Origin of the sequence: Acidovorax sp. Leaf78, from assembly GCF_001422735.1 — a bacterium.
GTDB lineage: Bacteria > Pseudomonadota > Gammaproteobacteria > Burkholderiales > Burkholderiaceae_C > Acidovorax.
On record NZ_LMLZ01000001.1, the window covers coordinates 282,063 to 338,801 of the forward strand.

Below are 56,739 nucleotides of genomic sequence, written 5' to 3' on the forward strand. Positions count from 1 at the left end.
AGCTTGATATCCACACCCGGGCCGGCCACGCTGATCCAGCGGTTTTCGTAGGTGAGCAGGGGCAGCGGCTGCACCTTGTCGTCGAAGTCGCGGTAGGGCTTGCGGTCAGCGCTCACAGCCAGGCCCACGCCCCAGGCAGAGGCCGGTGCGTCTTGCGCCCAGGCTGCCTCGGGGGCCAGCACCGCCAAGGTGGCCGCGATGAGGGCGGCGCGCGAAGGCAGGGTTGCCTTGCGGCGGGGGGTAAAGGGCATGCGAAGGCAGGGCGTCATGGGTTCAGTTTCCAGGCAGAAAAAAACGGGGGAGGGGCGGCAGAGCTGCCCGCGGGTCGCACGCCGCAGATGGCGGGCCGATGCACTGTAGAAAAGCTTTCTTATCGCCGGGTTAGCCCTGCGTTGCCCGGGGACGCCCCGTGCTCATGGCCCGCTAAGAATTCCGCGCTACGCTGTGCACCGCCCTGAAGGCCTCAAGGAGAACCTGTTGCGTGCACTGCTGGTAGAAGACGACGACATGATCGGGCGCAGCCTGTCGCATGCGCTCAAGGGCGCAGGCTGGTCCGTGGACTGGGTGCGCAACGGCGAGCTGGCCCACAGCGCGTTGGCCGACGGCGACTACAGCTGCGTGCTGCTCGACCTGGGCCTGCCCGGCATCGATGGCATCGAGGTACTGCGCCGCGCTCGCGCCCGCGGCGACCTCACGCCGGTGGTGGTGCTCACCGCGCGCGACGGGGTCGAAGACCGCGTGCATGGCCTGGACATCGGGGCCGACGATTACCTGCTCAAGCCCTTCGAGGTGGCCGAGCTCCTGGCCCGCATGCGCGCCGTGGTGCGCCGCCGCAGTGGTGTGGCGCAATCGCTGGTGGGCAATGGCTCCCTGCAGCTGGACCTGGCCACGCGCGAGGTGCTGCTGGGCGGCGCACGCGAGGCCCTCACCGCGCGCGAATTCGCACTGCTGCACGCGCTGCTGGAGCGCCCCGGCGCCATCCTGTCGCGCGAGCAATTGGAAAACCGCATCTACGGCTGGGGCGAGGAAGTCAGCAGCAATGCGGTGGACGTGCTCATCCACGGCATGCGCCGCAAACTGGGGCCCGACGCCATCCGCAACGTGCGCGGCCTGGGCTGGCGGGTGGCGGCGCCATGACGGGCTCGGTGCGCGACCACAAGCCCCGCTGGTACCGCCCCCGGTCGCTGCGCGGGCAAATCCTGTTGTGGCTGGCGCCCTGGATTCTGGTCGGCGCCGTGGTGGCGGGGGGCGCCTTCTGGGTGAGCTACAGCGCACTCATCCATACCTTCATGGAGTACCAGATGGAGGTGCTGGCGCGCTCCCATGCGACCGGCGGGCCGGTGGCGGCGAGCCATTCGGGCAGTGATTCCAACACCAACGCTACGGACCGCACCATGGACACGGGCCTGGGGCTCGAGCCCCTGCCGCTGCTCAGCGACGTCAACATCCTCGACTGGGGCGCATTCGCCGTGCAGATCTGGTCGGCCGACGGCCGCTTGCTGGCTGCGTCCAGGCCCGACACTGCGGTGCCCCTGCAGGCAGCGCCCGGTCACCATCGGTTGCGCGCCGATGGTGCGTGGGCGCCGGGGTGGCGTGTCTATTCCGCAGCAGCGGCGGGGCCGTACCAGCGCCGGGTGCAGGTGTTGCAAAGCGAGAAATTCCTGCAGGAAGAAGTGGCGGTGCGCACCCTGTACGTCATCGTGCCCATGGCGCTGCTGGTGCCCGCATTGCTGTTCACCCTGTGGGTGGTGGTGGGGCGCGCGTCGCAGTCATTGCGCTCGGTGGCCGACGAGGTGGCCCAGCGCGACGACCGCAGCCTGGGCGCCATCCGCATGGACCGGGTGCCCGAAGAGATCGTGCCGCTGGTGGGCTCCTTCAACGCATTGCTGGCGCGTCTGGGCGAGGCCTTTGCTGCGCAGCGCCGCTTTGTGCAGGACGCCGCCCACGAGTTGCGCACGCCCATGGCCGCCATGGCGCTGCAGATGGAGAACCTGCGCCCCTTCGTCCCCATGGGCGATGCGCAGCAGCAGTTCGCGCAGCTGGACGCGGGCATGCGCCGCGCGCGGCACCTGGTCGGCCAGTTGCTGCGCCTGTCGCGCCAGGAGGCGCCGGTGGCTGCGCAGGCATCCACCGCGCCCGTGGACATCACTGCCTTGCTGCGCGACAGCGTGGGCCAGCTGATGCCGCTGGCGGACCAGCGGCGCATCGACGTGGGTTTTGCCGGAGACAGGCAGGTGGCCGTCCACGCAGCCGCCAGCGAGCTGCGCAGCGTCTTCGACAACCTGCTGGACAACGCCCTGCGCTACACCCCTGAGGGCGGTGCGGTGGAGGTGCGCTTGCACCGGCTGGACAGCGGCGCCGTGGTGGACATCATGGACACCGGCCCGGGCATTCCGCCAGACCTGCTGGAGCGGGTCTTCGACCGCTTCTTTCGCGTGCCCGGCAATGATGCCGACGGCAGCGGGCTGGGCTTGGCCATCACCCGGGCTGCGGCGCTGCGCCATGGCCTGCGGGTGGAACTGCGCGCACGGGACGACGGCGCCAACGGCCTGGTGGCGCGGGTGCACCTGCCCGCACCCCAGGACCCATCCCACGGCCCACAGCCCCTGCTAACGCCCGGCTAAGCCGCTGCTAATGCGGGGCTCAGACGCGCTTTCTACAGTCGGTGAATCCCATCCACTGTAGAAAGCTTTCGATGACTGTTCGCACTTTGGCCCCCGCCCTGGCCTGGGGTTTGCTCACGTTGCTCGCCCTGGCCGTGGGCATCGTGTCCCTGCGCTATGCGCTGCCCGGCATGCCCTTTCCGATGGACCTGCCCAGCCTGCAGTCCGCACCCCGGGCCTTTGTCGTGCACGCTGTCAGCGCATCACTGGCGCTGATGCTGGGCCCGGTGCAGCTGGTGGCCGCATGGCGCACCCGGTTTCCTGCCCTGCACCGCTGGGTAGGGCGTGCCTATGTGGTGGCGATAGCCGTGGGCTGGCTCTCGTCGTTGCCGCTGGCACTCCATGCCATGACCGGCCCCGTGGCCGTCGCTGGTTTTTTGGCGCTGGGCGTGGCCTGGGTCGTGGCAACGGGCATGGGCCTGATGCGCGCGCTGCAGCGCCGTTTTGCCGACCACCGGCGCTGGATGGTGCGCAGCTATGCGCTCACTGCGGCAGCCATCACGCTGCGCATTTACCTCGGCGGCAGCATGGCCCTGGGGATCGACGAGCAGGTGTCCTACCCCTTCATCGCCTGGCTGTGCTGGGTGCCCAACCTGCTGGGCGCCGAGTGGTACCTGCGGCGCCAGGGCGTGACCCAGAGCCGGCGGCAGCGCCGGTCGCCACTGGCATCGCTGTGAGCGAACAGCTGCCAGGGCCTGCAACGCAAGGGCCGGGCGGCCGTTGCGGTGGTCTTCAACGCACCCGCATGCCCGGCAGAGCACCCGGCCACGGGTTCAGCACGTAGATACCCGGATTCGCCTTCTCATCCCCATGGCTGGCAGCCAGCACCATGCCTTCGGAGATGCCGAACTTCATCTTGCGCGGTGCCAGGTTGGCCACCATCACGGTGTGCTTGCCCACCAGGTCTTCTGGCTTGTAGGCGCTGGCGATGCCGCTGAAGACATTGCGCGTGCGCCCTTCGCCCACGTCCAGCGTCAGGCGCAGCAGCTTGGTGGAGCCCTCCACTGGCTCGCAGTTCACGATCAGCGCGATGCGCAGGTCGATCTTGGTGAAGTCGTCGATGCCGATGGTGGGGGCCAGTTCTTCGCCGCCGGGGGCTGCTACGGTTTCAGTAGCGGCTGGCGCTGGTGTGGCGGGCGCTGGGGGCTCGAACAATGCTTCCAGCTGGTCAGCCGTAACTCGTTTCATCAGATGCCCATAAGCGGCAATTTGGTGACCGGCTGGCAGCTCGGTGGAAGCATCTTTCCACTCAAGCTCAGGGATGTTCAAAAAGGTTTCAACCGCCTTCGAGGTGGCAGGCAATACCGGCTTGAGGCACAGGGTCGCGATTCTGAAAACGTTGAGTGCAACGGTGCAAACGCCCAGCAAGCGCTCTTCTGCACCCTCCTGCTTCGCTAAAACCCAAGGGGCATGAATGTCGATGTATTCATTGCAGGTATCGAGCAACTCGGAGACGCTACGAATCGCTTTGCCGTACTCACGCGCTTCGTACAGGGCTTGTATTTCATTGGCAACCAGAGCGGCCTTCAACAGTGGATTGATCGGACCTCTGTTTCCAACTTCTTCAGTAGCTTTTGGAGCAGGGAATGCCGCGCGAATGTTGTCCGGCAATTCTGATGCCAAGGTACCGGACAGCTTTCCGCCAAATTTCTCGTTGATAAATTTGGCGCATCGGCTGGCGATGTTCACGTACTTGCCGATCAGATCGCTGTTCACCCGCAGCATGAAGTCTTCGGCGTTGAAGTCGATGTCTTCGTTGCGCGCGCTCAACTTGGCCGCCAGGTAGTAGCGCAGCCATTCGGCGTTCATGCCCAGGCTCAGGTACTTGAGTGGGTCGAGGCCGGTGCCGCGGCTCTTGCTCATCTTCTCGCCGTTGTTCACGGTCAGAAAGCCGTGCACGAACACGTTGTCGGGCGTCTTGCGGCCGGAAAAGTGCAGCATGGCGGGCCAGAACAGCGTGTGGAAGGTGACGATGTCCTTGCCGATGAAGTGGTACTGCTCGGTGTCGGCAGCGGCCATGTAGTCGTCAAAGCTGCGCGTGTCGCCGTGTCGGGCCTTGGGGCCGCCCTTGTCGAACCAGTTCTTGAGCGAGGCCAGGTAGCCCACGGGCGCGTCGAGCCACACGTAGAAATATTTGCCCGGCGCGTCCGGGATCTCGATGCCGAAGTAGGGCGCGTCGCGGCTGATGTCCCAGTCGCCCAGGCCTTCGCTGGTGGTGCCGTCCGGGTTGGTGCGCACGGTGAACCATTCCTTGATCTTGTTGGCCACCTCGGGCTGCAGCTTGCCGTCCTGTGTCCACTTCTCCAGAAACTCGACGCAGCGCGGGTCGGACAGCTTGAAGAAGAAGTGCTCCGAATTCTTCAGCTCGGGCTTGGCGCCCGACAGGGCCGAGAACGGGTTGATCAGGTCGGTGGGCGCATACACCGTGCCGCACACCTCGCAGTTGTCGCCGTACTGGTCCTTGGCGTGGCACTTGGGGCATTCGCCCTTGATGTAGCGGTCGGGCAGGAACATGTTCTTCTCGGGGTCGAAGAACTGCTCGATGGTGCGCACCTCGATCAGGCTGCCGTCGGCGCGGTCGCGCAGGTCGCGGTAGATCTGGCGGGCCAGTTCGTGGTTTTCTGGCGCATCGGTGCTGTGCCAGTTGTCGAAGCTGATGTGAAAACCATCCAGGTACTGCTTGCGGCCCGCGGCGATGTTGGCCACGAATTCCTGGGGCGTGACGCCGGCCTTCTCGGCAGCGATCATGATCGGCGCGCCGTGCGTGTCGTCCGCACCCACGAAGTTGACGGCGTGGCCCTGCATCCTTTGGTACCGCACCCAGATGTCGGCCTGGATGTATTCCATGATGTGGCCGATGTGGAAGTTGCCGTTGGCGTACGGCAGGGCGGTGGTGACGAAGAGTTTGCGTGCGGATGACGTCATGAAAAGCGGCTTTCTCAGGCGGAACCGCCGATTTTAGGCGCTGGCCGCCCGGTTTCGCCGTTGCAGGCCGCCCGGGCCGGTGGATCACAATGCGCCGCTATCGACAACCACAGGAAGAACCGATGGCAAAGAGGACGTTGGCGAGGACATTGGGATGGGGTGTGGGCGGCGCCGTGCTGGCAGCCGCCGCCTACCTGGCCTGGTGGCCCGTGCCCATCCGGCCGGTGGCGTGGACGGCCCCGGCCGCGCCGGGCTACCAGGGCGTGCACGCGCCCAACCAGCGCCTGGCGGGGCTGCGGATGATCGACCTGAAAGGCGAAGTCGGCCCCGAGCACATCGCGCTGGGCAAGGACGGCAAGCTCTACACCACGGTATTGAGCGGCAACATCCTGCGCATGAACCCCGACGGATCGGGCCAGGAGGTGTTTGCCAACACCGGCGGGCGGGTGCTAGGTTTTGACTTCGACGCAGCGGGAAACCTGATTGCGGCCGACGCGGTCAAGGGGCTGTTGTCGATCGCGCCCGACGGCAAGGTCACCGTGCTGGCCGACAAGGTCGGCAACGACCCCATCCGCTACGCCGACGGCGTGGTGGTGGCGAAAAGCGGCAAGATGTACCTGAGCGACGCCTCCACCCGCTTTGCGCCCAAGGACTGGGGCGGCACCTTCGAGGCCAGCGTGCTCGACATCCTGGAGCAGGCCAGCACCGGCCGCGTGCTCGAATACGACCCCGCCACCCGCGCCACGCGCGTGGTGGCGCGCGGCATCAGCTTTGCCAACGGCGTGGCGCTCAGCCAGGACGGGCAAAGCCTGTTCGTCAACGAGACCGGCAAGTACCGGGTGTGGAAGATCGCGGTGGACGCGAACGACCTGGACATCAGCGAGGCCGATGCCAAGGTCAAGGCCCCCGCCGGCAGCCAGCCGGCGCCCCAGGCCCGCGTGCTGCTGGACAACCTGCCCGGCTACCCCGACAACCTCATGCGCGGCATGGACGGCCGCATCTGGCTGGGCTTTGCCAAGCCGCGCGGCGCCGCCATCGACAACATGGCCGGCAAGCCCTGGCTGCGCAGCCTGACGCTGCGACTGCCGCGCGCGCTGTGGCCCATCCCCAAGCCCTACGGCCATGTGATCGCGTTCACCGACGACGGCAAGGTGGTGGCCGACCTGCAGGACCCGACGGGCGCCTACCCCGAGACCACGGCCATCACCGAGACGGCCGACCGGCTGTATGTGCAAAGCCTGCATGCACACCGGCTGGGCTGGCTGCCCAAGGACGTGCTGCAGCCGAAGTAGCGTGCGGCCGCGCCTCGTGCGGACTCTCGCTCGATCATTCAACACCCCCAACCGTTCGTGCTGAGCCAGTCGAAGCCTTGCGCAGCGCTTCGACAAGCCCGGAGTGAACGGTGGGATATGGACTGGAGGCTGCGGGGAACCCAAGCACTACCCCCAACCGTTCGGGCTGAGCCAGTCGAAGCCTTACGCAGCACTTCGACAAGCCCGGCGTGAACGGTGTTGCTTTTCTTGAGGGCAGTGGGGTGTCAGGCGTGGTGCTTGGTCTGCACTTCGGCGCCGGTGTCCGTCCAGCCGAAGAACCGGCACACCTCGGCGCGCATGGCCAGCGTGTCGGCGCGGCCCAGGGCCATCAGCTCCTGCGTGTAGCCGGACTCGAACAGCAGGTAGCTGGCCAGCGCCGCGCCGCGCACATCCGCCATGTTGGACGTGACACCCAGCGCCGCCAGCATGGTGCGCACCGGGCCGGGCAGCTCGCCCACATGGCGCGCCGCCACGGCGTCCAGCCGCTGCGACGGCGCGATGACCAAGAGCTCGATGGGGCGCAGCGCGCTTTTGTTGCGCACGTCTTCGGGGATGAGCGACAGCGTCTGGTTCACGCGCTGCACGCGCTCTACGTCCACCGCCAGGGCATCGAGAAAGATGTTGGACAGCGCATGCCCCGCGATCTGCGCAAGCGAGGGGTAATTGGCGGTGGGGTTGGCGGCGGTGTCGCCCTTGGGCTCGTGCATGCGGCCCGCGCCGATCACGAGGATGCGCTCGGCCCCCAGGTGGATGGCCGGTGCGATGGGGGCCGACTGCCGCATGGAGCCGTCGCCGAAGAACTCGGTGTGGTCGCCGATGGTGATGCCCTTGGCCGGAAAGATGAACGGGATGGCCGAGGACGCGAGCAGGTGCTCGTGCGTGATGCGGTCGCGCGCCGCCTTGCGCTGCGAGCGCACCCAGGGCTGCACCGGCGCGTTGGATTCGAAGAAGGTCACGTGCTCGCCCGAGCTGTAGCTCGATGCCGTCACCGCCAGCGCCGTGAGGTGGCCCTTGCGGATGAGCCGGGGCAGGCGCACCAGCGGCACCATCTTGACCAGCAGTTTTTCCAGCGGCGAGTTGTCGAGCAGCGACCGGGGCCGCATGCGCCGCCAGCGCGCCAGGGCCCAGCCCATGGACAGCAGCGTGAGCCAGCGCGCCCCGCTGCGCATCACCGACAGCGAATCGGCCCCATACACCTGGCTGGCGTGGAACTGCCTCCACACCCGCGCAATGCGGCGCACCGCTCGGTCGAAGTGGTCCGCGCCGCAGGCCAGCGCGGCGGCATTGATGGCGCCGGCCGAGGTGCCGGTGATGATCGGAAACGGGTTGGGCTCCTCGCCTGCGCCGCAGGCGTTGCGGATGTCGGCAATGGCTTCGAGCACGCCCACCTGGTAGGCCGCGCGGGCGCCGCCGCCGGTCAGCAGCAGGCCCGTGGGGCGGGTGGGGGGCGTGGACGCGGTGGAGGCGGTGGCGGCGGGCGCAGTGTGGGGGCGGGTCGATGGCATCGGCTGTAGGGCGGGGTGTGCCCCGAGTGTGGGGTGCGCCACGGCCGGCCTCATCTGGGAAAACCCGCATGGCGGGCGGCGGGCGGCGGGCGGCGGGCGGCGGGCGGCGTGCCTGGCGGTGGCTGCATCACCGAGATGCCGCAGGCCGGGCCGCAGCGGCAGGCCGGGTCAGCGCTGGCTCAGCAGCAGCACCGCCACGGCATCGCCCTGCAGCACGGCAATGCCGTGGTCGCGCGCAAACAGGCGTGCGTTGTCGCTCAGTTGCCCGTGCGTGGCCACGTAGATGCCGCCCGACGAGCCCCGGGCCTGAATCGCGGCGTGCAGCTCGCGCAGCGGCTCCACGCCGTGGGTGGCGGCCTTCCAGCGGCGGGCGCTGACCAGCGTCGTGCGCCCGTCCTGGGTCAGGCACAGGTCGGCCGCGCCGTTGGCGGGCAGGCGCTCGACCGCGTAGCCCGCGCGCGTCCAGGCGGCGGCCAGCGTGTCGGCAAAACTGCGCCAGGGCATGCTGGCCACCGCGTCCAGCATCTCGGCCACCCGGGCGGGGTTGGGGGCGCGCAACTGCTTCCAGGCCGCGATGCAGCCCACCACCAGGATGGGGAAGCCGGCCAGCGCACCGACCACGAAGTATTCCTTGGGCAGCAGCGCGCCCGCCGCCATCACGATGAGGCCGACCACCAGGAAGCTGACCCACCAGGGTGAGCGCAGCAGCATGGCAAACAGGGACTTTTCGGCCATCTTGAATTTCACGGGGAAACCTTCTCTTCTTCTCGGTGGGTTCGGATGCGCCAGGGACGCGACAGGCGCGCATTGTCCTTCAGCCGAAGGGGCACCGTCCTTCGGAATAGACTAGCGGACCCACAGGAGTTAATTGAATGGCAGTCACCGAACAGGGCCTCTTGGCCGCTCTTTCCAGCGTTCTGGACCCCCACACGGGCAAGGATTTCGTCAGCTCCCGCGCCGTGCGCAACGTGCAGATCACCGGTGGCGACATCGCGTTCGATGTGGAACTGGGCTACCCCGCCAAGAGCCTGGTGCCCGAGCTGCGCCGCAGCCTGGTGGCCGCCGCCAAGGGCGTGGCGGGCGTCGAGACCGTCTCGGTCAACATCACCACCAAGGTCATCGCCCATGCGGTGCAGCGCGGCGTGCAACTGCTGCCCCAGGTCAAGAACATCATCGCCGTGGCGTCGGGCAAGGGCGGCGTGGGCAAGAGCACCACGGCCGCCAACCTGGCCCTGGCCCTGGCCGCCGAGGGCGCCAGCGTGGGCGTGCTGGACGCCGACATCTACGGCCCCAGCCAGCCCATGATGCTGGGCATCAACCGCCGCCCCGAAAGCGACGACGGCAAGACCATGGAGCCGCTGGAGAACTACGGCGTGCAGGTCATGTCCATCGGCTTCCTGGTGGACCAGGACGAAGCCATGATCTGGCGCGGCCCCATGGCCACCCAGGCGCTGGAGCAGCTATTGCGCCAGACCAACTGGAAGGACCTCGATTACCTCATCATCGACATGCCGCCCGGCACCGGCGACATCCAGCTCACGCTGTCCCAGCGCGTGCCCATGACCGGCGCGGTGATCGTCACCACCCCGCAGGACATCGCCCTGCTGGACGCCAAGAAGGGCATCAAGATGTTCGAGAAGGTGGGCGTGCCCATCCTGGGCATCGTCGAGAACATGGCCGCCCACGTCTGCAGCAACTGCGGCCATGTGGAGCACATCTTCGGAGCCGACGGCGGCAAGAAGATGGCGGCCGACTACCACATGGACTACCTGGGTGCGCTGCCCCTGGACATGAGCATCCGCCTGCAGGCCGACAGCGGCAAGCCCACGGTGGTGGCCGACCCCGATGGCGAGATCGCCCAGATCTACAAGAAGGTGGCGCGCGACGTGGCGGTGAAGATCGCGCAGCAGGCCAAGGACTTCTCGAACAAGTTTCCGACGATTTCGATCAGCAAGAACACCTGAGGTCGGGTTTGCTATTGAATGGATGGCTGTTGGCGCTTGATGGACAAGCGGTAGCGCACCAAAAGGCTGCGCAGAGGACTAACCCCATGAGCGAAAAGCCCGTCGGCCTGATCGACCCGCCCGCAGGCTACGCCGATTGGCTGGCCGAGTTGAAGGGGCGCATCCACGGCTCCCAGCAGCGCGCCACGCTCGCTGTGAACCGTGAGTTGGTCCTGCTGTACTGGCAGATCGGCCGGGACATCCTGCAGCGCCAGGCGGCGCAGGGTTGGGGCTCGAAGGTGATCGATCGGCTGGCACAGGACTTGCGCGCAGCCTTTCCTGAGATGAAGGGCTTTTCTCGGGCTAACCTCATGTACATGCGCGCGTTTGCGCAGGCGTGGCCTGATGCGGCAATTGTCCAACAGGCTGTTGGACAATTGCCTTGGGGCCACAACCTGGTGCTTCTGTCGCAGTTGAAAGATCCCGCGCAACGGCTGGCCTATGCACAAAGTGCCATTGCGCATGGATGGTCGCGCAATATGCTGAACATCCATATCGAAACCCGTCGCCTGGAACGCAGCGGCCAGGCGGTGACGAATTTCGAGGGCTGCTTGCCCAAGCCGCAGTCGGACTTGGCCCGAGAATCTCTGAAAGACCCCTACCGTTTTGACTTCCTGGGCTTGTCCGACGAGGCTCAAGAGCGCGAAATCGAAGGTGCCCTGGTCAAGCATGTGACTGAATTCCTGCTGGAACTCGGCGCAGGGTTTGCCTTCGTGGGCAGGCAGGTGCTGCTGGATGTGGGTGGCGACGAGTTTTTCATCGACCTGTTGTTCTATCACCTCAAGCTGCGCTGCTATGTGGTGATCGAATTGAAGGCGGGCAAATTCAAACCCGAGCATCTCGGCCAATTGGGCTTCTACCTCACGGCAGTGGACCGCCAGGTCAAGGGCGAGTACGACAACCCCACGATTGGACTGCTGCTGTGCAAAACCAAGAACAAGGTGGTGGCTGAGTACGCTCTCGGAGACAAGTCGCAACCGATGGGCAGTGCCGAGTACAAGTTGCTGGAGTCCCTGCCCGCAGAATTGCAGACCAGCCTTCCCAGCATCGAGCAGATCGAGCGTGAACTGGCGGACAGCCCGATGCCCGATGCCGGAGATACTTGATTGCTCCTGAAATGTGAGCTTCTAGCGCTTTCTACATAAGCGCTACAGCCAAAAAAATGCCTGCAAACCTCCGCCCATGAACCTGCTCGCCTCCCTGCGCTACCTGGTTGCCCTGCACGAGCACCGGCACTTCGGCCGGGCGGCGCAGGCCTGCCACATCACGCAACCGGCGCTGTCGAACGCGCTGCGCTCGCTGGAGGAGGAGTTCGGGGTCGTCATCGTGCAGCGCGCGCGCACCTATGTGGGCCTGACCCACGAGGGCGAGGCCGTGCTGGCCACGGCGCAGCGCATGCTGCGCGACAACGAGGTGCTGCGCCAGGAACTGAGCAGCACGGAGGCCGAGCCGCAGGGCCGCCTGCGCATGGCGTCCACGCCCACGGCGGTGCCCATCCTCTCGCGCTTTGCGGCCATGCTGCAGGCGCGGCACCCGGGCATACTGCCCGTGGTGCTGTCGATGAGTTCGCAGGAGCTCGAACAGCGGCTCGAAGACCTGTCGCTGGACCTGGCCGTGGGCTACAGTGAGCGCATGCAGGCCAAGCGCGTGAACCTGCGCTCGTGGCCGCAGTGCAACGAACACTACTACCTGCTGCGCCGTGCCCTCACGCCCGGCCCGGACCGCCTGTGCATCGGCGCGCCCATGCGCTGGAAGGACGCGGCGCGGCTGCCGCTGTGCCTGCTCACCCCCGACATGCACAACCGCTTCATCATCGACGAGGCGTTCCGCGAGGCGGGCGAACCCGTGCCGCCCGCCATCGAGACCAACTCGGTGCTGACCCTGGTGCTGTCCGTGCTGTCGGGCGAGGTCTGCAGCGTGCTGCCGGGCGCCATGGTGGCCGCCGCGCGCAGCGAACGCGGCCTGGAGGCCCTGCCCCTGGTCGCGCCCGATGTGCGCACGCCCATCGGCTTCATGACCCAGCGCGGGCCCCGCGTTTCCCGGGCCCTCGAAGCCGCGCTCGAGCTGCTGGACCAGCCTGCCTGGCGGGACCATGTGGCGCTGCACTGCGGAGAGCTGAGGGACTCCCCCTGAGTCGCCTTCGGCGCCTTCCCCCAAGGGGGGACGCACCCCGTGGCCTGGCCAAGCCAGTTCCACGGGTGCACTGGCTTGGCACCGCGCCAGTTTCGTCGGCTTTAGCGTGACTGACTTTGGCTGATTGCAAGCCATCTGCAATCAATTTCCATTCGCGTCATTCAATTGTTGAATCGCAGCATGTGCCGATTCAATTTGACGCTAGGGCGCTCCTGTCCGGACACTCCGCCCCGCGCAATTGACTTGCGTCAAGAAAAACTGGTGCACACGCTGCAGCGCCTGCACGACATCACAGGAGAGAGAACCTATGAACGCATCCACAGCGGGCTCGGCCGCCTTGCCCGGGGCCCACGCGTCTCACGGCTTCCTGGACAAGGAGCGCATCATCGCCGCGCCCGGCTTCAACCGGTGGCTGGTGCCGCCGGCAGCGCTTGCGATCCACCTGTGCATCGGCATGGCCTATGGCTTCTCGGTGTTCTGGCTGCCGCTGTCCAAGGCTCTCTCCACGGCCGGCACGGGCTCGGCCTGCGCCAAGGACATGAGCTTCTTCGCCGAGCTGTTCGCATCGGGCTGCGACTGGCGCGTGGCCACGCTGGGGTGGATGTACACCCTGTTCTTCGTCTTCCTGGGCTGCTCTGCCGCCATCTGGGGCGGATGGCTGGAACGTGCCGGCCCGCGCAAGGCCGGCGTGGTCTCGGCCGTGTGCTGGTGCGGCGGCATGCTGCTGTCGGCGCTGGGCATTCACCTGCACCAGTTCTGGCTCATGATCCTGGGCTCGGGCGTGATCGGGGGTATCGGGCTGGGGCTTGGCTACATCTCCCCCGTGTCCACCCTGATCAAGTGGTTCCCTGACCGGCGCGGCATGGCCACCGGCATGGCCATCATGGGCTTTGGCGGCGGCGCGATGATCGGCTCGCCCCTGGCCGTGGACCTGATGAAGCACTTCTCGAGCCCCACCGACGTGGGCGTGATGCAGACCTTTGTGGTCATGGCGCTGGTGTACTTCGTGTTCATGATGGCCGGTGCCCTGGGCTACCGCGTGCCGCCCACGGGCTGGAAGCCCGCCGGCTGGACCCCGCCACCCCCCTCGGCCAACGCCATGATCACCCAGCGCCACGTGCACGTGAAGCGCGTCTGGGGCATCCCGCAGTTCTGGCTCATCTGGGTCGTGCTGTGCATGAACGTGAGCGCCGGCATCGGCGTGATCGGCATGGCCTCGCCCATGCTGCAGGAAGTCTTCGGCGGCGGCCTGATCGGTGTGCAGCAGAAGTTCGGCGAACTCGACAAGGCCCAGCTGGCCGCCATTGCGGCGGTGGCGGGCGGCTTCACGGCGCTGCTGTCGCTGTTCAACATCGGCGGCCGCTTCTTCTGGGCCAGCCTGTCCGACAAGTTCGGCCGCAAGATGACCTACGTGATCTTCTTCGTGCTCGGCGGCCTGATGTACGCGAGCATCCCCAGCTCTGCAGGCGCGGGCAGCAAGCTCCTGTTCGTGGGCGCCTTCTGCGTGATCCTGTCGATGTACGGCGGCGGCTTCGCCACGGTGCCGGCCTACCTGGCCGACCTGTTCGGCACGCAGTTCGTGGGCGCCATCCACGGCCGCCTGCTCACGGCCTGGGCCACGGCCGGCATTCTCGGCCCCGTGGTGGTCAACTACATGCGCGAATACCAACTGGGCCTGGGCCTGCCGCGCGAACAGGTGTACAACCAGACCATGTACATCCTGGTGGGCATGCTGGTGATCGGCCTCATCGCCAACCTGATGGTGCGTCCGCTGGCCGACAAGTGGTTCATGAGCGACGAGGAACTGGCGCACGAGAAGAAGCTGGCCCACGAAAAGAGCGTGGCGGCCGAAGTGGGCGGCGGCCCCGGCAGCGGCGGCACGACCAGCCCTGCGCTGGTGGCCTTCGCGTGGCTGGCAGTGGGTGTGCCGCTCGTCTGGGGCATCTACAAGACGCTGGTGAGCGCCGCCAAGTTCTTCCAGTGACGAAGGCGCAGGCCGCCGCCATGGCGCCTTCGCTGATGCACGGGGCCGCAGCCGCCCTGTGCGCGCCCCTTGCGGGGCAGGGGCCGGGAACGCCGCGGGCGTGGCACAGTCCAAGCCGTGGCGCACCGTCCAGGAGACCATGATGAAGCAAGAAAAAATCGAGTTCTACAAAGGCCCCGCCGGCGGATGGGGCGCGCTCAACAGCGTCAAGAACGCGCTGCTGCGCCAGGACATTCCGTTGAAGGGCGCCAAGACGCTGCTCTCGGCCAACCAGCCCGACGGCTTCGACTGCCCGGGCTGCGCCTGGCCCGACCGCAACCATGCGTCCACCTTCGAATTCTGCGAGAACGGCGTCAAGGCCGTCGCGGCCGAGGCCACCGCCCGCCGCGCCGGACCCGGCCTGTTCGCCCAGTACACCGTGGCCGAGCTGGCCGAGCAGAGCGATTTCTGGCTCGAAGACCAGGGCCGGCTCACGCAGCCCATGGCCTACCACGCGCCCAGCGACCAGTACCGCCCGATCTCCTGGGACGATGCGTTCACGCTGATCGCGCGCCACCTGAACGCGCTGCCCGACCCCAACCAGGCCATCTTCTATACCTCGGGCCGGGCCAGCAACGAGGCCGCCTTCCTGTACCAGCTGTTCGTGCGCCAGTTCGGCACCAACAACTTTCCCGACTGCTCGAACATGTGCCACGAGCCCAGCGGCAGCGGCATGCGCCCGCAGATCGGCGTGGGCAAGGGCACGGTGACCCTGCACGACTTCGAGTGCGCCGACGCGATCTTCATCTTCGGCCAGAACCCCGGCACCAACCACCCGCGCATGCTCGGCGAGCTGCGCGAGGCGCACAAGCGCGGCGCGCGCATCGTGAGCTTCAACCCCCTGCGCGAGCGCGGGCTGGAGCGCTTTGCCGACCCGCAGGACAAGCTGGAGATGGCCACGATGGGCTCCACGCCCATCAGCACCCACTACTTCCAGCTGCGCGTGGGCGGCGACCTGCCGGCGGTCAAGGGCATGATGAAGCATGTGCTGGAGCAGGAGGACGCACGCGGCGGCGTGCTCGACCACGCCTTCATCGCCGAGCACACCACCGGCTTTGCAGCCATGGCGGACGACCTGCGCACCGAATGCTGGGAACTGCTGGAGCAGGAGTCGGGCCTGACCGAGGCGCAGATGCGCTCCGCGGCCGACATCTACATCGGCGCCAAGAGCGTGATCGCCTGCTGGGGCATGGGCATCACGCAGCACAAGTACGCGGTGGCCACCATCCAGGCCATCGTCAGCCTGCTCATGATGCGCGGCAACATCGGCCGCGAGGGCGCGGGCCCGTGCCCGGTGCGCGGCCACAGCAACGTGCAGGGCGACCGCACCATGGGCATCTGGGAAAAGCCCCCGGCCGCCTTGCTGGACAAGCTGCGCGACGTGTTCGGCTTCGAGCCGCCGCGCGAGAACGGCGTGGACACGGTGGAGGCCATCCGCCAGATGCTGGACGGCAAGGGCAAGGTGTTCTTCGCCCTGGGCGGCAACTTCGCATCCGCCACGCCGGACACCTACGAGACCTGGAAGGCCCTGCAGCGCTGCGACCTCACGGTGCACGTGACCACCAAGCTCAACCGCAGCCACATCGTGCATGGCAAGGAGGCGCTGATCCTGCCATGCCTGGGCCGCACCGAGATCGACATGCAGGCCACCGGCCCGCAGGGCGTGACGGTGGAAGACTCGATGAGCATGGTGCACATCTCGGTGGGCATCAACCCGCCCGCGTCCGAGCACCTGCTGTCAGAGCCCGCCATCGTCGCGCGGCTTGCCGCCGCCACGCTGGGCGCGCGCAGCAACGTGCCCTGGCTGTGGCTGGTGGAAGACTATGCGCGCATCCGAGACCAGATCGAAAAGGTGTTCCCCGACTTCAAGGACTTCAACCAGCGCGTGGCCGTGCCCGGCGGGTTCCGCCTGCGCAACACGGCCAGCGAGCGCGTGTGGGCCACGGCATCGGGCAAGGCCAGCTTCCATGCCCATGCCGTGCCGCGCGATACGCCCACGCACATCGCGCGCGAACGCTACAAGGATGCGGTGGTCTTCACGCTGCTGACCACGCGCTCGCACGACCAGTACAACACCACCATCTACGGCATGGACGACCGCTACCGCGGCGTCTACGGCCAGCGCCGCGTGGTATTCATCAACGACAAGGACATCCGCGCGCTGGGCATGCAGGACGGCGACTGGGTCGACATCCAGACCGTGTGGAGCGACGGCCAGGAGCGCCGGGCCGACCGCTTCAAGCTGGTGGCCTACGACATCCCGCGCGGCAACCTCGCGGCCTACTACCCCGAGACCAACCCCCTGGTGCCGCTGTCCGCAGTGGCGGACGCGGCGGGCACGCCCACCTCCAAGTCCATCCCCGTGCTGCTGGTGCCGCACAAGCCCGCCGGTGGTGCCGTGGCGGTGGACGAGGCCGGTGCGCAGGCCGTTGCCCCATGAGCGCGCCGGCCCTGCCATGACGGCCGCACACGATACCCTGGCAGCCTCCATCCTGCGGGCGCTGGAGGAGGATTCGCACGGCGGTGCCGACGCACCCTCTGGCATGTCGCTGCCCCGCCTGGGCAAGCGCCTGGGCCAGGGCGCGAGCGTACTGCTGCGCGAGCTGAGCCTCATGAGCGATGCGCCCGTGGGCGGGCAGCGCGGCCCCGGGTGGGTGCGTGTGGACCGGGTCGGCGAGCGCTGGGTGGCCTTCCTGACCGACGAGGGCCGGGCCGTGGCCCGTGAGCTGGCGGTGGCCGGAGATGCACCATGAACGGACAGGCGATGCAGGGGCTTGCGGTGCACGGCGACAACAACGAGGAGGACGCCGACGAGGAGGCCCTGGCCCGGGGCCTGCATGCCCTGGCCTCGCGCCCGGTGCGGGTGTATGGCGAGGCGGGTGCGCCCGGCGAAGGCACGCTGCGCCTGGACACGCTGGCCGAGGAGATTCCGGTGGCGCTGGTGTTCAACGGCGTATCGCACGCGGTCATGATGGCCACGCCCGAGCAACTCGACGACTTCGCACTGGGCTTTGCGCTCAGCGAAGGCATCCTCGACCACGCGCACGACGGCCGCAGCACCGCGCTGCGCTTGGCCGACCAGAGCGCCGCGCACCTGCCGGCGGGCGTGCCAGGGGTCGAGGTGCACATGGAGATATCTGCGCGCAGTTTCGAGCGCCTCAAGCAGCGGCGCCGCAGCATGGCAGGGCGCACGGGCTGCGGCGTCTGCGGCGTGGAAAGCTTTGCCGCCCTGGACCTGGAGCCCGCGCGGCTGCCCGCCCGCGACTGGGTGGAGCGCGTGGATCTGCACACGGTGCTCACGGCCTTTGCCGGGTTGAAGGCGCAGCAGCCGCACAACGCGCATTCGGGCTCGCTGCATGCTGCCGGCTGGGCCACGCTGGACGGGCAGCTGGCCCGTGTCTGCGAAGACGTGGGCCGGCACAACGCGCTGGACAAGCTCATCGGCTGGCTGGCGCGCAGCGGGCGGCTTGCGGAGCCGGGCTTCGTGGTGCTCAGCAGCCGGGGCAGCCACGAACTGGTGCGCAAGTGCGCGCGCGTGGGACTGGCGGCGCTGGCCACCATCTCGGCCCCCACCGCGACCGGCGTGCAGGTGGCCGAGCTGGCCGGGCTGCGCCTGTGGGGGCTGTGCCGCGCGCCGCGCGCGGTGCTGTATGCACCGGGAGCGCAGGCCTCGCACGCCTCCCCCGGGGGCTGAAACGCAGGGGCATTGCTCGCCGTGTCTGCGGGCTGGCAGTACAGTCGGGCCATGTCTTTGCGCCCCACCCTCGAAGTCGCCGTCATCATGCGCCGTGAGCGCCTGGACAACCGCTGGCAGCCCTGGCGCTGGACGCTGGACGACGTGGTGCCCGGCGAAGCGGCCTTTGGCGATGTGCCGCGCCTGCTGCGCGAAGATGCGGACGAAACCCGCTGGCTGTTCCCGGGCTTTGCCGTCGAACTTTTCAAGGACGACGGCGAGGGCTACCACCTGAACCTTACCAGCCCGGCACCGTGCTGGTTCGTGCTGTGGCGCATGGACGAAAGCGGCGCCGAGGAAGGCCGGCTGGCACGCCCGGTGGCGGTGAGCCTGAGCTACCACGACGCCGGCCGCTGGCTCGATGCGCAGGAGGCGGTCGAGCAGGTGCCCGCACCGCCCGCCGTGCTGCAGGCGCTGCAGGCCTTCGTGGACGAGCACTACGTGCCCGAGCCCAAGCGCCGACGCAGGCCCGACAGCTTCCAGCCGCTGACCGACCGCTTCGGCAACCCTGCCTCCGTGTCCACCGACAAGCGCCGTGGCGGTGGGGGTCACGGTGGCTGACGGCTTCCTCACGCGTTGGTCGCGCCGCAAGCAGGATGTGGCGGCGGGCAAGCCCGTGGAGGAGCCCGCACCGCAAGCGCCGCCGCCGGCTGCGGCGCAGGCCGAGCCTGGCGCGAAGGCACCGGCTGGCGTACCCCAGGCACCGACCGAACCAGCGACCCCGCAGCAGCCCCCCGCGCCCACGCTGGCCGATGCCCAAGCCCTCACGCCCGAGTCTGACTTCAAGCCCTTCGTGCAGCGCGCGGTCTCGCCCGATGTGCGCAACCTGGCGATGAAGAAGCTGTTTACCGACCCGCACTTCAACGTGATGGACGGCCTGGATATCTATATCGGCGACTACACCCAGCCCGACCCTTTGCCCGAGGGCATGCTGCGGCAGATGGCCAGCGCCCATGCCATGGGCTTCTTCGACCATGAAAAGCCCTTGCCGGATGCGGAGGGCGATGCGGAAAAGCCCCCGGGTCCCGCTCAGCATCGGGATGATGCGGAGGCGCAAGAGGCCGCGGGCGTGGCACAGTCGGGGGTATGCACCGCTGTTCCTAGCGAGTCCTCCAGCGAGCCCGGCGCGCCCGTGCTGTCCCCCACCGGGGCAGCCGACGCACCAGCCAGCCAACCCGACCATGACCACGACGCTCATCTGCGACTGCAACCAGACGATGCCACTCGACGCGAAAGCGTTGGGCGCGGCACTGCATGACGACCAGGGCCTGACCCTTCACTCCACGCTGTGCCGGCGCGAAGCCGGCGCTTTCCAGCAGGCCATCAAGACCGGCCAGGACGTGGTGGTGGCCTGCACGCAAGAGCAGCGCCTGTTCGCCGAGCTGGGCCAGCAGACCGAGGGCGCCATCTCCCCCATCCGCTTCGTCAACATCCGCGAGACCGGCGGCTGGAGCCGCGATGCGGACCGCGCCACCCCCAAGATCGCGGCGCTGCTGGCTGCGGCGCAGTTGCCCGAGCCCGAACCGGTGCCCACGGTCACCTTCAAGAGCACCGGTCGCCTCTTGATCATCGGCGCGCTCGATGTGGCCGAACGCGCTGCGGCCATGGTGTCCGATGTGCTGGAGGTGACGGTGTTCACCCAGGGCCCGGGCGCTGCGGGGGGCGCGCAGGCACGGCGCTTTCCGGTGCTGGGCGGGCGTATCACGGGCCTCACGGGCTGGCTGGGCGCGTTCGATCTGCAATGGTCGGCCGACAACCCCATCGACCTGGACCTGTGCACCCGCTGCAACGCCTGCGTGGCTGCGTGCCCCGAAGATGCCATCGGCCTCGACTACCAAGTCGACCTGACCGCCTGCCAGTCGCACCGCGCGTGCGTGAAGGTCTGCCAGGTGGCGGGCGCCATCGACTTCAGCCGCGAGGCGGCCCCGCACACCGAGCGCTTCGACCTGGTGCTCGACCTGCGCGCCGCTACAGCCACGCCCACCTTTGTGCAGCACGCGTTGCCGCAGGGGTACTTTCGCTGGGATGGCCGCGACATCGCCACGCTGCTGCGCCTGCGCGAGCTGGTGGGCGAGTTTGAAAAGCCCAAGTTCTTTGTCTACAAACAAAAGCTGTGCGCCCACAGCCGCAATGAAACCGTGGGCTGCAACGCCTGCGTGGACATCTGCTCGGCCGAGGCCATTGCGAGTGACAAGAGCCGCCAGCAAATCAAGGTGAACCCGAACCTCTGCGTGGGCTGCGGTGCCTGCACCACGGTGTGCCCCACGGGCGCGTTGACCTATGCCTACCCCAGTGCCACGGACCAGGGCCTGAAGCTCAAGACGCTGCTGTCCACCTATGCCGCAGCCGGTGGCAAAGACGCCGTGGTGCTGCTGCACAGCCAGGAGCGCGGCCAGGCGCTGGTGGAGGAACTGGGCCGCGCGGCGCAGCTCAAGGTGGCGCACGGCGTGCCGGCGCGGGTGATTCCGGTGGCGGTGTGGCACACGGCCAGCCTGGGCGTGGACCTGTGGCTGAGCGCCATCGCCTACGGCGCATCGCAGGTGACGGTGCTGGTGACCGATGAAGAAGCCCCGCAGTACCTCGAAGGCCTGCAGGCGCAGATGGATGTGGCGCAGGCCATCCTGCGCGGGCTGGGCTACACGGGCAGTCACCTGCAACTGGTGCGGGCCACGCATCCCACGGCGCTGGACGCCGCGCTGCAGGCCCTGGGGCAGACCCGCCAGGCCACGCCCGCCGTGCCCGCACGGTTTGCGGTGGCGCAGGAAAAGCGCAGCACGTTGGAGATGGCGCTGGACCATCTCATCGAATACGCGCCAGCCCCGGCCACGGTGCGGCCCGACGCCATTGCGCTGCCGGCCGCGGGCTCGCCGCTGGGCAGCATCAACGTGAACAAAGACCGCTGCACGCTGTGCCTGAGCTGCGTGAGCGCGTGCCCCGCCAGCGCCCTGCAGGACAACCCGCAGATGCCGCAACTGCGCTTCATCGAAAAGAACTGCGTGCAGTGCGGCCTGTGCGCCACCACCTGCCCCGAAGACGCGATCACCCTGCAGCCGCGTCTGCTGCTCACGCCCGAGCGTGCGCAGCTGCGCGTGCTCAACGAAGCCAAGCCCTGGGCCTGCGTGCGCTGCAGCAAACCGTTCGGCACGGTCAAGGCCATCGAGGCCATGCTGGGCAAGCTCTCGGGCCACCCCATGTTCCAGGGCGAGGCGCTGGAGCGCTTGAAGATGTGCAGCGACTGCCGCGTGATCGACCTGTATTCCTCCCAAAGCGAAGCGAAAGTGACGGACCTGTGAGCGCCCAACCTTCAATGACCCCTGCCGGCAGCTCGGCGCTGGACGAGGAAACCGCGCGCGCCGAGCTCTATGGCCTGCTGTCGCAGCTGTACTACGCAGCGCCGGGCCCGGAGCTGCTGTCCGCCCTGCGCGTGGCGGTGACCGAGGCACCGGCCGCTGGCGGCTTTCTACAGGAGCCCTGGCAGCAGCTGGTGGGCGCAGCACGTGCGCTGGACGATGCAGCCATTGCTCTGGAGTTCGACCGCCTGTTCGGCGGCGTGGGCAAGCCCGAGGTCTACCTGTACGCATCGCACTACGTGAGCGGCTTCTTGAACGAAAAGCCCCTGGCCCGCCTGCGCACCGAACTGGCCCGCCTGGGCCTGGCGCGTGACGAGGCGGCGATGCCCGAGACCGAAGACCACATCGCCTACCTGTGCGAGGTCATGCGCTACCTGATTGCCGGCGACGACGTGGCCGTGTGCAACCTGGCGTCGCAGCGCGACTTTTTTGCCACGCACTTGCAGCCGTGGGTCGGGTCACTGTGCGATGCGCTGGCGGCGCATCCGCAAGCACGGTTCTATGCTGCAACAGCACATTTCACGCGCGCCTTCGTCAGTGTGGAGGCGCAGGGCTTCGACATGCTCGATTGAGCCGTCCGGCGCTTACACCATCTGCGCGCAGCGCTATAAAAGATGAGTAAGTTGGTGGGTGGTATTCACCGCGATTGCGGTGTTGCACCTAGTGACATAGACTGTATGAACAGCATTTCATAGCTGCAGCCATTCTGGAGACAAGCATGCAGAACAGCCAAACCCCACCTTCGCGCCGCAGCTTCTTTGCCGGCGCCGCCACCGTCGGCGCCGCAGCGGCTGCCGTGGTGGCCCTTCCGCAGCTGGCGACGTCTCCCGAAGCGGCCGTGTCCGAGCCCCCCCGCGTGGCACCGGAGAAGGGCGGCGGGTACCACCTTTCCGCTCATGTGAAGCAGTACTACAAGACCACCCAACTCTGACCGGGGCGCCCCATGTTGCTCACCAAGAAGTCGCCGCACGCCGCGCCGGGCGCCGCGCCTGCCTCTCCTTTTGTTCACAGCCTGCGCCGCGGTTTGTCGCAGGCCCTGCCCACCATGGACCGGCGCGCGTTCCTGCGGCGCTCCGGCCTGGGCGTCGGCGTCGGCATTGCCGCGTCGCAGCTCACGCTGGTCAAGAAGTCCAACGCCGCCGAAGGCGCCAAGGTGGGCCTGGGCGACAGCAAGATCGAAGTGCGCCGCACCGTGTGCACCCACTGCTCGGTGGGCTGTGCGGTCGATGCCGTGGTCGAGAACGGCGTGTGGGTGCGCCAGGAGCCGGTGTTCGACTCGCCCATCAACCTGGGCGCGCACTGTGCCAAGGGCGCTGCGCTGCGCGAGCACGGCCACGGCGAGTACCGCCTGCGCTACCCCATGAAGCTCGTGAACGGCAAGTACGAGCGCATCAGCTGGGACACCGCGCTCAACGAGATCACCGCCAAGATGCAGGAGCTGCGCAAGGCCAGCGGCCCTGACAGCGTGTACTTCGTCGGCTCGTCCAAGCACAACAACGAGCAGGCTTACTTGCTGCGCAAGTTCGTGAGCTTCTGGGGCACCAACAACTGCGACCACCAGGCGCGCATCTGCCACTCCACCACGGTGGCCGGCGTGGCCAACACCTGGGGTTATGGGGCCATGACCAATTCGTACAACGACATGCAAAACAGCAAGGTCGCGATGTACATCGGCTCCAACGCGGCAGAGGCCCACCCCGTGAGCATGCTGCACATGCTGCACGCCAAGGAAACCGGCTGCAAGATGATCGTGGTGGACCCGCGCTTCACCCGCACGGCGGCCAAGGCCGACGAGTACGTGCGCATCCGCTCTGGCACCGACATTCCCTTCCTCTTCGGCCTGCTGTACCACATCTTCAAGAACGGCTGGGAAGACAAGCAGTACATCAACGACCGCGTCTACGGCATGGACAAGGTGCGCGAGGAGATCCTCGCCAAGTGGACGCCCGACAAGGTGGAAGAGGCCTGCGGCGTGAAGGAGGCGCAGGTCTTCAAGGTGGCGAGCATGCTCAACGCCCACCGCCCCGGCACCGTGGTGTGGTGCATGGGCCAGACGCAGCACACCATCGGCAACGCCATCGTGCGGGCATCGTGCATCCTGCAGCTGGCGCTGGGCAACGTGGGCAAGACGGGCGGCGGCACCAACATCTTCCGCGGCCACGACAACGTGCAAGGCGCCACCGACGTGGGCCCCAACCCCGATTCGCTGCCCGGCTACTACGGCCTGGCCGAAGGCTCCTGGAAGCACTTCGCGGCCGTGTGGGGCGTGGACTACGAGTGGATCAAGGCCAAGTATTCATCGCCCGCGATGATGACCAAGAGTGGTATCACCGTGTCGCGCTGGATCGACGGCGTGCTGGAGAAGAACGAGCTCATCGACCAGGACTCCAACCTGCGCGGCGTGTTCTTCTGGGGCCATGCGCCCAACTCGCAGACGCGCGGTTTGGAAATGAAGCGCGCGATGGACAAGCTGGATTTGCTGGTGGTGGTGGACCCGTACCCCTCGGCCACCGCCGCCATGGCCGCCATGCCCGGCAAGGCCGAAGATTTGAACCCGAACCGCGCGGTGTACCTGCTGCCCGCGGCCACGCAGTTCGAGACCAGCGGCTCGTGCACCGCGTCCAACCGGTCGCTGCAGTGGCGCGAGAAGGTCATCGAGCCGCTGTGGGAGAGCCGCTCGGACCACATGATCATGCACCAGTTCGCCGAGAAGCTGGGCTTTGCCGCCGAGCTGTCCAAGAACTACAAGATGCAGAAGGTCAAGGGCATGGACGAGCCCGTGCCCGAGGACATCCTGCGCGAGATCAACAAGAGCGTGTGGACCATCGGCTACACCGGCCAGAGCCCCGAGCGGCTGAAGGCCCACATGAAGAACATGCACCTGTTCGACGTGAAGACCCTCAAGGCCAAGGGCGGCAAGGACAAGGACACGGGCTACGACTTCACCGGCGACTACTTCGGCCTGCCCTGGCCCTGCTACGGCACGCCCGAGCTCAAGCACCCGGGCTCGTCCAACCTGTACGACACCTCCAAGCATGTGATGGACGGCGGCGGCAACTTCCGCGCCAACTTCGGCGTGGAAAAGGACGGCGTGAACCTGCTGGCCGAGGACGGATCGTTCTCGCTGGGCAGCGAGATCACCACCGGCTACCCCGAGTTCGACCACGTGCTGCTCAAGAAGCTCGGCTGGTGGGACGACCTGTCGGACGCCGAAAAGGCCAAGGCCGAAGGCAAGAACTGGAAGACCGATCCCACCGGCGCGATCATCCGCGTGGCCATGAAGCACGGCTGCCACCCGTTCGGCAACGCCAAGGCGCGTGCCGTGGTGTGGAACTTCCCGGATGCGATACCGCAGCACCGCGAGCCGCTGTACGGCACCAAGCCCGAGCTGATGGCCAAGTACCCCACGCACGACGACAAGAAGGCCTTCTGGCGCATGCCCACGCTGTACAAGAGCGTGCAGGACAAGAACATCGCCGACAAGGTGCACGAGAAGTTCCCGCTCATCCTGAGTTCGGGCCGTCTGGTCGAGTACGAAGGCGGCGGCGAGGAAACCCGCTCCAACCCCTGGCTGGCCGAGCTGCAGCAGGAGTCGTTCGTCGAGATCAACCCGAAGACGGCGGCCGACCGCGGCATCCGCAACGGCGAGCGCGTGTGGCTGAGCTCGCCCACCGGTGCACGCCTGAACGTGCAGGCGCTGGTCACCGAGCGCGTGGCACCCGACACGGTGTGGATGCCGTTCCACTTCTCGGGGCGCTGGCAAGGCGCGGACATGCTGGCGTACTACCCCAAGGGCGCAGCGCCCATCGTGCGCGGCGAAGCGGTGAACACCGCCACCACCTATGGCTACGACAGCGTGACCATGATGCAAGAAACCAAGACCACGATCTGCAACGTGGAACGCGCCTGATCGCGCCGCGCAAGGAGACCTACCCATGGCACGAATGAAATTCATCTGCGACTCAGAGCGCTGCATCGAATGCAACGGCTGCGTCACGGCCTGCAAGAACGAGCACGAGGTGCCGTGGGGCGTGAACCGCCGCCGCGTGGTCACGCTCAATGACGGCGTGCCCGGCGAGAAATCCATCTCGGTGGCCTGCATGCACTGCAGCGATGCGCCCTGCATGGCCGTGTGCCCCGTCAACTGCTTCTACCGCACGGACGAAGGCGTGGTGCTGCATGACAAGGACGTGTGCATCGGCTGCGGCTACTGCAGCTATGCCTGCCCCTTTGGCGCACCGCAGTTCCCGTCCACCGGCACCTTCGGCGTGCGCGGCAAGATGGACAAGTGCACCTTCTGCGCCGGTGGCCCTGAAGAGCATGGCAGCCAGGCCGAGTTCGACAAGTACGGCCGCAACCGCCTGGCTGAGGGCAAGCTGCCCGCCTGCGCCGAAATGTGCTCCACCAAGGCCCTGCTGGCTGGCGATGGCGACGTGGTGGCGGACATCTTCCGCAACCGCGTGGTGCAGCGCGGCAAGGGCGCCGAAGTGTGGGGCTGGGGCACGGCCTACGGCTCGCAGCAGGCCGGCCAGCCTGCAGGGGGCAAGTCATGATCACGATGCAACGCACCTTGCTGGTCGCCTCCGCAGCCCTGGCCCTGGCGGCCCTGAGCGCCTGCGGCGAAAAGCCGCAGACCGGCGCCGGCATCCGCAGCGATGCCACACCCTACGCCGGCACCGGCAGCGCCTTCACGCAGCCGGGCTGGACGGCCGGTGACAAGGCGAGCTGGGAGGCGCAACTGAAGACGCGCCAGCAGTACGGTCAGAACGAGTACACGCGCATCACCGCGAAGTGAGGCCCGCCATGCAACACATCCTGTGGTCATTGGCGTTGGTGGTCGGTGTGGCCTGCGGCCCCGCGCTGGCGCAGGCCCCGGCCGCTGGCGATGCAGCCTCTGCGCCTGCGGCAGCAGTAGCGCCTGCGCCTGCCACCGTGGCCCCGGCCGCGGGCGGCATCCAGAGCCAGAACATCTTCGAGGTCAAGCCGGACGCGAGCGCCGACCCCAAATACCTGGAGCAGACCAACGGCGAACGCGCCAAGGTGCAGCCCGGCAACAACGCGCCCATGTGGCGCCAGGTGGGGCAGGGCGTGACCGGCACCAGCAGCCTGCCCGAGAGCCAGGCGCCCGAGGCCGGCAACCTGATCCAGCCCTTCGTGCAGTACCCCGGCTCGCGCGTGACCAACGCCGGCGAGGCCTGGCGGCAGGTGCGCAACCAGTGGATCATCCCGTACGGCGGCTCGCTGCTGCTCATCGTGGCCGGTGCGATTGCGCTGTTCTACTGGGGCAAGGGCGCGATCAAGGTGCACGGTGCAGAGACCGGCCGCAAGATTGAGCGCTTCACCCCGTTCGAGCGCTCGGCCCACTGGGCCAACGCGATTGCCTTCGTGGCCCTGGCGGTGTCGGGCATCGTGATGGCGTTCGGCAAGTTCTTCCTGCTGCCCATCATGGGGGCCACGCTGTTCGGCTGGCTGGCGTATGCACTCAAGAACATCCACAACTTCGCCGGCCCGCTGTTCGCGGTGTCCCTGGTCATCGTGTTCTTCACGTTCCTCAAGGACAACCTGCCGCGCCGCGAGGACATCACCTGGATCGCCAAGGGCGGCGGCATGCTCTCGGGGCAAGAGGTGCCTTCGCACCGCTTCAACGCGGGCGAGAAGATCGTGTTCTGGGCCGGCGTGCTGGGCCTGGGCGTGATCGTGGTGGCCTCGGGCCTGGTGCTGGACAAGCTGATCCCCGGGCTCATCTACGAGCGCGGCACCATGCAGATCGCGCACATGGTGCATGCCGTGGCCACGGTGGTGATGATGATGATGTTCATGGGCCACATCTACATGGGCACCATCGGCATGCAGGGCGCCTACAAGGCCATGAAGACCGGCTATGTGGACGACACCTGGGCCAGGGAGCATCACGAGCTCTGGTATGACGACATCGAGGCCGGCAAGATTCCCCGCCAGCGCAGCGCCGTGGACGGACCTGTCGAGGCGGCCGCTGCCGCAGGCAAGCCCGTCCAGGCATGACATGTGAGGCACACCCCACCATGAAGACTCCACACCCCCTCCGTACCCTGGCGCTGGCTTTGTGTGCCGCTGGTGCGTGCAGCCTAGCCGTGGCCAAGCTGCCCCCGCCGTCGCCCGAGGCCGCCGCCAAGGCTGCAGAAGCCGCTGCCAAGGCCGCCTGGGCCGGCAAGGTCGACAACTACAAGCTGTGCCTGTCGCAGGACAAGGTGGCGGCCCACTACCGCAAGACCACGCCGGATGCCAAGCCTGCGGTGGCCACCGGCGCCTCGTGCGCTGACCCCGGCCCGTTCGCCTACACGCCGCCAGAGGCCAAGCCCCTGGAGGCCGCAGGTGCGCATTCGCCACCGGGCACGGCCAGCAGCCCGCCCAACACGGCCACGCCCGCCGCCGCGGCATCGGCACCCAAGCCCTGACCGCCACCGGCTGGGTGCGCGGGGTGCGTGCCACTTCTGCGATGGGCCGCACAGAGACCGGCACTCCTCCAAATCTCTCGGCGCACCTCCTTTTCGCCCTTGGCCCCGCCCGGCGCAGGGCCAGGCTGAGCAGACGTCTGCATCCAGCACGCCTGCGTATAGTCCCTCCATGACATCCCGCACCGCAACGGATTCCACCGCCCAGCCCTTGCCGCGCCTGACGCAGGCCACGGCCCCGCTCACCCACAGTGTCGATGTGGTCAACGAACTGGGCGAGCGGGAGCAGGTCTCCATCCCTGCCGAGCGCCCGCTCACCGTGTATGTGGACAAGCGCGAACTGGTCACGCTGATGACCCTGGGCGCGCACCCCGAGCTGCTGGTGCTGGGCTATCTGCGCAACCAGCGCCTGGTCGAATCGGTATTCGACATCGAATCCATCACCGTCGACTGGGACGTGCACGCCGCCGCCGTGCGCACGCGCCACGGCATCGAGCGCATCGAAGAGCGGACGGCCAGCAAGGTGGTGACCACCGGCTGCGGGCAGGGCAGCGTGTTCGGTGGCTTGATGGACGAGGTGGACCGCATCGTGCTGCCCGAGGCGCGCCTCACCCAAGCCCAGCTGTACGGCATCGTCAACGCGATCCGCCTGAAGGAGTCCACGTACAAGTCCGCCGGCTCCGTGCACGGCTGTGCGCTGTTCCAGGGGGAGGAACTGCTCACTTTCGTGGAAGACGTGGGGCGCCACAACGCCATCGACACGATTGCAGGCTGGATGTGGATGAACGCGCAGCCGCCGCGGCCAGCGGATGAAGCCACGGCGCGAGGAGGGGCCATGCCCGAGCCCATGTCGGGCGCCGACAAGGTCTTCTACACCACCGGGCGCCTTACCAGCGAGATGGTCATCAAGTCGGCCCAGATGGGCGTGCCCATCGTGGTGTCGCGCAGCGGCATGACGCAGATGGGCCATGCGGTGGCGCAGCAGCTGGGCCTGTGCGCGATCGGGCGGGCGACCAACCGGCGTTTTGTCTGCTACAGCGGGGCGGACCGGCTGGTGCTGCAGCCGGAGCTGGCGCAGGCGCCCGCGGTGCTGCCTGGGGCAGCGGCTGCGCCGCAGACACGGCGATAGCGGTCGGATGCCGGGCCACCGCGACGGCAACGGCTACGGCTACGGCGGCCACCGGGAGCACTCAGGAGCACGCAGCGGCCACCGTCGAAGGGCCCGTCGCCGTGCAGGCACGTCATGCGCAGATGGCATGATGCGCGCATGAATGACCGTCACATCCATGGCACCTGGGACAACACCCTGCCCAGCCAATGGGGCCCTGTGCCCGGAGAGATCGAAGTCCCGCTGAGCGGCACGCCCACCGCGCCGGGAGCGCTTGTTGGCAACACACATGGCGAGCCTGCGGGCGCTGCCCGACTGTCGCTCTGGGACTGGGTCCGCGAAGGCTTGCGCGCCGGATTTTTCCTGGCGCCCCGTACCGGCGCTGCGGCTCCCACGCCCTGGCAACTGGTGGTGCTGGCGCTGGCCAGTGGCGCGCTGCTGGCGGCCGTCGCGCGCCTGGAGATCGTGGGCCCCGCGCAGTTCAACCTGCGCGGCTGGCTGATTCCGTACTGGACGACGCTGGCGCTGCTGTGGTTTGCCTGGTGGGCCATGGCCCCGGCGCTGCGGGAACAGGCGGCGGCACCAGGGGCCGCCAGCCCCGAACCTTCGGGCGGCCTGGCGGCATGGTTCGCACTCTCCACCTGGGCGCCCATGGTTCCCACACTGCTCACCTACGGGCTGTTGGGCTGGGCGGCACAAAGGCCGCAGACCTGGCAGGGGCAGATCGCCGGATGGGTGATGTGGGCGCTGTACATCCCGCTGTTCGCGTGGCTGTTGGCGGCGGTGGTCGTGGTCAGTGCACGTTTCATCCGCTCGCGCGTGCGCACGGCGGTCTTTGCCGCTGGGTTGGTGGGCCTGGCGGCCCTGGCCACGTGGCAGTTTCCCGACCGGCCCTGGGAGCTGGACGCCGAAGCCGTCGCCGCGGCCCGGGAGCCTGCTCCAGAGCCGGCACGCCTGCACCTGTCGCAGACGGTCTTCGAAGCCCAGCAGGCACTGTGGCCGCAGCAGGTACAAGCGCTGTTGCCCGAGCGCCCCGGCGTGGTGGATGTCTACGGCCTGGTGTTCGCCCCCTATGCCAGCGAAGAAGTCTTCCGCCGCGAGAGCACCATGGTCAGCACGCTGCTGAAGGAGCGCTTCGATGCCGACGGCCGTGTGCTGCATCTGCTCAACCATGCAGAAACCGCAGGCACCCACCTGTGGGCCACGCCGCAGAACCTGCAGCGCGCCATAGAGGCGCTGGCGGACCGCATGGACCGCGACAACGACGTGCTCATGGTCTACATGACATCGCACGGCGCGCGCAACCACGAATTGGCGGCGTCCCACTGGCCGCTGGAGGTGCCGCCCGTCACGCCCGAGATGCTGCGCGCCGCGCTGGACGACGCCGGCATCCGCCACCGCGTGATCGCCGTGTCGGCCTGCTTCTCGGGTGGCTGGATCGACCCGCTCGCCACTGACGGCACGCTCATCATGACGGCGGCCGATGCCACGCACACCTCGTACGGCTGCGGCAGGCTGTCCGAGCTCACGTTCTTCGGCCGGGCGGTGTTCAACGAGCAACTGCGCCAGACCCATTCGTTCACCGACGCCTTCGCCAAGGCCGTGCCGCTGATCCAGCAGCGCGAGGTCGAGGCCGGCAAGGCGGACGGCTTCTCCAACCCGCAGATCCGGGTGGGCGCGCAGATCGAACCTGTGCTCAAGGCGCTGGAGCAGCGGCTGGGCGCAGGAGAAGGCAGCGAGGCAGCCGCCACGGTGCGGCCCTGACCGCAGCGGGCCGGTCCGCTGCCCGCGCAGCGCCCGGCACCGCCCCAAACACCCCACGGGCTGACGGCCCGTTCGCTTTGCGATAAGGTCCGCGCCATGAACCTGTCTTTTCTGCGCCTGGGCTGGCGCACCCTGGCCCGTGACCTGCGTGCGGGCGAGCTGCGCCTGTTGATCGTTGCCGTCACCCTGGCGGTGGCCGCGCTCACCTCGGTGGGCTTCTTTGCCGACCGATTGCAGGGCGGCCTGCAGCGCGATGCCCTGCAACTGCTGGGCGGCGACGCGGTGGTGGCCAGCGACAACCCCACGCCCCAGGCCTTTGTGGACCAGGCCAAGGCGTTGGGCCTCCAATCCGTCACCACGCTCGGCTTTCCCACCATGGGCCGCGCCAGCGACGCCCAGGGAGGCGCCAGCAAGCTCGTGGCCTTGAAGAGCGTGCAGCCGGGCTATCCGCTGCGCGGCAGCCTGCGGGTGTCCGACGCCCCCGGCGCCATCGACCAGCCCACGCGGGACATCCCGGCCAAGGGCGAGGTATGGGTCGATGCTCCTTTGCTCGAATCGCTGAACCTGGCCATGGGCGACTTTCTGCTGCTGGGCGATACGCAACTACGCATCGCCCGCATCATCGTCATCGAGCCCGACCGGGGTGCCGGCTTCATGAGCTTTGCGCCGCGCGTGATGGTCAACGAAGGCGACCTGGCCACCACCGGCCTGGTGCAGCCCGCCAGCCGCCTGACCTACCGCTTTGCCGTCACCGGCCCGGCGCCTGCGATCAAGGCCTTCAACGACTGGTCTGTCGCAGAGCTCAAGAAGCCCGAGGTGCACGGCGTGCGTGTGGAGTCGCTGGAGAGCGGCCGCCCCGAAATGCGCCAGACGCTGGACCGCGCCCAAAAATTCCTGAGCCTCGTGGCCCTGCTGGCCGCGCTGCTGTCGGCCGTGGCCGTGGCCCTGGCGGCCCGCGGCTTTGCCGCGGAGCATCTGGACGCATCGGCCATGCTGCGCGTGCTGGGGCAAAGCCAGCGCACCATTGCGGGCGCCTACACCACCGAGTTCGCGCTGGTGGGCCTGTTCGCCAGCGCCCTGGGCGTGCTGCTGGGTTATGCGGTGCACCACGCCTTCGTGCTGCTGCTGGCGGGGCTGGTGGAATCCGCCTTGCCCGCGCCCAGCCTGTGGCCCGTGGCCTTCGGCCTGGGCATGGGGCTCACGCTGCTGTTCGCGTTCGGCCTGCCGCCGGTGCTGCAGCTGGCCCAGGTGCCACCGCTGCGGGTGATCCGGCGCGACGTGGGCGGGCTCAAGCCGGCATCCATGGCGGTGCTGGGCATCGGCATCGCGGGCTTTGCGGCGCTGCTGCTGACGGTGAGCAGCGACATCAAGCTGGGCCTGATCGCCGTGGGCGGCTTTGCGGGCGCGGTGCTCCTGTTCGCGGGCCTGGCCTGGGTGGCGGTCAAGCTGCTGCGCAGGAGCGTGAACGAGGCCACCGCCCCGCGCTGGCTGGTGCTGGCCACGCGGCAGATATCGGCACGCCCGGCCTACGCCGTGGTGCAGGTCAGCAGCCTGGCCGTGGGCCTGCTGGCCCTGGTGTTGCTGGTGCTGCTGCGCACCGACCTGGTGGACAGCTGGCGCAAGGCCACGCCGCCGGATGCGCCCAACCGCTTCGTGATCAACGTCATGCCCGACCAGGCCGACGCTTTTCAGCAGGCGCTCAAGGACAACAACGTCGCCAAGTACGACTGGTACCCGATGATCCGCGGGCGGCTGGTGGCGGTGAACGGCAAGGCCGTGGGCCCGGCCGACTACACCGACGACCGCGCCAAGCGCCTGGTGGACCGCGAGTTCAACCTCTCCAACGCCACCGAGGCACCGGCCCACAACCAGATCGTGGCCGGCCGGTGGACGGCGGGCGAGGAGGGCGCGATCAGCGTCGAAGAAGGCATTGCCGAGACCCTGGGCCTGAAGATGGGCGACCGCCTGCAGTTCGACATGGGCGGCGTGCTGAACGAAGCCCGCATCACCAGCCTGCGCAAGGTGGACTGGGGCTCGATGCGCGCCAACTTCTTCGTGATGTACCCGGTGGCGAGCGTGAAGGACGTGCCCGTCACGTACCTTGCCGCCTACCGCGCGCCCGAGGTGCAGGGGTTCGACAACGCGCTGGTGCGCCAATTCCCCAACATCACCAACGTGGACATGGCGGCCACCATCACCCAGGTGCAGCGCGTGCTGGACCAGGTGATCCGCGCGGTGGAGTTTTTGTTCGCCTTCACGCTGGCCGCTGGCCTGGTGGTGCTGTTTGCAGCCGTCACCGCCACGCGCGAAGAGCGTGCGCGCGAATACGCCATCATGCGCGCCGTGGGGGCGCGCGCCAGCCTGCTGCGGCAGGTGCAGCGCGCCGAGCTGGTGGGCGTGGGCCTGCTCGCGGGCTTTTTGGCCAGCACCGTGGCCGTGGGCGTGGGCTGGGCGCTGGCGCGCTTCGTGTTCGACTTCGCCTGGACCGCGTCGCCCTGGGTGCCGCTGGCGGGCGCCGTGGCGGGCGCCGTGCTGGCCTTGGCCGCTGGCTGGTGGGGCCTGCGCGAGGTGCTGCTGCGGCCGGTGGTGGACACGCTGCGCCGCGCGGCGGAGTGAGCGGCTGGCGTGTGCCCTCTGTGGGGTACCACCAGTGCTGCATCAGCCGGTTGCTATATATTCGATAGCTGCTGCCGCTTGATGGTCAAGCGGTAGCGCCATTTTTGACATGAATTCAGACGTTTCCAAAGACCCCCACGCAGACACCGAGCCCGGCCAGGAGGCTGCGGCGGCGGCTGTCACACCCTTCGAATGGATCGGCGGCGAAGCGCGCGTGCTGGCACTCACCGAGCGCTTCTACGACCTGATGGACCTGGAGCCCGCGTATGCCGAGTTGCGTGCGGCCCACGGCAGCGAGCTGGTGCAGGCGCGGCAAAAGCTCTTCTGGTTCTTGTGCGGCTGGCTGGGTGGGCCCGACCACTACCAAAGCCGCTTCGGCCACCCGCGTCTGCGCATGCGGCACATGCCGTTTTCCATCGGCATCAAGGAGCGCGACCAGTGGGTGGCGTGCATGGACCAGGCCATGGGCGAGACGGGCGTGCCCGATGCCCTGCGCGGCCGCTTGAAGGAAAGCTTTATGGGCACAGCGGACTGGATGAGGAATAAGGGCACCCCCTGAGCGGCTGGGCCGTTTCCCTCGCAGCCTGTGGATGGGCCGGGTGTGTACCCATAGCGTTGAGTGCTATGTTTTTAATAGCTGCTAGCGCTTTATAGGTAAGCGCTACAGGCTTTTTTAACGCTTAAATCCCTACCCGCTGAAATGTATGGCCCCTTTGGGAAAGGCGCGCTACTAAGATGCGCCCAGCATCCATTCATTCAATTCACAACAAGGAGGGTGGGACATGTCAGCTACTGCTTGGATCGTTCTGGGCCTGGTCGCCGTGCTGGCGGTGTGGGCCGTCACTGTGTACAACCGGCTGGTGCAGCTGCGCAACCGCATCGCCAACGCGTTCGGCCAGATCGACGTGCAGCTCAAGCGCCGCCACGACCTGGTGCCCAACCTGGTCGAAGTCGCCAAGGGCTACCTCAGCCACGAGGCTGCCACGCTCGAAGCCGTCATCCAGGCGCGCGGTCAGGCCCAGGGCGCTGCCGCCGCTGTACGGGCAGAGCCTGGCAGTGCCAACGCCATGGGCGCGCTGGCCGCCGCCGAGGGCGTGCTGGGCAGCAGCCTGGGCCGCCTGATGGTGGTGGCCGAGGCGTATCCCGAACTCAAGGCCGACGCCACCATGCAGTCGTTGTCCGAAGAGCTGACCAGCACCGAAAACCGCCTGGGCTTCGCCCGCCAGGCCTACAACGACCAGGCGCTGGAATTCAACGACGCGGCAGCGCAGTTTCCTGACCTGGTCGTGGCGCGCCTGCTGGGCTTTCCCACCGTGCCCATGCTCGAATCCACGCACAGCGACGAAGAGCGCACCGCGCCGCAGGTGCGGTTCTCGTAAGCCATGTCGATGGGCCTCTGGGCCTCTGGGCCGCTGGCGGCGCTGTTCCCTCCGCGGGACGCACGTGGCGGCACGGCCCGTCCGCATCCACGCATGCGCCGGCAGGGCTGCGGCCAGTTCTGCCCGTAGTGGATATCTCACCAACTGGAGAGGGTGCCATGAAGTTCTGGGACCATCAGGACAGCGCGCGCAGCGAGACGCGGCGCCTGCTGCTGGGCTTTGCACTCGCTGTGGCCGTGCTGGTCGTCGCGGTGCACGCGGCCCTCGCGCTGGCCTGGGTGTTGATGGCCGCGGTGCTGCCGGGGCAGTTGCCGTTTCCGCAGGGCTTTCTGGCGGCGAACGTGGGCGTGTCGCTCCTGCTGGTGCTGGGCGGCTGGTGGGTGGAAACATCGAACCTGCGCGCGGGCGGCGTCAAGCTGGCCCGGCGGGTTGGCGCGCGCGAGCTGCGGCCTTCCCTCTCGCATGCCGAGCAGCGGCTTTCCAACATCGTGGACGAGCTGTGCATCGCGGCCCACATGCCCCGGCCCGAGATCATGGTGATGCCGCGCACCGACGCGATCAATGCCTTTGCCGCCGGCTGGGACCAGAGCGATGCCGTGATCGCCGTGACGCAGGGCGCGCTCGACTACCTGAACCGCGAGGAGATGCAGGGCATGGTCGCCCACGAGCTCTCGCACCTGCACGAAGGCGACACCCGTCTGAAGATGCAGCTGGCGGGCATGGTGTTCGGGCTGGAGCTGGTCTACAACTTCGGCGACACGCTGCGCGAGCGCCGGGGCCTGTCGTGGTGGTTCGGCTCGGCCATCATGCTGGCCGGCCTTGCAGGCTGGTTGACCGGACGCATGCTCAAGGCCGCGGTGTCGCGCCAGCGCGAGTACCTGGCCGACGCCCGCGCCGTGCAATGGACGCGCAGCCGCGACGGCCTGGGCGGTGTGCTGCGCAAGGTCATGGCCCAGCGCCGCGACCTGCCGCGCGGCTATGAAGAGCACAGCCACAAGGGACTGAACCACCCCTCGGTACAGCACATGCTCCTGGTGGACCTGGGCGGCGGTGGCCGCATGGAGCGCTGGCTCGACTCGCACCCCACGCTGCATGAGCGCGTGCAGCGCCTCTATGGCCGCAAAATGCAGCCGATCAAGGTCATGCCGGTGGCCGCAGGGCCGGAGCCAGCCTGGCGCCCCGAGAATGCCGGGCAGCCCGCCGGCGTGACGCTGGCGTCGCTGGTGGACCCGTTCGCGCGGTATCTTTGAACCCCTCCCCCCCTTGTTTCGTCTTCGCCGCCTTCCCGCCCCAGGGGGACGCATCCGGTGGTCTGGCCGAGCCAGTTCCGCGGGTGCACTGGCGTGGGCCGAGCCAATGGCTGCCTGCGCGCTCAATGACGCGCTCAATGGCATAGTGGTGGCCCTCTTCAATGCCGAGATTTCTTATGTCCCGTGATGCGCGTTTTCAGGAACAAGCCCAGGCCCTGGGCTACAGCTTCGATGGCGAGATCAAGATCGGCGGCAACTACGTACCGCTGGTGCGCGACGGGCACCACATCTACCTGAGCGGGCAGATCCCGCGCGTGGGCGACACCGTGGTGGTCACGGGTGCGGCCGGTGCGGCTGCGTCCCTGGCCGATGCACAAAAGGCCGCCAAGGTGTGCGTGATGCGATCGCTGGCTCTGCTGCAGCGTGCACTCGGCTCACTCGATGCAGTGCAGGCCATCCTGCGGATCACCGTGTACGTGCAGTCGGCGCCTACGTTCACGCAGCAAAGCGAGGTGGCCGATGGGGCGTCGGACCTTTTGTTCGCCGTGCTGGGAGACGCGGGCGCCCACACGCGCACGTCGGTGGGCGTGCTGCAGTTGCCCAAGAACGCGACGGTCGAGGTGGATCTGATCGCCACGACCGCAGATCCGCACGCATCCGCCTGAAGGAGAGCTTCCTATGGCAGCGCTGACCCACCCCCGTTTCAACGTCTTCGGCCGCATCGTCGAGGTGCGGCGCGAAGGCGCGTTGTGGCAGGCCTATCGCGTGGGGTCCGATGGCAAGCGGACTCCCTCGGGTTTCGTTATTCCCGACTTTGTGGAAGAGCACGAGCTGGCGCAGTTCCTGGAGGACCTGTTCCACGAAAGCGCTTCGCCGCACAACGGCGACGTGCACCGCATCGCCTGATGAGGAGGCGTGCAGGCGTGGGCTTTTGCACCACGTCACACCGCTGTCAAACCCCGGCCAGACACTCGGACCCTTGTTCCAACAAGGGCCTTGTTCATGTCTGAACGCAATCGCAGCCGACTTCTTTCCCTTTCGTCCTTCCATGGCGGGCGCCGCACCGCCACGCTGAGCGTGCTGGCGCTGGCCGCATCGCTGTCCGCATGTGGCGGTAGTGATGGCGGCAGCGTCAACAACAACGCTGGCGCCACCGCCACGCTGGCCGTGCTGGAGACCACCGACCTGCATTTCAACGTGCGCAGCTACGACTACTTCAAGCTGGCCGAGGACAAGAGCTACGGCTTCGAGCGCACCGCCACGCTGGTGCGTGCGGCGCGCAAGGAGTTTGCCAACACGCTGCTGGTGGACAACGGCGACACCATCCAGGGCACGGCGCTGGCCGACTACGAAGCCACCATCAACCCCATTCCCTGCACGCAGCAGCTGTCCATGTACAAGGCCATGGGCGCGCTGGGCTTTGATGCCGGCACGCTGGGCAACCACGAGTTCAACTACGGCCTGCCGTTCCTGAACCAGGTGCTGGGCGGCGGGCTGGAGGTGGACGGCGTGGACGCCGCCAAGAAGTGCGCGGGTGCGGGCTTTCCGATGGTGCTGGCCAACGTGACCAGCAGCAAGACGAAGAAGCCGCTGGTGCAGCCCTACACCGTGCTCGAACGCACGCTGGTGGCCAAGGGCGCGGACGGCAAGGAGGTGAAGCTGCCCATCAAGGTGGGCGTGATCGGCTTCACCACGCCCGGCATCATGAACTGGGACAAGCGCTACCTCGAAGGCAAGGTCACCACCGAAGGCGCGGTGGAGGCCGCCAACAAGTATGTGCCCGAGCTGCGCGCCAAGGGTGCCGACATCGTGATTGCGCTGCTGCACGGCGGCATGGACAGCGCGGCGTATTCGCCCACCATGGAGAACCCGGGCCTGTACCTCTCCAAGGTGGCCGGCATCGACGCGATGGTGATGGGCCACCAGCACGGCGTGTTCCCCGACACCGCCGCCACCCCCAGCTTCACCATGGCCGGCGTGGACCACAAGGCCGGCACCGTCAACGGCGTGCCCGCCGTGATGGCCAGCTCGTGGGGCAAGGCCCTGGGCGTGGTGCAGCTGGCGCTGCAGTGGGACGGGGCCAAGTGGGTCGTCAACAAGACGGCCAGCAAGTCCGAGTTGCGCAACATCCAGAACAAGAACGCCGCGGGCGCCACAGTGACCGTGGATGCGGACGCCAGCGTGGCCCCGCTCGTCGAGACCCAGCACCAGGCCGCCATCCAGTACGTGAAGACGCCCATCGGCCAGACCGACTTCCGCATGAGCACGCTGTTCGCCGACGTGGGCGACCCCGGCGCGATCCAGATCGTGAACCAGGCGCAGCAGGCCTATGTGGCCGCCTACATCAAGGCCAGCCTGCCGCAGTATGCGCAGCTGCCGGTGCTGTCGGTGAGCGCGCCGTTCAAGAGCGGCTTCCAGGGCGGCGCCGACTACACCGACGTGGCCGTGGGCCCGCTGGCCATCAACAACGCGGCCGACCTGTACCTGTACCCCAACACGGTGTACGCGGTAAAGGTCAACGGCGGGGACATCAAGAACTGGCTGGAGGCCGCTGCCAAGCGCTTCAACCAGATCGACCCTGCCAAGACCGGCGAGCAGCAGCTCATCAGCACCTTCCCGGGCTACAACTTCGACATGTTCACCACGGCCGACGTGCAGTACCAGATCGACGTGACCCAGCCCGTGGGCAGCCGCATCAAGAACCTGACCTACCTGGGCAAGCCCATCGACGTGGCGCAGGAGTTCGTGATCGCCACCAACAACTACCGCGCCACCAGCGGCAAGAGCTTCATCGACAAGCTCGACGGCTCGGGCACCATCTGGGCGTCGCCCGATGCCAACCGGGACGTTGTGATCGACTACATCCGCAAGAACCCGGCGGTGACGCGCAGTGCCAACGGTGCGGCCAAGAGCTGGCGCTTTGCCAAGGCCACCGTGGCGGGGCCGGTGGTGTTCAGCTCGGGCGCCAATGCGCTGGCCGTGGCGCAGGCAGCGGGTTTGACCAACGTGTCGCTGCTGGCGGCGGACGATGGCTCGGGCAAGGGCACGTCGAAGTACGCGGTCGATCTGTCCAAGTAGGCATGTAGGCATGTAGGCATGTAGCACGGGCGAGGGACACGTTCGGCGCGCCTGCCGCACACCGCTACAACACTCGCTTCAACACCTGGCCCGGCTGCGTGGGCATGCCGGGCCAGGTGCTATTTTTTTGTGCGCTGGTTGCCGCACCTGCCCCCTGCGCAGGCACGGGCCGCTCAATCGTCCAGCTGTTCGCGCAGCACGGCCCCGGTCACGGCATCCACCCGCAGCTCCACCGCCAGATTGGCCGTGTTGGTGGCCTCGGCTTCCCAGTAGCCGTCTTCATACTCGACACCGCGCACGCGGGTGTAGCCCGCCTGCTGCAGGGCCGCCACGATCTGGTCGGCGCTGAGCACGGGCTGGCCGTTCACGGTGCCGCCGCTGCGGCCCACCTGGCTCAACACCTCCAGTGTCACGGGGTGCAGCACGAACTCGACCTTCTCGCGGTTGGTCACGGACTGGCGGGCCTTGGCCTGCCAGAAGCCGTCGTCCAGCTCCACGTCGTACACAAAGCTGTAGCCGGCGGCGCGCACCTGCTGCGCCACCCGCTCCACGCTGGGCAGGGCGGTGCCGACATCGCCCTTGCGCACGGCGGTGAAGCTGCCGTTGGCATCGTTGACCAGCACGGTGGCACGCACCCCGTCGTTGGAGACGGCCTCGGCGGTCCAGTAGCCGTATTGCTTTTGCAGGTCGTGCGGCGCCACGTAGTGGTTCTTGGCCATCACGTTGACGGCCTCCTGGGCGCCCATGGCCCAGGCCATGGAGGGCAGGGCGGAGGCCGCGGCGGCGGCTGCGAAGGCCAGGGTCAGAACGGTCTTTTTCATGGTGCTTCCTTTCGGTGTGGCAGTGATTGTGAAGAACTGGGAGGCAGTGTGCGCAACCGTTCCTAAACCCATCGTGAAGCGTCCGTTCATGTTCCGTTTAATACCAACCGCAATAATCGCGCGATGACAGAAATGGCCCCCACGTTCCCCACTCCGTGTGGTCACTGCCCCCCGAGGGGGCCTTCTTCATCTTGGGGCGGCCCGGCGATGAAGAATGGAACACTTCGAACATGGATGCAGGCCGCTGCCTGCGCCGCGGTGGCGCTGGCCTGCGCGCAGGCCCCCGCCGCCGAGCAGGATGTGGCGCGGCGCGGCGTGCAGAGCGGGCAGCTCAAGCCGCTCAACAGCATCATTGCGGACATGAGCCGCCAGTATGGCGGGCGCGTCATCGACGTGGAGACCAAGCACGGCCGCAAGGGCGAGCTGCGCTACGAGATCAAGATCATCGACGCCCGCGGCACCAAGCACGAGGTGCTGGTGGATGCGGCCACTGGCACCGTCGTCGCGCAGGAGAGCGACTGGCCCACGCAGCCTGTGGGCCTCGCGCAAATGGCGCGCTACATCAAGCAGCTGGAGCAGCGCTACGGCTCGCGCGTGGTGAACGCCGAGTTCGAGCGCGACGCGCAGGGCAAGGCGGTGTACGAGGTCAAGCTCTCGGACCGGCCCGCCGGCGAGATGAAGCTGCTGGTGGACGTGAACACGGGCGAGGTGCTGACCCCGCCGCAAACGGCGGGCACGCCCGCGGCGCCCAAGTCCATGGCCGTGATGCTCGAATCCTTGCGGCCGCGCTTTTCGGGCCTGGTGCTGGAGGTGGAGCTGGAGACGGACCACCGCCGCCGCCCCTACTACAGCGTGGAGCTGCAGCAACCCAACGGCTTCAAGCTGGAGCTCGAAGTGGACGCCGTGAGCCTGGAAGTCACGCGGCAGAAGGTGGACGACTGATGCGCATTCTGGTGGTGGAAGACGATGTGGCGCTGGCGCAGCAACTGCGCGTGGCGCTGGAGGCAGCGGGTTTCGCGGTGGATGTGGAGCACGACGGCGAGGCCGCGTCGTTTGCCGGCAGTGCCGAGGCCTACAGCGCCGCCGTGCTGGACCTGGGCCTGCCGCTCAAGGACGGGCTGAGCGTGCTGCGCGACTGGCGCGACGCGGGCCGCAGCTGGCCGGTGCTGGTTCTCACGGCCCGCAACCGCTGGAGCGACAAGGTCGCGGGCTTCAATGCCGGGGCCGATGACTATCTGACCAAGCCCTTCCTGATGGACGAGGTGGTGCTGCGCCTGCGGGCCATGCTGCGCCGCACGGCCGGGTCGGCCGCCGCGGTGCTGACGGCCGGCCCGCTGGAGTACGACGTGGTGCAGGGCCGCTTTTCGCTGCAGGGCCAGAGCCTGCAGCTCACCGCGCAGGAGCACAAGATCCTGGCGTACTTCATGCACCACCCGGGCAAGCTGCTCACGCGCACCGACATCAGCGAGCATGTGTATGCGCGCGACCTCGACCCGGACTCCAACACGCTGGACGTGCTGATCGGCCGCATCCGCCGCAAGTTGAACGGTGCGCCGCAACTGGTGACCGAGCGCGGCCAGGGCTTTCGCCTGGTGGCGTGCGACGTGGCGGGCTGATGCGCATCGAACCCTCCGCGCCATCTTCAAGGACCGCGCAGCCCGCACCGCCTGCGCCGGCCAGGGCCCATGGCGCCGCCGCGTGGGCCCTGGCGCTGGCCCAGTGGCCCATGGCCACGCGCATTGCGCTGCTGGCGCTGGTGCCCATGCTGCTGCTGGTGGGAGCCGGGGGGCTGTGGCTGCGCGTGCAGATGCACCAGAGCCTGCTGGCCAGCTTCGAACAGGTGCTGCGCGACAAGGCGCAGCGCGTGGGCGCACGGCTGCACCTGGGTCCCCAGGGCGGCTTGCGGGAGTCCACCGGCGGCGCCGATGAGTTCAGCGCCATCTACGCCGGCTGGTACTGGCGCGCCCAGGCGGGCAGCGATGTGCTGCGGTCGCGTTCGCTGTGGGACATGGACAGCCTGCCGGCCGAGCCTGCGCCCACCACCGGCTCTGCCACGCTGCACCGGGCCACGGGGCCTTTGCAAGAACCCCTGCTGTCGCTGACCCAGCCGGTCGGCCTGGGCCAGCCCCCGGTGCAGGTCACGCTGACGGTCTACGGCCCGGCCGCGCAGTTGCACAGCAGCATGCGGCAGATCGACCGCACGCTGGTGGTGGCCGGGCTGGTGCTGATGCTGCTCACCGGCGGCTTGGCGTGGCTGCAGGTGCGGGTGGGGCTGGCCCCGCTGCGCCGGCTGGAGGCCATGCTGGCCGCCTTGCGCGCGCCGCAGGGCGCGGGGCCCGATGTGGCGCGGCACCTGGCCGCCCCCACGGGGCGCGACCTGCAGCCCCTGCAAAACGAGCTGGCAGGCCTGCTGGCGCACAACGCGCACGTGGTGGCCCGCGCGCGGGCCCATGCGGTGGACCTGAACCATGCGCTCAAGAAGCCCCTGGCCTTGCTGAGCGCGCAGGCCAGTGCGCAGCCGCAGGTGCCCAGCAGCGAGGTGCGGCATCAGGTCGAGGCCATGGCCCAGCTGGTGGACCGCTACCAGGCCCGCACCCTGAGCGACGCACTGCACGCCCACCCCGGAAGCACCGGCCAGGCCGTGGACGTGCGCGACTGCGTGGCCCAGCTGCTGCGCATGATGGAGCGCCTGCACGCCGCACAGGACTTGGAGTGGGTGCTGGCAGACGCCACGCACGGCCCGCTGCACTGGCGCGGAGAACGCGCCGACCTGGAAGAGGTGCTGGGCAACGTGCTGGACAACGCGGGCAAGTGGGCTGCGTCGCGGGTGCGGCTGACGGTGTCGGTATCGGCATTGATGGCGGCCTCTGCGCCCTTGTCGGCGCAGGGCGGAGCCGCGCAAACCTGCCTGTGCCTGGACATCGAGGACGATGGCCCGGGCATGACACCGGAGCAACTGCAGGCCGCGGGCGAGCGCGGTGTGCGCTTTGACGAGTCCGTGCAGGGCAGCGGGCTCGGCCTGGCGATTGCCAGCCAGATCGTGCAGGCCTATGGCGGTCAGTTGCAACTGCGCAAGAGCGAGGCGCTCAAGGGCCTGGGCGTGCGGCTGGAGATGCAGGGGCTGGTGACTGTGGCGCGCGGCAAGCCGGGATAGGGCGGTGACGGTGCAGCCACACGCCAGTTGCACGGCGCCCGGCGCACCACCCCTTACCGCCTGCGTGAATGTACGGGTTGCAGCAGCACCACCAGCGCGCCTGCGCCCCCGTCGATCGGCCGGGCCTGCACAAAGGCCAGGACCTCGCTTTTTTGCACCAGCCAGCGCTGCACGCGGCTCTTGAGCACCGGGCTCTTGCCCGGCGAGCCCAGGCCCTTGCCGTGCACCACGCGCACGCAGCGCAGGCCCGTCTTGTGGGCGTGGCGGATGAAATCGCCCAGGGCCTCCCGCGCTTCGTCCACGCGCAGGCCGTGCAGGTCCAGCTGGCGCTGAATGCTCCAGTGCCCGGAGCGCAGACGCTGCGTCACTTCCACACCCACGCCGGGGCGCCGAAAGCTCAGCTGGTCGTCGGTGTCGAGCAGGGTGCTCACGTCGAAGTCGTCGCTGATGGATTCGAGTAGTACGCGTTCCTCGTCCAGCCAGTGCTGCACCGGCAGCGGCGGCGGCTGATGGCGGCGCAGGCGCGCCAGGTTGGGGTTGCGCAACGGTGTCACCGCGCCCACGCTGCGGCTGAAGAGGTGGCGCTCGGCCTCCAGCCGCGCAGCCGCCTCGCGCCGGGCTTTGTCTTCGGCTTCAGCGCGTTCCTGCGCCTCGCGCAGGCGGCGGGCCACGCTGGCCAGGTCCTGCAGCTGCGTGATGCGCTCGCTGGCCCTGCGCGGCGCCGGTGGTGCGCGGCGGCGGGGTGCCGCAGGGTGGGGCGATTCGCTGGTGGTGCTGGTGCCGGGTGGTCGCGGCGGCTGCAGCGGGCGCTGGGCTGCCTTGGCTGCGGCCCGTTGGTTGGCCAGGGTGGCACGCCGGGTTGCGCGAGGAAGGGGCGTGGCGGCTGATGAAGGCCCTGCAGTGGGACCGCTGTCGTCCGATGGCTGGGGCGCACCGCCCGCCGCCCGCCCGGCACGCGCCAACGCGGCCTGCAGTGCCGTGAAGGGCACAGCTGCAGGTGCAGGTGGCGGAGCGCCAGCTTTCACAACAGCCCTTTCTCCGCCATCGACAGGGCCTGTCCGGGCGCCACGATGACGTGGTCGAGCACCCGCACATCCACCAGCGCCAGTGTGGTCTTGAGGGTCAGGGTCAGCGCCTCGTCGGCGCGGCTGGGCTGCACGCTGCCGCTGGGGTGGTTGTGGGCCAGCACCACGGCGGCGGCGTGGTGGTGCAGGGCGCGCAGCACCACCTCGCGCGGGTAGACGCTGGCCTGGGTGAGCGTGCCGCGAAACAGCTCTTCCATGGCCACCAGCCGGTTCTGCGCATCGAGGAACAGCACCGCAAACACCTCATGGCCCTTGGCGGCCAGGTGCAGTTGCAGGTACTGCTTGACGGCATCGGGCGAGTCGAAGACCTCGCGCTCGCGCAGTTGCTGGGCCAGGGCCCGGCGGGCGAGCTCCAGCACGGCCACCAGTTCGGCACGCTTGGCGGGGCCCAGGCCCTTGATGCGTTCGAGGTCGGCGGGGCTGGTGTGCAGCAGGCCGGCAATCCCGCCGAAGCCCCCGGCGACATTGCCGGTTTTGGGGTCGATGGAGGGAGGGTCCAGCAGCTCCTGCGCCATCTGCAGCACGCCTTTGCCCACGATGCCGGTACGCAGCAGGATGGCCAGCAGTTCGGCATCGGCCAGTGCCGTCGGGCCACGGGCCAGCAGCTTTTCGCGGGGCTGCGCGTCGGGAGGGAGGTCTTTGAGGGGCATGGCGCAGGGTTTTCGACACCCGTCAGGAATCCACGGGCGTAGGGCTTTGCCCGGTTTTCTACAATACGGGCCAGTTTATCGGGACTTTCATGACCTCTATCGATGCTTCCCTTCCCACCGTGCAGCCCGGCTCCTTCCTCACGCTGCACTACCGCCTGGCCGGCCCGGCGGGGGATGTGATCAACACGTTTGCCGACAAACCCGCCACGCTGTCCCTGGGCGCGGGCGAGTTGTCCCCTGCCATGGAGCAGCGCCTGCTGGGCCTGCCCGAGGGCAGCCGCGCCACGTTCGATCTGCCCGCCGGCGAGGCCTTTGGCGAGCGCAACACCGAGATGCAGCAGTGGGTGGCCAAGAAGCTGCTCAACCAGCTGGGCGACCCCGACGAACGCTACAGCGTGGGCGACGTGGTGCAGTTCCCTACGCCCGACGGGCAAAGCAGCTACGCGGGCGCGGTGCTGCAGGTGCGGGAGGACGGCGCGGTGCTGTTCGACTTCAACCACCCGCTGGCCGGGCAGCCCGTCACGTTCGAAGTGCAAGTGATCGGGATCCTGTGATGTCCGCCCCGCAAGAAATCCTGCTCGCCGAGCCGCGCGGCTTTTGCGCCGGCGTGGACCGCGCCATCGAGATCGTGGAGCGTGCGCTGCAGAAGTTCGGCGCGCCCATCTACGTGCGCCACGAAATCGTGCACAACACGTATGTGGTCAACGACCTCAAGGCCAAGGGCGCGATCTTCATCGAAGAACTGTCCGACGTGCCGCCCGGCTCCACGCTGGTGTTCAGCGCCCACGGCGTGAGCCGTGCGGTGCAGCTCGAAGCCGAGGCGCGTGGCTTTTCCATCTTCGACGCCACCTGCCCGCTGGTGACCAAGGTGCACGTCGAAGTCGCCAAGCTCGCCAAGGAGGGCTACGAGTTCATCATGATCGGCCACAAGGGCCACCCCGAGGTGGAGGGCACCATGGGCCAGCTCGACCACGGCATCCACTTGGTGGAAGACGTGGAGGATGTGGCCCACGTGCAGCCGCTGCAGACGGCCAAGCTCGCGGTGGTGACGCAGACGACCCTGTCGGTGGACGACGCGGCCGAGATCACCGCCGCCGTGCGCGCGCGCTTTCCGCAGGTGCGCGAGCCCAAGCAGCAGGACATCTGCTACGCCACCCAGAACCGGCAGGACGCCGTCAAGATCTTGTCGCCGCAGGTGGACCTGGTCATCGTGGTGGGCAGCCCCACCAGCTCCAACAGCAACCGCCTGCGCGAGCTGGCCGACCGGCTGGGCACGCGCGCCTACATGGTCGACAGCGCCGACGAGCTGCGCACCGAGTGGTTCGAGGGCGTGACGCGCGTCGGGCTGACCGCCGGCGCATCGGCGCCCGAGATTCTGGTGCGCGACGTGATCGACCGCGTCAAGGCGCTGGGCGCGGTGTCGGTGCGCACCATGGATGGCATCGAGGAGACGATCAAGTTCCCATTGCCCAAGGGCCTGCGCATCGATGCAGCCACGGGTCTGGAGATCAGCCAGCGCACGCCGGAGACGGGGCCTGCGGGGCATTGAGTGACCGCTTGCAGTGCCATGTGAACCAAGACGAGGGCCGGGAAGGCCCTTTTCTTTGGGTGCTACTTATTTGATAGCTGCTTGCGCTTATTCAGCAAGCGGTAGAGGCATTTTTAGTCTGAATTCTGGGCTGCTTTGCCTTGGCGGGGGCACGGCAGGCGTGCTTCACCGGCGCAAGGGCAGGATTGTCGCCACGGCAGAGTGCTACAAATTAGATAGCTCCCAGCGCTTTGCCATCAAGCGGTAGCGGCCATTTTTGCTTGATTTTCAGCCTCTTTTAGGCATCACAGCGCCACGGCCGGTCCGCTCCACAGGTCCAGCGGCGGGTCGGCCGCCACCGCGCGCAGGATGTCGGTGCGCGAGATGAAGCCCGACAGCACGCCCGCCTCGTCCGTCACCGGCAGGCCGGGCAGGCCGGTGTCCAGCAGCACGGCCGCCACGCGGCGCAGTTCCGTGTCGGCGGCCACCGTGGGAACCGGGCTGACCATCACGTCCGACACGGGGCGGCGGGCCAGGTCGATGGCCTGCTTCACGGCGCCCGGTTCGGGCAACAGGTCGAGTGGCGCCATGTCGGCGCGCACCAGCAGGCCGATCACGCGGCCCAGCGCATCCACCACCGGGGCCTGGGCCACCTTGTGCTCGGCCAGGGTCTGCCAGGCGTCGTTGACACGCTGGTCAGGCTGCACGCTCAGGGCGCCGGTGGTCATCACGTCGCTCACCTTGCTCAGCGGCTGGCGCGCCTGCTGCGGGCCTTGTTCGGTCTGGGCATAGGCGCTGACCGCATCCTGCAGGCGCAGGTTCTGGGGCGGCGTGGGCGTGGGGTGCAGGGGGGCAGGGGGGACAAAAGGCTCGGTGGGCACGTCCATCTCGCGCGTGCGCAGGGCCTGGGGCCGCTGCACGCGCCGCACTGCCGAGATCTGCGCCAGATTTTCCGGGCCACCCCGGTACATCTGGCCTGACGGGCCGAATACAAAGAACATGCTGCCTCCTGGTGGCACCGCCCGAGACCCAGCAAGGTCCCGGCGACGGTGCTGGCCATGTTATCGGCACTTGCCATGGCCCACCGCAGGGCCGGGGTGTATCGGTGTGTAGCGCCGCGGGCTGTCTGCACGCTGCCGGGGTGCTGCGGAGGGCGCTGTAGAGCCCCTACACTGCCTGCCTTGCCTTTTGTCCCTGGGAGCCCCCGCATGATCGATCGCGCCGCCATTGCCGACGCCCGCCGCCACATCCAAGACCGCCAGCCCGGCTTTCTGCGCACCACGCCGCTGATGCGCGTGCCCGGCCGGTCCCTCGGGGTGGACTGTGCGGAAGTCTGGCTCAAGCTGGAGCACCTGCAGGTGGGCGGCAGCTTCAAGGCGCGCGGCATGCTGTACCGGTTGCTAGCCAACCCGGTGCCCGACAGCGGCGTGATCATCGCGTCCGGCGGCAACGCCGGCATCGCCGTAGCGGCCGCCGCCCAGGCGCTGGGCGTGCGCTGCGAGGTCTTCGTGCCCGAGGTCTCGCCCGAGGCCAAGCGCGCCCGCCTGCGATCGCTGGGGGCCGAGGTGGTCGTCACCGGCGCGGCCTATTCACAGGCCTTCGAGGCCTGTGTGGAGCGCCAGAAGACCACCGGCGCGCTGCAGGCCCACGCCTATGACCAGCCCGAGGTCGTGGCCGGCGCCGGCACCCTGGCCGCAGAGATCGAAGAGCAGGGCGGCCGCCTGCCCGACACCGTGCTGGTCAGCGTGGGCGGCGGCGGCCTCATCGGCGGCGTGGCCGCCTGGGTAGAAAGCCGCGCCCACGTCGTGGCCCTGGAGCCCGAGCGCGCCCCCACGCTGCATGCGGCTCGCGCCGCTGGCGAGCCGGTGGACGTGGACGTCAGCGGTGTGGCCGCGGATTCGCTGGGCGCACGCCGCATCGGCACCATCGGCTGGGCCGTCAGCCAGCGCCATGTGCACGACGCCCTGCTGCTGCCCGACGACGCCATCCGCGCTGCGCAACTGTGGCTGTGGAGGGAATTCAAGCTTGCCGTGGAGCCGGCCGCCGCACTGGGCCTGGCCGCGCTGCAGACCGGCGCGTACAAGCCCCAGCCGCAAGAGACCGTGGCCCTGATTCTTTGCGGCGCCAACTTCGATCCTGTAGGCCTCGGCTAAGTCCGAAAGCAGCGCATGCATCTGGCACTGCCTGCGCGAGCGCACCCGTGGATCTGGCTGTGCCAGGCCACCGGGTGCGTCCCCCTACGGGGGAAGGCGCGAAGCGACTCAGGGGGATTGGATTGCGGGGGGAACTAAAATCCAGTCATGCTAGATATCCTTCTCCTCCGCAAAGACCTCGACACCGCCATCGCGCGGCTGGAAACCCGCAAAAAGCCCCAGGCCTTCCTGGACGTCTCGGCGTTCCAGGCCCTGGAGTCCGAGCGCAAGACGCTGCAGACCCGCACCGAAGAGCTGCAGGCCCAGCGCACCCAGTTGTCCAAGCAGGTCGGCATGCTGATGAGCCGCGGCGACAAGGATGGAGCCGAAGCCATCAAGGCCCAGGTGGCCGCAGGCAAGGTGGAGCTGGAGCAATCCGCCGCCCGCCTGGAACAAGTGCAGGCCGAACTGCTGGCCATGCTGGTCGCGGTGCCCAACCTGCCGCACGAATCCGTGCCCGTGGGCAGCGACGAAGCTGGCAACGTGGAAGTGCGCCGCTGGGGAACGCCCGGCACGTTTGCCTTCGAGGTTAAGGACCATGTGGACGTCGGCACGCCGCTGGGGCTGGACTTCGACATGGGCGTCAAGCTCTCGGGCTCGCGCTTCACCGTGATGAAGGGCACCATCGCCCGCCTGCATCGCGCGCTTGCCCAGTTCATGCTGGACGTGCAGACCCAGGAGCACGGCTACACCGAGTGCTATGTGCCCTACGCCGTGAATGCCGATTCGCTCAAGGGCACGGGCCAGCTGCCCAAGTTCGAAGGCGATTTGTTCGCGGCCAAGAAGGGCGGCCAGGACGGCGAGCCTGTGCCGGACAACGCAGCGCTGTACCTCATCCCCACCAGCGAAGTGCCGCTGACCAACTTTGTGCGCGACGTGGTGGTGGCCGAGTCCGAGCTGCCCATCAAGCTCACGGCCCATACGCCGTGTTTTCGCTCCGAGGCTGGCAGCTATGGCCGCGACACGCGCGGCATGATCCGCCAGCACCAGTTCGACAAGGTCGAGATGGTGCAGATCGCGCACCCCGACAAAAGCTACGAAGCGCTGGAAGACATGACCCGCCATGCCGAGGCCGTGCTGCAAAAGCTGGGCCTGCCGTACCGCGTGATGAGCCTGTGCACCGGCGACATGGGCTTTGGCGCTGCCAAGACCTACGACCTGGAAGTGTGGCTGCCCGCGCAGAACACCTACCGCGAGATCAGCTCGGTGAGCAACTGCGAAGCCTTCCAGGCCCGCCGCCTGCAGGCCCGCTTCAAGAACGCCCAGGGCAAGAACGAACTGGTGCACACCCTCAACGGCTCCGGCCTGGCCGTGGGCCGCACGCTGGTGGCCGTGCTGGAGAACTACCAGAACGCCGACGGCACCGTGACGGTGCCTGAGGTGCTGCGCCCCTACATGGGCGGCGTGGCTGTGCTGTCGCCCGCAGCCTGACAGAGTGCTGGGCGGGCTGCGGGCTTTTGCCTTCGCGGCGGCGCCCCGGTCCCCGCGTCTGCTGGTGGCCGCAGCACAGGGCGCGGCGCCGACGGGCACCTAGGTCAAGCACTGCCTGCGCTGCAACGCTGGCGCAGCAGCGTCAGCAGCCAGCCTTCACCAGTCAGCACGCATCCGTTACTTGGTCACCGCAAAGGTGCCCTTCATCAGCCCGATGTGGCCGGGGAACGAGCAAAAGAAGTTGTAGGCCTCGCCCACCTTGAGCTTGGTGGCGTCAAAGCTGACGGTGTCGCTCTCGCCGCCGCCGATCAGCTTGGTGGCAGCCAGCACGCGGGTGTCACCAGGCTTGAGGTAGTTTTTGTCCGCGCCTGCAGGAATGCCGTCGGTGGCAACGGCCTGCATGTCGGCGGCTTTGGCCAACACCCAGTTGTGCCCCATCGAGGCCTTGGGCAGCTTGCCCGTGTGCACCAGCTTCACGGTGACCTTCTTGCAGCTGGCCGGCACGCTCAGGCTGTCCTTGTTGAACTTCATGGCATCCGTGCTTTCGATCTCGAGATCGCAGGGGCCTGCCATGGCAGAGCCTGCGGCGAACAAAGAGGCGGCAACGACGATGTGGGCGAATCGCATGGTGAAAGTGTCCTTGGAGAGTTTCGAGGAGAGGGTGGCGAGCGAGCCGGAGACCCTTGGCGCCCAGAGGCTGCTGGCTGTACAGGATCGTGCCACCGGGCGCCGGGCGGCCCTATGACCTGCATCAAGATGTGGGTGGATGTACCGCATCGGGATGCGAGGCGTGGCGCCGTGAACGATGCGACCGGTTGGCAGGAACCGTGGCCGCTGGCTGAACCCTTCAAAACTACTGCTATAATCGCAGGCTTCGACACACAGGAGAGGTGGCAGAGTGGTCGAATGTACCTGACTCGAAATCAGGCGTAGTGGCAACACTACCGTGGGTTCGAATCCCACCCTCTCCGCCAAATGAAAGCCTAAGTGATTGATTCACTTAGGCTTTTTTCTTTGCTCGCTGACTTTCGTCAGTGAGTGCCTTCAGGCCAGGCCCAGCGCCAAACGGCCCAGCTCTCTCATCGCCCCACCACGTGAGGCATCCGTCAGGACTCCATGACTTTTTCGACCATCCGTTTCACTTGCTGCGCTGCGGTGATGGCTGTGTGTTGGCTGCCATTCGCTTCGGTGCACGCCCAGGACAAGAACGCCGCGGCCTGTGGTGCCGCCATGCTGGGCGATTTCAAAATCGTGGAAAAGCGCACCGCACGGGGCAGCAGCAAGTCTGATGATGGCGATCGCATCAAGATCTCGCGCGACGGCAAGAGCTATGCCTTCTCATTCGTCGGGCCGGACGGCAAGGCCTTCCCGGATGACACCGGCAAGCCCAACGTGGAGACACTGGCGCCCATCGATCCCGAGGCCCTGTGGAAGATGTTGACGGGCAACGACAAAGAGGCGATTGACGAGGCCAAGAAAAGTGGCTCCGTCGTGTGCGGGTTGAAAGGCAAGGACGGCTACTTCATGCGGATGAGCGACAAGACACAAACCAGTTTCACCGCAACCTTGGGCTCGGGCTTCGGCTCTGTGGTGCTGACGTTGGAGAAAGATCAGTAAGGACAAGGCGCGACCAGGCAGCCCGTGCAGGCCTGGGCATTGACGACGGACGTGTTGGCGTCCAAGGGTGGGTGGACGAAGCGCGTGCCGTGCAACCACCCCCATCGCGATGCCTGGCGCCTGGGCTCTGGGTGCCAAGCCCCAGAGCATTACCAGGGGCTGCACTTGCCAACGGTTGCCCTTTGCGCCGCGTGCTGGTGAATGGGCTGCCCACCGCGGCAGCACAGCGCGGCGTCAACGAAGAGATTTATTTTGCAGAATCGCGCCGCTTGGCGCGGCGGGAAAACATGTTGAGCAATTCGACCAGCGCAGAGAACGCCATGGCCGCGTAGATGTACCCCTTGGGGATCGCTGCGCCGAAGCCCTCTGCAATCAGCGTGGTGCCGATCAGCAGCAGGAAGCCCAATGCAAGCATCACGATGGTGGGGTTTGCCTGGATGAAGTTGGCCAGCGGGGTGGCGGCGAAAAGCATGACACTCACGGTCACCAAGATGGCAATCACCATGATCGGAATGTGCTCGGTCATGCCCACCGCGGTGATGATGCTGTCGATGGAGAAGACCAGGTCGAGCAGCAGAATCTGTCCGATGGCTGCGGTGGTCGTCAGCCCGGCGCCCTGCTGGGGCGTGAAGACATCGGGACCGGGATCAGGATCCACGCTGTGGTGGATTTCTTTGGTGGCCTTCCAGACCAGAAACAGCCCACCGGCAATGAGGATGATGTCGCGCCAGGAGAATCCTTTTCCAAACACGGTGAACACCGTGGCGGTCAACCCGACGATGAAGGCGATGGTGCCCAGCAACGCAAGCCGCATCACCAGCGCTGCCCCGATGCCGATGTTGCGCGCCCGGGCACGGTCTTTCTCCGGCAGCTTGTTGGTAAGGATCGAAATGAAGATCAGGTTGTCAATGCCGAGCACCACCTCCATCGCTATCAGGGTCAGCAACGCGATCCACGCAGCGGGGTCCGACACGAGTGTTTGCAGGTAGTTCATAGGTGGCCAGTGGTGTACAGGGTTGGATAAACCATGAGCGGGGCGGCGAGCGTCCCCGGCATGCATTGAACGGTGCGCATCTTAAGTCGCCATGTACCGCCGCGCTACCGCATCGCCAGGCGCGCTGACACAATGGATGGCGTCCTACGCAGTCAATACCTGGGCCTGCAAACTGTCACTGTGGATGTACTCAACATGGGTTGAAACCCGATCAGCATGCGGCCGACGTTCGTCGTCAACGATGGCCTACGGCGCGCGAGTGCCGCCAAGGCGACATTGCTTTGTCTTTCATTCAAGGAGGCTCCATGAAGACCAACCTTATCGCCGTTGCCATCGCATCTGGGTTTTTTGTTTGCTCGGGCGCACACGCACTGACGAGCGACCAGTACAAAGCAGAAAAGAACAAGATCGAAGCGGACTACAAATCGCAGAAGGTGCAATGCGACACCCTGAAGGCCAACGCCAAGGACGTCTGCGAAGAAGAGGCCGAAGCCAAGGAAAAGATCGCCAAGGCCGAGCTGGAGCACCAGTACAAGCCCAGCCCAGCCCATGCCCGCAAGATCGCAGAGGCCAAGGCCGAAGGCGCGCATGACGTCGCCAAGGAAAAGTGCGACGACCAGACCGGCGACGCCAAGAACGCTTGTGAAAAGCAGGCCAAGGCAGACTACGAGAAGGCCAAGGCCGACATCAAGGCCACCAAGTATTGATGTGGCGAAGGCGGGTGCGCCGGTTGGCTGACGCACCCACACACGGCCTGGATGACGCGGCCTGCGCCGTGTTGTGAACAAACATTGCGCTTTTTAAGGTGCATTGCGCTTCCAAGATCCTGCCGTCTCGCGAAACATGCCGGCTTCGGTCAGCATCCAGTCGGCCACTGCTTTCACGTACGGGCTTGCTCTGCCGCGTTGAGGCCTCATCAAGTGGTACCCTGCAGCCATGGGCACGTAAAACGGCCACGCTTCTACCAACGTACCTTGCATCACGTCGTGTGCGATCAGGGTGTCGTGCCCGATGGCGATGCCTAGGCCTGCCACCGCGGCCGTGAGGGTGGTCTCGGTGCCCTGCAACCGCATGGTTCTGGCTCCGGCAAGGTGGTGGGCGCTGCACGCCGACAGCCACTGCTGCCACTTGCCTCCTCGCAGGGAGTCGTGCAGCCAAGGAAAGCGCTGCAGGTCGCTCAAGGATTGGATGGGCCTCTGCGCCACCAGTTGCGGAGATATGACAGGCACGAGGCTGTCGTGCATCAACAGTTTTGATCCGGGCAGCGACCCATCCCCGTAGTGGATGCCGATGTCGAACCGCTCCTTGCGAAATTCCGTGTCCCAGATGGAGGTGCTCAGCTCGATCTCTGCATCGATGCCGGCCAAGTGCAGGCGGGCCAGCCGGGGGATGAGCCAGCGCGAAGCAAATGAAGGCATCGCCAGAATCTTGACGGTGCGCGAGCGCAGCGCAGACCCGCTGGCAAGCTTCGCGGCGCCGCGCTGCAGTTCTTCCAGCGCGCGGTTCACGGTCTCCAGGTAGATCTCGCCCGCGGGCGTGAGCTCTGTGCGCCGATGCCCCCGCAGGATCAGCGTCTGCCCGGTGCTGCGCTCCAGCGATGCGATGTGGCGGCTGATGGCGGACTGTGAGCACGCCAGGTCATCGGCCGCTGCCGTAAAGCTGCCGCAACGGGCCACGGCCCTAAAGGCCTGCAAGGCTGCAATGGTGATGTCGCTCATGGCTGGGTTGGGCTGGGCTACCGGGGCACGGCAGGCAATCGAAATCGGTGGGCAGCACAGTACCTCAAGCGGAGCCCGGCCGCACGGGCAGACTGCGCGCGCGGTAGCCCGTTGCAGCGTGTACCGCATTGGCCACCGCCGCGATCACCGCGGACGTACCCGGCTCCCCGATGCCTCCCGGCGCCTCGTCGCTCCGCAGCACATACACATCCACCTGTGGTGCCTCGGACAGCCTGAGCACGCGGTAGTCGTGAAAATTGCTCTGCTCCACACGGCCGCCCTGCAGCGTGATCTCGCCCCACAGCGCTGCCGTCACGCCAAACTGGATGCTGCCGTCCACCTGGGCATGGACGGTGTCCGGGTTGACGACCATCCCGCAGTCGACAGCACACACCACGCGGTCTACGCGAATCTCGCCTGCGGCGTCCACGGTGACTTCGGCCACCTGGGCCATGAAGCTGCCAAATGCCGACAGCACTGCAACGCCCCGGCCCCTGCGGGAGCCTTTGGTCTTGGCTGCGGGCAGTGGCGTGTCCCACCCCGACTTCAGCGCCACCAGCTCCAGCACGGCCCGCGTGCGGGAACCTGGGGGCAGCAGTGCCAGGCGGTAGGCCACGGGGTCCTGGCGCGACAGGGTGGCCAGCTCATCCACAAAGCTCTCGATCACGAAGCAGTTGTGCGTGGGGCCCACACCGCGCCACCAGCCCGTGGCCAACCCCGGCATGGGCTCATGGCGCACATAGTCGAGCTGGGCGGCAGGCCATGCGTAGGGCCCGAGACCGGCCTCGACCGCATCGCCATCCAGGCCATTGCGAACAGCGCCCGGAGCGACCCGCGCGAGGATGGACGAGCCCACCACCCGATGGGTGATGGCCGTGGGCCGGCCCTGCGCGTCCAGCGCCGCACTCAACCTGTCGGCGTACATGGGCCGCAGGATGTCGTGCTGGATGTCCTCTTCGCGTGACCAGATGAACTGCACGGGGCCCTGCACCGTGCGCGCGAGCGCCACGGACTGCTCCACATAGTCCGCCTCCAGCCGGCGTCCAAAGCCGCCGCCCAGCAGGTGGTTGTGGATGCGGATCTTGTCAGCCGGCAGCGCCGATGCCTTCACTGCAGCATCGCGCGCGCGGATGGGCGCCTGCGTTCCCACCCATACGTCGCAGCCGTCCGGCTTGAGGTGTACGGTGCAGTTGACGGGCTCCATCGCAGCGTGGGCCAGAAACGGCGAGTGGTAGACCGCCGAATGGCGCGACGCGGCGACTGCCAGAGCGGCTTGTACATCGCCTTTCGACAGCGCCGATGCGGCATCCTGGCGGTCCAGCTGTTGCTCAAGGTCCTGGCGCAGCTGCGCGGTCGATACGCCCGCCCCGGCGCCGTTGTTCCACTCGATCTTCAGCGCCGCGAGCCCTTGCTTGGCCGCCCAGGAGTGGACGGCGATGACGGCCACCGCATTGGAGATTCGTACGACCTGGCGTACACCGGACACCGCCAGGGCAGGGGCTTCGTCCACGCTGGCGAGCGTGCCGCCGAACACCGGGCACGCAGCCACCGCAGCGTAGAGCATGCCGGGCAGGCGCACATCGATGCCGTAGGTGGCCGACCCGTTGACCTTGCCCGCCACATCCAGGCGCGGGATGGGTTTGCCGATCAACCGGAACAAGTGCTGGGGCTTGAGCGCCACCTGCTGCGGCATGGGCAGACGGGCGGCGCTGCGGGTCAGTTGCCCGTAGCGCAGCTGGCGCCCGCTGGGCGGATGGCTGACTCGGCCCTCGCGCGCCTGGCATTCGGCGGCGGGCACGCCCCATTCCTGGGCCGCTGCGCTCACCAGCATGGCCCGCGCGGTGGCGCCGGCCACGCGCATCGGCTCCCACGCGCCCATGATGGAGTTGGACCCGCCGGTGATCTGCCCGCCGCCCGCACGCGGGTTGCCATAGCGGGCTGCGTCCGGCGGGGCATGGGCCAGCGTGACGCGCGAGAGCGGTACTTCCAGCTCCTCGGCGATCAACATCGACAGCGCCGTGTAGATACCCTGGCCCATCTCGACGCGCGCCATCGTCAGCGTCACGCTGTCGTCGGTGCCGATGCGGATGAACGCGTTGGGCTCGAAGGGCGCAGGCGCCTTCATGGCTGCCAGCGCCTCGGAATGCCGATCTGCAGATCGTGCGGGCAGCGCCACGCCCAGGGCCAGCGATCCGCCGGCCATCAGCAGTAAGCGACGGGTCAGCGTGGGGGTTGCCGCGCTTTCTGGCTGCAGCGGCAGTTCGCAGGGACTGGA

Annotated in this window: 51 protein-coding genes and 1 tRNA gene (2 of these 52 running past the window's edge); 40 read left to right on the plus strand and 12 right to left on the minus strand. The window is 67.6% G+C overall.

Features of this window, described 5'->3' with window-relative positions:
- Positions 1 to 269, minus strand: partial view of a MipA/OmpV family protein gene (locus ASF16_RS01280; protein ID WP_056161664.1) — the beginning only. It extends 529 nt beyond the left edge of the window; only the first 269 of its 798 coding nucleotides appear in the window; its start codon is at positions 267 to 269; its stop codon lies off the left edge, out of view.
- Positions 270 to 477: 208 nt separating this feature from the next.
- On the opposite strand from ASF16_RS01280, the gene ASF16_RS01285 reads away from it, so the two are divergent.
- From ASF16_RS01285 to ASF16_RS01295, 3 genes are all read left to right on the plus strand, one after another.
- Positions 478 to 1,137, plus strand: coding sequence for a response regulator (locus ASF16_RS01285; protein ID WP_056162521.1), 660 nt, complete (start codon positions 478 to 480; stop codon positions 1,135 to 1,137).
- The gene (locus tag ASF16_RS01290) at positions 1,134 to 2,624 is read left to right on the plus strand and encodes a HAMP domain-containing sensor histidine kinase (protein WP_056161666.1); all 1,491 of its coding nucleotides are present in this window, start codon (positions 1,134 to 1,136) and stop codon (positions 2,622 to 2,624) included. The genes ASF16_RS01285 and ASF16_RS01290 overlap by 4 nt, the downstream gene beginning before the upstream one ends.
- Before the next feature lie 71 nt (positions 2,625 to 2,695).
- The gene (locus ASF16_RS01295) at positions 2,696 to 3,340 is read left to right on the plus strand and encodes a DUF2306 domain-containing protein (protein ID WP_082516675.1); all 645 of its coding nucleotides are present in this window, start codon (positions 2,696 to 2,698) and stop codon (positions 3,338 to 3,340) included.
- A gap of 55 nt (positions 3,341 to 3,395) precedes the next feature.
- Here ASF16_RS01295 and metG read toward each other — a convergent pair whose 3' ends face one another.
- Positions 3,396 to 5,588, minus strand: coding sequence for a methionine--tRNA ligase (gene metG / locus ASF16_RS01300; RefSeq protein WP_056161670.1), 2,193 nt, complete (start codon positions 5,586 to 5,588; stop codon positions 3,396 to 3,398).
- Positions 5,589 to 5,710: 122 nt separating this feature from the next.
- Between metG and ASF16_RS01305 the strand changes: the two genes are divergently transcribed.
- Positions 5,711 to 6,880: an SMP-30/gluconolactonase/LRE family protein gene (locus ASF16_RS01305; RefSeq protein ID WP_056161672.1), complete on the plus strand. Its 1,170-nt coding sequence runs from the start codon at positions 5,711 to 5,713 to the stop codon at positions 6,878 to 6,880.
- 245 nt (positions 6,881 to 7,125) lie between these two features.
- Here ASF16_RS01305 and ASF16_RS01310 read toward each other — a convergent pair whose 3' ends face one another.
- Positions 7,126 to 8,406, minus strand: a complete 1,281-nt coding sequence (locus ASF16_RS01310; protein WP_056161674.1) for a patatin-like phospholipase family protein — start codon at positions 8,404 to 8,406, stop codon at positions 7,126 to 7,128.
- 168 nt (positions 8,407 to 8,574) lie between these two features.
- Complete coding sequence (locus tag ASF16_RS01315; protein ID WP_056162524.1) at positions 8,575 to 9,141, minus strand: restriction endonuclease; 567 nt, start codon at positions 9,139 to 9,141, stop codon at positions 8,575 to 8,577.
- A 137-nt stretch (positions 9,142 to 9,278) separates the two neighbouring features.
- On the opposite strand from ASF16_RS01315, the gene apbC reads away from it, so the two are divergent.
- From apbC to ASF16_RS01445, 26 genes are all read left to right on the plus strand, one after another.
- Complete coding sequence (gene apbC / locus ASF16_RS01320; protein WP_056161675.1) at positions 9,279 to 10,370, plus strand: iron-sulfur cluster carrier protein ApbC; 1,092 nt, start codon at positions 9,279 to 9,281, stop codon at positions 10,368 to 10,370.
- Between the two features lie 86 nt (positions 10,371 to 10,456).
- The gene (locus tag ASF16_RS01325; RefSeq protein ID WP_056161678.1) at positions 10,457 to 11,515 is read left to right on the plus strand and encodes a YhcG family protein; all 1,059 of its coding nucleotides are present in this window, start codon (positions 10,457 to 10,459) and stop codon (positions 11,513 to 11,515) included.
- Between the two features lie 76 nt (positions 11,516 to 11,591).
- A complete protein-coding gene (locus tag ASF16_RS01330) occupies positions 11,592 to 12,542 on the plus strand; it encodes a LysR family transcriptional regulator (protein ID WP_056161679.1) in 951 nt (316 codons plus the stop codon).
- Between the two features lie 307 nt (positions 12,543 to 12,849).
- On the plus strand, positions 12,850 to 14,526 hold the full coding sequence (locus tag ASF16_RS01335; RefSeq protein WP_056161681.1) for an OFA family MFS transporter: 1,677 nt from the start codon (positions 12,850 to 12,852) through the stop codon (positions 14,524 to 14,526).
- A gap of 142 nt (positions 14,527 to 14,668) precedes the next feature.
- Positions 14,669 to 17,005, plus strand: a complete 2,337-nt coding sequence (locus ASF16_RS01340; RefSeq protein WP_056162527.1) for an FdhF/YdeP family oxidoreductase — start codon at positions 14,669 to 14,671, stop codon at positions 17,003 to 17,005.
- Positions 17,006 to 17,021: 16 nt separating this feature from the next.
- Positions 17,022 to 17,318, plus strand: a complete 297-nt coding sequence (locus tag ASF16_RS01345; RefSeq protein ID WP_056161684.1) for a hypothetical protein — start codon at positions 17,022 to 17,024, stop codon at positions 17,316 to 17,318.
- An 11-nt stretch (positions 17,319 to 17,329) separates the two neighbouring features.
- On the plus strand, positions 17,330 to 18,259 hold the full coding sequence (gene fdhD / locus ASF16_RS01350) for a formate dehydrogenase accessory sulfurtransferase FdhD (RefSeq protein ID WP_056161686.1): 930 nt from the start codon (positions 17,330 to 17,332) through the stop codon (positions 18,257 to 18,259).
- Positions 18,260 to 18,310: 51 nt separating this feature from the next.
- On the plus strand, positions 18,311 to 18,859 hold the full coding sequence (locus ASF16_RS01355; RefSeq protein WP_056161688.1) for a DUF3305 domain-containing protein: 549 nt from the start codon (positions 18,311 to 18,313) through the stop codon (positions 18,857 to 18,859).
- The gene (locus ASF16_RS01360; protein WP_056162531.1) at positions 18,852 to 19,556 is read left to right on the plus strand and encodes a DUF3306 domain-containing protein; all 705 of its coding nucleotides are present in this window, start codon (positions 18,852 to 18,854) and stop codon (positions 19,554 to 19,556) included. The genes ASF16_RS01355 and ASF16_RS01360 overlap by 8 nt, the downstream gene beginning before the upstream one ends.
- Positions 19,516 to 21,591 carry a 4Fe-4S binding protein gene (locus ASF16_RS01365; protein WP_056161689.1) on the plus strand — a complete coding sequence of 692 codons (2,076 nt, stop codon included), beginning with the start codon at positions 19,516 to 19,518 and terminating at the stop codon, positions 21,589 to 21,591. Before ASF16_RS01360 ends, ASF16_RS01365 begins: the two co-directional genes overlap by 41 nt.
- Before the next feature lie 14 nt (positions 21,592 to 21,605).
- Positions 21,606 to 22,220, plus strand: a complete 615-nt coding sequence (locus ASF16_RS01370; protein WP_056161692.1) for a molecular chaperone — start codon at positions 21,606 to 21,608, stop codon at positions 22,218 to 22,220.
- A gap of 146 nt (positions 22,221 to 22,366) precedes the next feature.
- Positions 22,367 to 22,579 carry a hypothetical protein gene (locus tag ASF16_RS01375; RefSeq protein ID WP_056161694.1) on the plus strand — a complete coding sequence of 71 codons (213 nt, stop codon included), beginning with the start codon at positions 22,367 to 22,369 and terminating at the stop codon, positions 22,577 to 22,579.
- A 12-nt stretch (positions 22,580 to 22,591) separates the two neighbouring features.
- On the plus strand, positions 22,592 to 25,558 hold the full coding sequence (locus tag ASF16_RS01380) for a formate dehydrogenase subunit alpha (RefSeq protein WP_056161696.1): 2,967 nt from the start codon (positions 22,592 to 22,594) through the stop codon (positions 25,556 to 25,558).
- 25 nt (positions 25,559 to 25,583) lie between these two features.
- Entirely contained in the window at positions 25,584 to 26,201 is a 618-nt protein-coding gene (gene fdh3B / locus ASF16_RS01385; RefSeq protein ID WP_056161698.1) for a formate dehydrogenase FDH3 subunit beta, read from the plus strand.
- Positions 26,198 to 26,443, plus strand: coding sequence for a hypothetical protein (locus tag ASF16_RS01390; RefSeq protein WP_369817096.1), 246 nt, complete (start codon positions 26,198 to 26,200; stop codon positions 26,441 to 26,443). The genes fdh3B and ASF16_RS01390 overlap by 4 nt, the downstream gene beginning before the upstream one ends.
- A gap of 8 nt (positions 26,444 to 26,451) precedes the next feature.
- Positions 26,452 to 27,669, plus strand: coding sequence for a formate dehydrogenase subunit gamma (locus tag ASF16_RS01395; RefSeq protein ID WP_056161700.1), 1,218 nt, complete (start codon positions 26,452 to 26,454; stop codon positions 27,667 to 27,669).
- Between the two features lie 20 nt (positions 27,670 to 27,689).
- Complete coding sequence (locus tag ASF16_RS01400; protein ID WP_156371833.1) at positions 27,690 to 28,082, plus strand: hypothetical protein; 393 nt, start codon at positions 27,690 to 27,692, stop codon at positions 28,080 to 28,082.
- Positions 28,083 to 28,251: 169 nt separating this feature from the next.
- On the plus strand, positions 28,252 to 29,208 hold the full coding sequence (locus tag ASF16_RS01405) for a formate dehydrogenase accessory sulfurtransferase FdhD (protein WP_056161702.1): 957 nt from the start codon (positions 28,252 to 28,254) through the stop codon (positions 29,206 to 29,208).
- Positions 29,209 to 29,346: 138 nt separating this feature from the next.
- Positions 29,347 to 30,951, plus strand: coding sequence for a C13 family peptidase (locus ASF16_RS01410; protein WP_056161703.1), 1,605 nt, complete (start codon positions 29,347 to 29,349; stop codon positions 30,949 to 30,951).
- Between the two features lie 96 nt (positions 30,952 to 31,047).
- Positions 31,048 to 33,567 (plus strand): ABC transporter permease, encoded by a 2,520-nt coding sequence (locus ASF16_RS01415; protein WP_056161705.1) that lies wholly within the window; start codon positions 31,048 to 31,050, stop codon positions 33,565 to 33,567.
- Positions 33,568 to 33,676: 109 nt separating this feature from the next.
- Positions 33,677 to 34,126 (plus strand): group II truncated hemoglobin, encoded by a 450-nt coding sequence (locus ASF16_RS01420; protein ID WP_235507218.1) that lies wholly within the window; start codon positions 33,677 to 33,679, stop codon positions 34,124 to 34,126.
- Between the two features lie 223 nt (positions 34,127 to 34,349).
- Entirely contained in the window at positions 34,350 to 34,946 is a 597-nt protein-coding gene (locus ASF16_RS01425) for a LemA family protein (RefSeq protein WP_056161707.1), read from the plus strand.
- 158 nt (positions 34,947 to 35,104) lie between these two features.
- Positions 35,105 to 36,196: a M48 family metalloprotease gene (locus tag ASF16_RS01430; protein WP_056161709.1), complete on the plus strand. Its 1,092-nt coding sequence runs from the start codon at positions 35,105 to 35,107 to the stop codon at positions 36,194 to 36,196.
- A gap of 176 nt (positions 36,197 to 36,372) precedes the next feature.
- A complete protein-coding gene (locus ASF16_RS01435) occupies positions 36,373 to 36,861 on the plus strand; it encodes a RidA family protein (RefSeq protein ID WP_056161710.1) in 489 nt (162 codons plus the stop codon).
- A 22-nt stretch (positions 36,862 to 36,883) separates the two neighbouring features.
- Complete coding sequence (locus ASF16_RS01440; RefSeq protein ID WP_056162545.1) at positions 36,884 to 37,102, plus strand: hypothetical protein; 219 nt, start codon at positions 36,884 to 36,886, stop codon at positions 37,100 to 37,102.
- A 96-nt stretch (positions 37,103 to 37,198) separates the two neighbouring features.
- Positions 37,199 to 39,274 (plus strand): bifunctional 2',3'-cyclic-nucleotide 2'-phosphodiesterase/3'-nucleotidase, encoded by a 2,076-nt coding sequence (locus ASF16_RS01445; RefSeq protein ID WP_056162549.1) that lies wholly within the window; start codon positions 37,199 to 37,201, stop codon positions 39,272 to 39,274.
- Between the two features lie 173 nt (positions 39,275 to 39,447).
- Here the strand turns inward: ASF16_RS01445 and ASF16_RS01450 are convergent, their stop codons facing one another.
- Positions 39,448 to 40,095 (minus strand): PepSY domain-containing protein, encoded by a 648-nt coding sequence (locus ASF16_RS01450; RefSeq protein WP_056161712.1) that lies wholly within the window; start codon positions 40,093 to 40,095, stop codon positions 39,448 to 39,450.
- A gap of 207 nt (positions 40,096 to 40,302) precedes the next feature.
- Here ASF16_RS01450 and ASF16_RS01455 point away from each other — a divergent pair, with 207 nt between their 5' ends.
- Genes ASF16_RS01455 through ASF16_RS01465 form a run of 3 tightly spaced genes read left to right on the plus strand, consistent with a single transcriptional unit; the run spans position 40,303 to position 43,249 of the window.
- Positions 40,303 to 41,037: a PepSY domain-containing protein gene (locus tag ASF16_RS01455; protein WP_056161713.1), complete on the plus strand. Its 735-nt coding sequence runs from the start codon at positions 40,303 to 40,305 to the stop codon at positions 41,035 to 41,037.
- Positions 41,037 to 41,711: a response regulator transcription factor gene (locus ASF16_RS01460; protein ID WP_056161715.1), complete on the plus strand. Its 675-nt coding sequence runs from the start codon at positions 41,037 to 41,039 to the stop codon at positions 41,709 to 41,711. Before ASF16_RS01455 ends, ASF16_RS01460 begins: the two co-directional genes overlap by 1 nt.
- Entirely contained in the window at positions 41,711 to 43,249 is a 1,539-nt protein-coding gene (locus ASF16_RS01465) for a sensor histidine kinase (RefSeq protein ID WP_235507219.1), read from the plus strand. The genes ASF16_RS01460 and ASF16_RS01465 overlap by 1 nt, the downstream gene beginning before the upstream one ends.
- 53 nt (positions 43,250 to 43,302) lie before the next feature.
- Here the strand turns inward: ASF16_RS01465 and ASF16_RS01470 are convergent, their stop codons facing one another.
- Together ASF16_RS01470 and radC are read right to left on the minus strand one after the other, a co-directional pair.
- Positions 43,303 to 44,094: a Smr/MutS family protein gene (locus ASF16_RS01470; protein ID WP_082516709.1), complete on the minus strand. Its 792-nt coding sequence runs from the start codon at positions 44,092 to 44,094 to the stop codon at positions 43,303 to 43,305.
- 176 nt (positions 44,095 to 44,270) lie between these two features.
- The gene (gene radC / locus ASF16_RS01475) at positions 44,271 to 44,984 is read right to left on the minus strand and encodes a DNA repair protein RadC (RefSeq protein WP_056161717.1); all 714 of its coding nucleotides are present in this window, start codon (positions 44,982 to 44,984) and stop codon (positions 44,271 to 44,273) included.
- 89 nt (positions 44,985 to 45,073) lie between these two features.
- On the opposite strand from radC, the gene ASF16_RS01480 reads away from it, so the two are divergent.
- Positions 45,074 to 45,538 carry a peptidylprolyl isomerase gene (locus tag ASF16_RS01480; protein ID WP_056161719.1) on the plus strand — a complete coding sequence of 155 codons (465 nt, stop codon included), beginning with the start codon at positions 45,074 to 45,076 and terminating at the stop codon, positions 45,536 to 45,538.
- Positions 45,538 to 46,533, plus strand: coding sequence for a 4-hydroxy-3-methylbut-2-enyl diphosphate reductase (ispH, locus tag ASF16_RS01485; protein ID WP_056161721.1), 996 nt, complete (start codon positions 45,538 to 45,540; stop codon positions 46,531 to 46,533). The genes ASF16_RS01480 and ispH overlap by 1 nt, the downstream gene beginning before the upstream one ends.
- A 284-nt stretch (positions 46,534 to 46,817) precedes the next feature.
- Here ispH and ASF16_RS01490 read toward each other — a convergent pair whose 3' ends face one another.
- On the minus strand, positions 46,818 to 47,513 hold the full coding sequence (locus tag ASF16_RS01490) for an HPP family protein (RefSeq protein WP_056161723.1): 696 nt from the start codon (positions 47,511 to 47,513) through the stop codon (positions 46,818 to 46,820).
- A gap of 207 nt (positions 47,514 to 47,720) precedes the next feature.
- Here ASF16_RS01490 and ASF16_RS01495 point away from each other — a divergent pair, with 207 nt between their 5' ends.
- The gene (locus ASF16_RS01495; protein WP_056161725.1) at positions 47,721 to 48,665 is read left to right on the plus strand and encodes a threonine/serine dehydratase; all 945 of its coding nucleotides are present in this window, start codon (positions 47,721 to 47,723) and stop codon (positions 48,663 to 48,665) included.
- 147 nt (positions 48,666 to 48,812) lie between these two features.
- A complete protein-coding gene (gene serS, locus ASF16_RS01500) occupies positions 48,813 to 50,135 on the plus strand; it encodes a serine--tRNA ligase (protein WP_056161727.1) in 1,323 nt (440 codons plus the stop codon).
- A 177-nt stretch (positions 50,136 to 50,312) separates the two neighbouring features.
- Here serS and azu read toward each other — a convergent pair whose 3' ends face one another.
- Complete coding sequence (azu, locus tag ASF16_RS01505; RefSeq protein ID WP_056161729.1) at positions 50,313 to 50,762, minus strand: azurin; 450 nt, start codon at positions 50,760 to 50,762, stop codon at positions 50,313 to 50,315.
- A gap of 257 nt (positions 50,763 to 51,019) precedes the next feature.
- Here azu and ASF16_RS01510 point away from each other — a divergent pair.
- Both ASF16_RS01510 and ASF16_RS01515 read left to right on the plus strand, forming a co-directional pair.
- Positions 51,020 to 51,109, plus strand: a tRNA-Ser gene (locus tag ASF16_RS01510).
- A 142-nt stretch (positions 51,110 to 51,251) separates the two neighbouring features.
- Entirely contained in the window at positions 51,252 to 51,752 is a 501-nt protein-coding gene (locus ASF16_RS01515) for a hypothetical protein (protein WP_156371835.1), read from the plus strand.
- A gap of 247 nt (positions 51,753 to 51,999) precedes the next feature.
- Here ASF16_RS01515 and ASF16_RS01520 read toward each other — a convergent pair whose 3' ends face one another.
- A complete protein-coding gene (locus tag ASF16_RS01520) occupies positions 52,000 to 52,746 on the minus strand; it encodes a TerC family protein (protein WP_056161732.1) in 747 nt (248 codons plus the stop codon).
- 305 nt (positions 52,747 to 53,051) lie between these two features.
- On the opposite strand from ASF16_RS01520, the gene ASF16_RS01525 reads away from it, so the two are divergent.
- Complete coding sequence (locus ASF16_RS01525) at positions 53,052 to 53,453, plus strand: hypothetical protein (protein ID WP_056161733.1); 402 nt, start codon at positions 53,052 to 53,054, stop codon at positions 53,451 to 53,453.
- Positions 53,454 to 53,546: 93 nt separating this feature from the next.
- Here the strand turns inward: ASF16_RS01525 and ASF16_RS01530 are convergent, their stop codons facing one another.
- Both ASF16_RS01530 and ASF16_RS01535 read right to left on the minus strand, forming a co-directional pair.
- Complete coding sequence (locus tag ASF16_RS01530; RefSeq protein WP_056161735.1) at positions 53,547 to 54,464, minus strand: LysR substrate-binding domain-containing protein; 918 nt, start codon at positions 54,462 to 54,464, stop codon at positions 53,547 to 53,549.
- Between the two features lie 64 nt (positions 54,465 to 54,528).
- On the minus strand, positions 54,529 to 56,739 hold the 3' portion of the coding sequence (locus ASF16_RS01535; RefSeq protein WP_082516678.1) for a molybdopterin cofactor-binding domain-containing protein. 39 nt of this gene lie beyond the right edge of the window; only the last 2,211 of its 2,250 coding nucleotides appear in the window; its start codon lies beyond the right edge, outside the window; it ends in the stop codon at positions 54,529 to 54,531.

Coding starts and splice junctions, on each gene's coding strand:
- ASF16_RS01515 (WP_156371835.1), top strand. CDS start 51,252: ATGACTTTTTCGACCATCCGTTTCACTTGCTGCGCTGCGGTGATGGCT.
- ASF16_RS01400 (WP_156371833.1), top strand. CDS start 27,690: ATGAAGACTCCACACCCCCTCCGTACCCTGGCGCTGGCTTTGTGTGCC.
- ASF16_RS01355 (WP_056161688.1), top strand. CDS start 18,311: ATGTCTTTGCGCCCCACCCTCGAAGTCGCCGTCATCATGCGCCGTGAG.
- ASF16_RS01290 (WP_056161666.1), top strand. CDS start 1,134: ATGACGGGCTCGGTGCGCGACCACAAGCCCCGCTGGTACCGCCCCCGG.
- ASF16_RS01430 (WP_056161709.1), top strand. CDS start 35,105: ATGAAGTTCTGGGACCATCAGGACAGCGCGCGCAGCGAGACGCGGCGC.
- ASF16_RS01330 (WP_056161679.1), top strand. CDS start 11,592: ATGAACCTGCTCGCCTCCCTGCGCTACCTGGTTGCCCTGCACGAGCAC.
- ASF16_RS01315 (WP_056162524.1), bottom strand. CDS start 9,141: ATGGCCGAAAAGTCCCTGTTTGCCATGCTGCTGCGCTCACCCTGGTGG.
- metG (WP_056161670.1), bottom strand. CDS start 5,588: ATGACGTCATCCGCACGCAAACTCTTCGTCACCACCGCCCTGCCGTAC.
- ASF16_RS01525 (WP_056161733.1), top strand. CDS start 53,052: ATGAAGACCAACCTTATCGCCGTTGCCATCGCATCTGGGTTTTTTGTT.
- ASF16_RS01325 (WP_056161678.1), top strand. CDS start 10,457: ATGAGCGAAAAGCCCGTCGGCCTGATCGACCCGCCCGCAGGCTACGCC.
- ASF16_RS01310 (WP_056161674.1), bottom strand. CDS start 8,406: ATGCCATCGACCCGCCCCCACACTGCGCCCGCCGCCACCGCCTCCACC.
- radC (WP_056161717.1), bottom strand. CDS start 44,984: ATGCCCCTCAAAGACCTCCCTCCCGACGCGCAGCCCCGCGAAAAGCTG.
- ASF16_RS01460 (WP_056161715.1), top strand. CDS start 41,037: ATGCGCATTCTGGTGGTGGAAGACGATGTGGCGCTGGCGCAGCAACTG.
- ASF16_RS01520 (WP_056161732.1), bottom strand. CDS start 52,746: ATGAACTACCTGCAAACACTCGTGTCGGACCCCGCTGCGTGGATCGCG.
- ASF16_RS01420 (WP_235507218.1), top strand. CDS start 33,677: ATGAATTCAGACGTTTCCAAAGACCCCCACGCAGACACCGAGCCCGGC.
- ASF16_RS01395 (WP_056161700.1), top strand. CDS start 26,452: ATGCAACACATCCTGTGGTCATTGGCGTTGGTGGTCGGTGTGGCCTGC.
- ASF16_RS01305 (WP_056161672.1), top strand. CDS start 5,711: ATGGCAAAGAGGACGTTGGCGAGGACATTGGGATGGGGTGTGGGCGGC.
- ASF16_RS01375 (WP_056161694.1), top strand. CDS start 22,367: ATGCAGAACAGCCAAACCCCACCTTCGCGCCGCAGCTTCTTTGCCGGC.
- ASF16_RS01455 (WP_056161713.1), top strand. CDS start 40,303: ATGAAGAATGGAACACTTCGAACATGGATGCAGGCCGCTGCCTGCGCC.
- ASF16_RS01405 (WP_056161702.1), top strand. CDS start 28,252: ATGACATCCCGCACCGCAACGGATTCCACCGCCCAGCCCTTGCCGCGC.
- fdh3B (WP_056161698.1), top strand. CDS start 25,584: ATGGCACGAATGAAATTCATCTGCGACTCAGAGCGCTGCATCGAATGC.
- azu (WP_056161729.1), bottom strand. CDS start 50,762: ATGCGATTCGCCCACATCGTCGTTGCCGCCTCTTTGTTCGCCGCAGGC.
- ASF16_RS01365 (WP_056161689.1), top strand. CDS start 19,516: ATGCCACTCGACGCGAAAGCGTTGGGCGCGGCACTGCATGACGACCAG.
- ASF16_RS01425 (WP_056161707.1), top strand. CDS start 34,350: ATGTCAGCTACTGCTTGGATCGTTCTGGGCCTGGTCGCCGTGCTGGCG.
- ASF16_RS01380 (WP_056161696.1), top strand. CDS start 22,592: ATGTTGCTCACCAAGAAGTCGCCGCACGCCGCGCCGGGCGCCGCGCCT.
- ASF16_RS01410 (WP_056161703.1), top strand. CDS start 29,347: ATGAATGACCGTCACATCCATGGCACCTGGGACAACACCCTGCCCAGC.
- ASF16_RS01435 (WP_056161710.1), top strand. CDS start 36,373: ATGTCCCGTGATGCGCGTTTTCAGGAACAAGCCCAGGCCCTGGGCTAC.
- ispH (WP_056161721.1), top strand. CDS start 45,538: ATGTCCGCCCCGCAAGAAATCCTGCTCGCCGAGCCGCGCGGCTTTTGC.
- serS (WP_056161727.1), top strand. CDS start 48,813: ATGCTAGATATCCTTCTCCTCCGCAAAGACCTCGACACCGCCATCGCG.
- ASF16_RS01345 (WP_056161684.1), top strand. CDS start 17,022: ATGACGGCCGCACACGATACCCTGGCAGCCTCCATCCTGCGGGCGCTG.
- ASF16_RS01390 (WP_369817096.1), top strand. CDS start 26,198: ATGATCACGATGCAACGCACCTTGCTGGTCGCCTCCGCAGCCCTGGCC.
- ASF16_RS01495 (WP_056161725.1), top strand. CDS start 47,721: ATGATCGATCGCGCCGCCATTGCCGACGCCCGCCGCCACATCCAAGAC.
- ASF16_RS01490 (WP_056161723.1), bottom strand. CDS start 47,513: ATGTTCTTTGTATTCGGCCCGTCAGGCCAGATGTACCGGGGTGGCCCG.
- apbC (WP_056161675.1), top strand. CDS start 9,279: ATGGCAGTCACCGAACAGGGCCTCTTGGCCGCTCTTTCCAGCGTTCTG.
- ASF16_RS01480 (WP_056161719.1), top strand. CDS start 45,074: ATGACCTCTATCGATGCTTCCCTTCCCACCGTGCAGCCCGGCTCCTTC.
- ASF16_RS01415 (WP_056161705.1), top strand. CDS start 31,048: ATGAACCTGTCTTTTCTGCGCCTGGGCTGGCGCACCCTGGCCCGTGAC.
- ASF16_RS01450 (WP_056161712.1), bottom strand. CDS start 40,095: ATGAAAAAGACCGTTCTGACCCTGGCCTTCGCAGCCGCCGCCGCGGCC.
- ASF16_RS01465 (WP_235507219.1), top strand. CDS start 41,711: ATGCGCATCGAACCCTCCGCGCCATCTTCAAGGACCGCGCAGCCCGCA.
- ASF16_RS01295 (WP_082516675.1), top strand. CDS start 2,696: ATGACTGTTCGCACTTTGGCCCCCGCCCTGGCCTGGGGTTTGCTCACG.
- ASF16_RS01530 (WP_056161735.1), bottom strand. CDS start 54,464: ATGAGCGACATCACCATTGCAGCCTTGCAGGCCTTTAGGGCCGTGGCC.
- fdhD (WP_056161686.1), top strand. CDS start 17,330: ATGCAGGGGCTTGCGGTGCACGGCGACAACAACGAGGAGGACGCCGAC.
- ASF16_RS01370 (WP_056161692.1), top strand. CDS start 21,606: ATGACCCCTGCCGGCAGCTCGGCGCTGGACGAGGAAACCGCGCGCGCC.
- ASF16_RS01445 (WP_056162549.1), top strand. CDS start 37,199: ATGTCTGAACGCAATCGCAGCCGACTTCTTTCCCTTTCGTCCTTCCAT.
- ASF16_RS01340 (WP_056162527.1), top strand. CDS start 14,669: ATGAAGCAAGAAAAAATCGAGTTCTACAAAGGCCCCGCCGGCGGATGG.
- ASF16_RS01335 (WP_056161681.1), top strand. CDS start 12,850: ATGAACGCATCCACAGCGGGCTCGGCCGCCTTGCCCGGGGCCCACGCG.